Source organism: Stenotrophomonas sp. INTA L402-1, from assembly GCF_059295135.1.
This window is the reverse complement of the sequence record NZ_JCAFWP010000016.1, coordinates 54,999-95,393: the sequence shown is the minus strand read 5'-3', so window position 1 is coordinate 95,393 and position 40,395 is coordinate 54,999. Positions and strand designations below refer to the sequence as shown.

The 40,395-nt window shown below is 66.9% G+C and carries 33 protein-coding genes; 25 read left to right on the top strand and 8 right to left on the bottom strand.

Annotated elements, in window-relative coordinates; genetic code table 11:
- Positions 1-85 precede the first annotated feature (85 nt).
- Both AC5O77_RS11345 and AC5O77_RS11340 read left to right on the top strand, forming a co-directional pair.
- Positions 86-817 carry a hypothetical protein gene (locus AC5O77_RS11345; RefSeq protein WP_019337678.1) on the top strand — a complete coding sequence of 244 codons (732 nt, stop codon included), beginning with the start codon at positions 86-88 and terminating at the stop codon, positions 815-817.
- Positions 805-1,440 carry an HAD family hydrolase gene (locus AC5O77_RS11340; protein ID WP_478057560.1) on the top strand — a complete coding sequence of 212 codons (636 nt, stop codon included), beginning with the start codon at positions 805-807 and terminating at the stop codon, positions 1,438-1,440. The genes AC5O77_RS11345 and AC5O77_RS11340 overlap by 13 nt, the downstream gene beginning before the upstream one ends.
- A 102-nt stretch (positions 1,441-1,542) precedes the next feature.
- Here AC5O77_RS11340 and AC5O77_RS11335 read toward each other — a convergent pair whose 3' ends face one another.
- Positions 1,543-2,481 carry a carbohydrate kinase family protein gene (locus AC5O77_RS11335; RefSeq protein ID WP_049421386.1) on the bottom strand — a complete coding sequence of 313 codons (939 nt, stop codon included), beginning with the start codon at positions 2,479-2,481 and terminating at the stop codon, positions 1,543-1,545.
- Between the two features lie 283 nt (positions 2,482-2,764).
- On the opposite strand from AC5O77_RS11335, the gene AC5O77_RS11330 reads away from it, so the two are divergent.
- The 9 genes from AC5O77_RS11330 (at position 2,765) to AC5O77_RS11290 (ending at position 15,006) form a co-directional block, all read left to right on the top strand.
- Positions 2,765-3,811, top strand: a complete 1,047-nt coding sequence (locus AC5O77_RS11330) for a rod shape-determining protein (protein ID WP_005419402.1) — start codon at positions 2,765-2,767, stop codon at positions 3,809-3,811.
- A 121-nt stretch (positions 3,812-3,932) separates the two neighbouring features.
- A complete protein-coding gene (mreC, locus tag AC5O77_RS11325; protein ID WP_478057559.1) occupies positions 3,933-5,177 on the top strand; it encodes a rod shape-determining protein MreC in 1,245 nt (414 codons plus the stop codon).
- A complete protein-coding gene (mreD, locus tag AC5O77_RS11320; protein WP_032130319.1) occupies positions 5,174-5,659 on the top strand; it encodes a rod shape-determining protein MreD in 486 nt (161 codons plus the stop codon). The genes mreC and mreD overlap by 4 nt, the downstream gene beginning before the upstream one ends.
- 3 nt (positions 5,660-5,662) lie before the next feature.
- Entirely contained in the window at positions 5,663-7,738 is a 2,076-nt protein-coding gene (mrdA, locus tag AC5O77_RS11315) for a penicillin-binding protein 2 (protein WP_032130318.1), read from the top strand.
- Complete coding sequence (gene rodA, locus AC5O77_RS11310; RefSeq protein ID WP_032130317.1) at positions 7,735-8,847, top strand: rod shape-determining protein RodA; 1,113 nt, start codon at positions 7,735-7,737, stop codon at positions 8,845-8,847. The genes mrdA and rodA (AC5O77_RS11310) overlap by 4 nt, the downstream gene beginning before the upstream one ends.
- A 192-nt stretch (positions 8,848-9,039) precedes the next feature.
- The gene (gene rodA, locus AC5O77_RS11305; protein ID WP_049421382.1) at positions 9,040-10,119 is read left to right on the top strand and encodes a rod shape-determining protein RodA; all 1,080 of its coding nucleotides are present in this window, start codon (positions 9,040-9,042) and stop codon (positions 10,117-10,119) included.
- Between the two features lie 1,146 nt (positions 10,120-11,265).
- Entirely contained in the window at positions 11,266-12,411 is a 1,146-nt protein-coding gene (mltB, locus tag AC5O77_RS11300) for a lytic murein transglycosylase B (protein ID WP_049400491.1), read from the top strand.
- Entirely contained in the window at positions 12,408-13,682 is a 1,275-nt protein-coding gene (locus AC5O77_RS11295; RefSeq protein WP_317217952.1) for a septal ring lytic transglycosylase RlpA family protein, read from the top strand. Before mltB ends, AC5O77_RS11295 begins: the two co-directional genes overlap by 4 nt.
- 100 nt (positions 13,683-13,782) lie before the next feature.
- Complete coding sequence (locus tag AC5O77_RS11290) at positions 13,783-15,006, top strand: D-alanyl-D-alanine carboxypeptidase family protein (RefSeq protein ID WP_317217951.1); 1,224 nt, start codon at positions 13,783-13,785, stop codon at positions 15,004-15,006.
- A gap of 174 nt (positions 15,007-15,180) precedes the next feature.
- Here AC5O77_RS11290 and AC5O77_RS11285 read toward each other — a convergent pair whose 3' ends face one another.
- Positions 15,181-16,254: a lipid A deacylase LpxR family protein gene (locus tag AC5O77_RS11285; RefSeq protein ID WP_317217950.1), complete on the bottom strand. Its 1,074-nt coding sequence runs from the start codon at positions 16,252-16,254 to the stop codon at positions 15,181-15,183.
- A gap of 261 nt (positions 16,255-16,515) precedes the next feature.
- On the opposite strand from AC5O77_RS11285, the gene AC5O77_RS11280 reads away from it, so the two are divergent.
- From AC5O77_RS11280 to gnd, 7 genes are all read left to right on the top strand, one after another.
- Entirely contained in the window at positions 16,516-16,794 is a 279-nt protein-coding gene (locus AC5O77_RS11280; RefSeq protein WP_005411067.1) for a YbeD family protein, read from the top strand.
- Positions 16,782-17,492 carry a lipoyl(octanoyl) transferase LipB gene (gene lipB, locus AC5O77_RS11275; protein WP_032130311.1) on the top strand — a complete coding sequence of 237 codons (711 nt, stop codon included), beginning with the start codon at positions 16,782-16,784 and terminating at the stop codon, positions 17,490-17,492. Before AC5O77_RS11280 ends, lipB begins: the two co-directional genes overlap by 13 nt.
- 18 nt (positions 17,493-17,510) lie before the next feature.
- A complete protein-coding gene (gene lipA, locus AC5O77_RS11270; RefSeq protein WP_032130310.1) occupies positions 17,511-18,521 on the top strand; it encodes a lipoyl synthase in 1,011 nt (336 codons plus the stop codon).
- 318 nt (positions 18,522-18,839) lie between these two features.
- Positions 18,840-21,017, top strand: coding sequence for a carboxy terminal-processing peptidase (locus AC5O77_RS11265; protein WP_032130309.1), 2,178 nt, complete (start codon positions 18,840-18,842; stop codon positions 21,015-21,017).
- 242 nt (positions 21,018-21,259) lie between these two features.
- Positions 21,260-21,853, top strand: a complete 594-nt coding sequence (locus AC5O77_RS11260; protein ID WP_494506818.1) for a DUF2242 domain-containing protein — start codon at positions 21,260-21,262, stop codon at positions 21,851-21,853.
- A gap of 17 nt (positions 21,854-21,870) precedes the next feature.
- Positions 21,871-23,109, top strand: a complete 1,239-nt coding sequence (locus AC5O77_RS11255) for a hypothetical protein (RefSeq protein ID WP_478057558.1) — start codon at positions 21,871-21,873, stop codon at positions 23,107-23,109.
- 10 nt (positions 23,110-23,119) lie between these two features.
- Positions 23,120-24,025, top strand: coding sequence for a phosphogluconate dehydrogenase (NAD(+)-dependent, decarboxylating) (gnd, locus tag AC5O77_RS11250; RefSeq protein ID WP_006470430.1), 906 nt, complete (start codon positions 23,120-23,122; stop codon positions 24,023-24,025).
- 226 nt (positions 24,026-24,251) lie between these two features.
- Here gnd and AC5O77_RS11245 read toward each other — a convergent pair whose 3' ends face one another.
- A complete protein-coding gene (locus AC5O77_RS11245) occupies positions 24,252-25,295 on the bottom strand; it encodes an oxidoreductase (protein ID WP_478057557.1) in 1,044 nt (347 codons plus the stop codon).
- 171 nt (positions 25,296-25,466) lie between these two features.
- On the opposite strand from AC5O77_RS11245, the gene AC5O77_RS11240 reads away from it, so the two are divergent.
- The 4 genes from AC5O77_RS11240 to AC5O77_RS11225 all read left to right on the top strand — a co-directional run bounded on the left by AC5O77_RS11240 (position 25,467) and on the right by AC5O77_RS11225 (position 29,853).
- Positions 25,467-25,850 (top strand): BON domain-containing protein, encoded by a 384-nt coding sequence (locus tag AC5O77_RS11240; protein ID WP_478057556.1) that lies wholly within the window; start codon positions 25,467-25,469, stop codon positions 25,848-25,850.
- Positions 25,851-26,082: 232 nt separating this feature from the next.
- Positions 26,083-27,900 (top strand): sensor histidine kinase, encoded by a 1,818-nt coding sequence (locus tag AC5O77_RS11235; RefSeq protein WP_032130516.1) that lies wholly within the window; start codon positions 26,083-26,085, stop codon positions 27,898-27,900.
- Positions 27,897-28,337 carry a response regulator gene (locus tag AC5O77_RS11230; protein ID WP_005411057.1) on the top strand — a complete coding sequence of 147 codons (441 nt, stop codon included), beginning with the start codon at positions 27,897-27,899 and terminating at the stop codon, positions 28,335-28,337. Before AC5O77_RS11235 ends, AC5O77_RS11230 begins: the two co-directional genes overlap by 4 nt.
- A 4-nt stretch (positions 28,338-28,341) precedes the next feature.
- Entirely contained in the window at positions 28,342-29,853 is a 1,512-nt protein-coding gene (locus tag AC5O77_RS11225; protein ID WP_125893459.1) for a hybrid sensor histidine kinase/response regulator, read from the top strand.
- A gap of 75 nt (positions 29,854-29,928) precedes the next feature.
- On the opposite strand, the gene AC5O77_RS11220 is transcribed toward AC5O77_RS11225, so the two are convergent.
- Positions 29,929-30,672: a proteasome-type protease gene (locus AC5O77_RS11220; RefSeq protein ID WP_149908680.1), complete on the bottom strand. Its 744-nt coding sequence runs from the start codon at positions 30,670-30,672 to the stop codon at positions 29,929-29,931.
- A gap of 92 nt (positions 30,673-30,764) precedes the next feature.
- Between AC5O77_RS11220 and folK the strand changes: the two genes are divergently transcribed.
- Entirely contained in the window at positions 30,765-31,250 is a 486-nt protein-coding gene (gene folK / locus AC5O77_RS11215) for a 2-amino-4-hydroxy-6-hydroxymethyldihydropteridine diphosphokinase (protein WP_494506817.1), read from the top strand.
- A 31-nt stretch (positions 31,251-31,281) separates the two neighbouring features.
- Here the strand turns inward: folK and AC5O77_RS11210 are convergent, their stop codons facing one another.
- The gene (locus tag AC5O77_RS11210; RefSeq protein WP_293794463.1) at positions 31,282-32,019 is read right to left on the bottom strand and encodes a pteridine reductase; all 738 of its coding nucleotides are present in this window, start codon (positions 32,017-32,019) and stop codon (positions 31,282-31,284) included.
- Between the two features lie 59 nt (positions 32,020-32,078).
- On the opposite strand from AC5O77_RS11210, the gene AC5O77_RS11205 reads away from it, so the two are divergent.
- Both AC5O77_RS11205 and AC5O77_RS11200 read left to right on the top strand, forming a co-directional pair.
- The gene (locus tag AC5O77_RS11205; RefSeq protein ID WP_293794466.1) at positions 32,079-33,263 is read left to right on the top strand and encodes a class I SAM-dependent methyltransferase; all 1,185 of its coding nucleotides are present in this window, start codon (positions 32,079-32,081) and stop codon (positions 33,261-33,263) included.
- Positions 33,260-33,652 carry a VanZ family protein gene (locus AC5O77_RS11200; protein ID WP_032130419.1) on the top strand — a complete coding sequence of 131 codons (393 nt, stop codon included), beginning with the start codon at positions 33,260-33,262 and terminating at the stop codon, positions 33,650-33,652. Before AC5O77_RS11205 ends, AC5O77_RS11200 begins: the two co-directional genes overlap by 4 nt.
- Positions 33,653-33,844: 192 nt before the next feature.
- Here AC5O77_RS11200 and AC5O77_RS11195 read toward each other — a convergent pair whose 3' ends face one another.
- The 3 genes from AC5O77_RS11195 to AC5O77_RS11185 all read right to left on the bottom strand — a co-directional run bounded on the left by AC5O77_RS11195 (position 33,845) and on the right by AC5O77_RS11185 (position 40,182).
- Positions 33,845-36,202: a beta-N-acetylhexosaminidase gene (locus AC5O77_RS11195; RefSeq protein ID WP_478057554.1), complete on the bottom strand. Its 2,358-nt coding sequence runs from the start codon at positions 36,200-36,202 to the stop codon at positions 33,845-33,847.
- A 111-nt stretch (positions 36,203-36,313) separates the two neighbouring features.
- Entirely contained in the window at positions 36,314-39,022 is a 2,709-nt protein-coding gene (locus AC5O77_RS11190) for a TonB-dependent receptor (protein ID WP_121504374.1), read from the bottom strand.
- Positions 39,023-39,165: 143 nt separating this feature from the next.
- Positions 39,166-40,182 carry a glucokinase family protein gene (locus tag AC5O77_RS11185; protein WP_032130422.1) on the bottom strand — a complete coding sequence of 339 codons (1,017 nt, stop codon included), beginning with the start codon at positions 40,180-40,182 and terminating at the stop codon, positions 39,166-39,168.
- Between the last annotated feature and the right edge of the window lie 213 nt (positions 40,183-40,395).

Below are 40,395 nucleotides of genomic sequence, written 5' to 3'. Positions count from 1 at the left end.
AGATGTGTATAAGAGACAGGGCTCTTCAACAGCAGTCGAGCAAGCTCGACTCTACAGATATGCGAAAACACGAAGGACCTCCGCCATGAAACGACTGATCCTGCTCACCGCCTGCACCCTGGCCCTGGCTGCCTGCAGCAACCCCGAGGAAGAGCGCAAGGCGCAGGAAGCCGCCGCAGCCGCCGTGCAGGCACAGAAGGAAGCCAAGGCCGAAGACGTGGCCAAGCAGTACGACATGGCCGTGGCCGCACAGGACTGGGAGCGTGCGCGCCTGCATGGCGCCTCGCTGCTGGACCAGTACAAGGACACCGCCGCCGCCGAGCGCATCGCCGCCGGCTTCGACGAGGTCAAGGCCAAGGGCGATGCTGCGCGCGACCTGCGCCGCATGCAGGCGCTGTGGCAGTACAACCAGATCCCGGTGGGCAACAAGGGCAACCAGGTCTCGGCGCAGATCTACAGCAAGGAACGGGTGGACGTGGATGGCAGCGGTGCCAAGCCGGTGCAGCTGGTGTTCCGCGATCATCCGGAGTGGAAGCGGCATGCCTACCTGGTGCTGCAGGCCGGCGATTTCCGTTGCCCGCAGTGCACGGTGAAAGTAACCGTGGACGACGGCAAGCCGATTTCCATGGCGGCCTGGCGCCCGAAGACCGATGAAGCCATCGCGCTGTTCATCACCGACCAGAAGGCGCTGTGGAAGCTGGCGCGCAAGGGCAAGTCGATCAGCATCGAGTTCCCGGTCAAGGCCGGCGGCACGCGTACTGCCGTGTTCGAAACCGGTGGTGTCGACGCCAGCCGCATGCCGCAGTGGTGGCAGTGAAGGTTGCGGCGGGCAGCGCAGTGCACGCGTTGTCCGCGATCCGGCACTGGGTGTTCGACATGGACGGCACACTGACGGTGGCCGTGCATGACTTCGCCGCGATCCGCCGCGCGCTGGAGATCGCCGCGGAGGAAGACATCCTCGACCACATCGCGGCGCTGCCGGATGCACCGGCGCAGGCCAAGCGTGAGTGGCTGCTGGATCACGAGCGCACGCTGGCCGAGGACGCGCTGCCGGCACCGGGCGCGGTGAAGCTGCTGCGCGCGCTGGCGGCGGCGGGCTGCCGGCTGGGCATCCTGACCCGCAACGACCATGCGCTGGCGAAGCTGACCCTGGACGCGATCGGGGTCGGGGCGTTGTTCGACGATGCCGACATCATCGGCCGCGATGAAGCGGTGCCCAAGCCGTCGCCGGATGGCCTGCAGCAGCACCTGCAGCGTTGGGGCATCGCGGCGGCAGAGGCGGTGATGGTGGGAGACCACGCCTACGACCTGGAGTGCGGCCGCGCCGCGGGCACGCACACCGTGCTGGTTAATCTGCCGGAGAACCCGTGGCCGGGCAGTGCCGACTGGCATTTCGCCGATTGCCGCGACCTGTTGGCCGCCTGGCAGCAGAAGGGGTAGTGCCGGCCGCTGGCCGGCAGTGTCGACCAAGGTCGACACCTACCAAGGCACAGGGTGTCGACCAAGGTCGACACCCACCGAGCGGGTGCGCGGGCAGTTCGTTTACGCGCCCAGCGCGTAACCGAACTGCTGCTTGAACTGCTCGTTGAACTCGTCAAAGGTGAAGCGCTGGTTCTGCGTGCCCGGGTGCTCCACCTTCAGCGCGCCCATCAGGTTGCCCATGCGGCCGATGGTCAGCCAGTCGTAGCCCTTCTGGATGCCGTAGATCAGGCCGGCGCGGAAGGCGTCGCCACAGCCGGTCGGGTCGACCACGCGGCGCTCGTGCGCCGGCGGGATGTCGTAGCTCTTTTCCGGGGTGTGGATGACCGCGCCCTTCGGGCCACGGGTGGTGATGTAGGCCTTGACCCGGCTGACGATCTCCTTCTCGTCCCAACCGGTGCGTTCCTGCAGCAGGTTCGACTCGTAGTCGTTGACCACCACGTAGTCGGCCTGCTCGATGAACTCGCGCAGCTCCGGGCCGTTGAACAGCGGCATGGCCTGGCCCGGATCGAAGATGAACGGAATGCCGTCTTCGTGGAATTCCTGCGCGTTCTGGATCATGCCTTCGCGGCCGTCCGGGCCGACCAGGCCCAGGGTCACGCCCGGCACGCCACGCACGTGGTTTTCGTAGGAGCGCATCATCGCGCCCGGGTGGAAGGCGGTGATCTGGTTGTTGTCGTGGTCGGTGGTGATGAACGCCTGCGGGGTGAACAGCTCATCGATCACGCGCACGCGCGACAGGTCGATGCCCAGGCCGTCGAAGTATTCGCGGTACGGGCCGAAGTCCGAACCCACGGTGCCCATCGGGATCGGCTGGCCGCCCAGCAGGTGCAGGTTGTAGGCGATGTTGCCGGCGCAGCCGCCGAACTCGCGGCGCATGCGCGGGACCAGGAAGGACACGTTCAGGATGTGCACCTTGTCCGGCAGGATGTGATTCTTGAACTGGTCCGGGAACACCATGATGGTGTCGAAGGCAAGAGAACCACAGATCAGAGCGGACATCGATGTAAGCCTATGCGGTGAATTTTGGGGTGGGCTGGCCCGGTTCGGCGGGCAAGCAAACGGCGCCCTTGGGCGCCCGACGGCGCAAAGGTTACCCGCTGGTGCCGCTCAGGGCCAGAACCGGGTGAGACCCGATCAGGCCGAAAGCCTGTGAAGACGCGGGTTCAGCTAGTTTTTTCCTTGCTCGGCGGCAGGCGGGTTGCTAGGCTTGTCGGCCTCGATTTCTGCCCATTTTTTCGCCATCCCGCGGCGGGCACGACACCCCTCAGGACTCCTTCCTCAGATGTTCAAGAAACTCCGTGGCATGTTCTCCAACGACCTGTCCATCGACCTGGGCACGGCCAATACCCTCATCTACGTGCGCGGGCAGGGGATCGTGCTGAACGAGCCATCGGTCGTGGCCGTGCGTCAGGACCGTGCCATTGGTGGTACCCGCTCGGTGGCAGCCGTAGGCGCCGAAGCCAAGCAGATGCTTGGCCGTACCCCGGGCCACATCACCACCATCCGCCCGATGAAGGACGGCGTCATCGCCGACTTCACCTACACCGAGGCGATGCTCAAGCACTTCATCAAGAAGGTGCACAAGTCGCGCGTGCTGCGCCCGAGCCCGCGCGTGCTGGTCTGCGTGCCGGCCGGCTCGACCCAGGTCGAGCGCCGCGCGATCAAGGAATCGGCCGAGGAAGCCGGTGCCCGTGACGTGTTCCTGATCGAAGAACCGATGGCCGCTGCGATCGGCGCCGGCATGCCGGTCACCGAAGCCCGTGGCTCGATGGTCATCGACATCGGCGGCGGCACCACCGAAGTTGCGGTGATCTCGCTCAACGGCATCGTCTATTCGGCCTCGGTCCGCATCGGCGGCGACCGCTTCGACGAGTCCATCACCAATTACGTGCGCCGCAACCACGGCATGCTGATCGGTGAAGCCACCGCCGAGCGCATCAAGGTCGAGCTGGGCTGCGCCTACCCGCAGGCGGAAGTGATCGAGATGGAAATCTCCGGCCGCAACCTCGCCGAGGGCGTGCCGAAGATGATCAAGATCAGCTCCAACGAAGTGCTCGAGGCCCTGCACGAACCGCTGTCGGGCATCGTCAGCGCGGTCAAGCTGGCGCTGGAGCAGACCCCGCCGGAACTGTGCGCCGACGTCGCCGAGCGCGGCATCGTGCTGACCGGTGGTGGCGCCCTGCTGCGTGACCTGGACCGCCTGATTTCCGAGGAAACCGGCCTGCACGTGCAGGTGGCGGACGATCCGCTGACCTGCGTGGCCCGCGGCGGTGGCCGTGCGCTGGAGCTGGTCGACATGCACGGCAACGAGTTCTTTGCGCCGGAATAAGCCGTCCCGGCTGCCTGCGCCCGCAGCGCCCCTCCGGGGTGCGGCCCACCATGAGGGTAGGCCGGCACCGGCGGGGCGTCCGCGTGTTTCCCTTCCGCCTTCTGCCAGTTGAATCGTTGCCGTGCCGCCCTACGCCGGACCTCCCGTTGCTTCCCGATCCGGTGATGCCGCCAGCCCGCTGCGTCTGCTGGCTTATCTCGCACTGGCCATCACCCTGATCGTGCTTGACGACCAGGCCGGCTGGCTTGCGCAGCTGCGCGGGCAGGCCAACAGCCTGGTGCAGCCGGTATGGGCACTGGCGGGACTGCCGGGCAAGCTCGGCAACCAGGTCAAGGACTCGGCGGCCAGCCACGGCCAGCTGGTCAACGAGAACCGTGAACTGCGCAACCAGCTGCTGCTGGCCAACGCCCGCCTGACCCGCCTGCAGACCGCCGCGTTGGACAACGCCCAGCTGCGTGAACTGCTGAACGTGGCCGAGCGCAGTGGCCTGGACGTGCAGCTGGCGCCGATCCTGGACATCGACCTGGATCCGGTGAAGCAGCGCCTGGTGCTCGACGCCGGCAGCCGCGAAGGCGTGCACGTCGGCCAGGCGGTGATCGATGCCGGCGGCCTGATGGGCCAGGTGATCAGCGTCACTGGCGGTACCTCCACCGTGCTGCTGCTGACCGACCCCGACCATGCCGTGCCGGTGACGGTGGCCCGCAACGGCGTTCGCCTGATCGTCTACGGCCGCGGCGACAAGCTGGAACTGCGCGACATCCCGCTCAGCGCCGGCGTGGAAGTGGGCGATGAGATCGTCACCTCCGGCCTCGGTGGCCGCTTCCCGGCCGGCTTCCCGGTCGGCACCATCACCGGCCTGCGTCCGGACGATACCCATGCCTTCCTGGTCGGCGAACTGAAGCCGGCGGCGCAGCTGGATCGCGGCCGCGACGTGCTGCTGCTGCGCCCGGGTGCAGCAATTCGCTTGCCTGCGGCCAGCGAACTGCCGCCGACTGCACCTTCGGTGCAACCGGCCCCCGCATCCTCCCTTACCCCCGCGCCTTCGGCGCGCCCCCTTGAGCCGACTGCACCTTCGGCGCAACCGGCCCGCGCATCCTCCCTTACCCCCGCGCCTTCAGCGCGCCCCCCTCAACAAGAGGGGGGCTCTCCACCCGATGCTGGGTCGGCGACGGTAGTGCCGGCCGCTGGCCGGCAACCGACTCCGTCTTCGACGAAGCCGGTTGCCCCCGCATCCTCCCTTGACCCCGCGCCTTCGGCGCGCCCCCTTGAACAACAAGGGGGCTCCACTCCAGCCAGCTCCACGGTAGTGCCGGCCGCTGGCCGGCAACCGCAACCCACCCGGCCGCAGCCGGAGGCCCAGCGATGAGCCGCCTGCGCGACAACCCGTGGGTGCTGCCGGCCAGCCTGGTGGTGGCGCTGCTGCTGGGCCTGCTGCCGTTGCCGGCGCTGCTGCAGCCGCTGCGCCCGTATTGGCTGGCGCTGGTGCTGGCCTATTGGGTGATTGAAGCGCCTGAGCGTGTCGGCCTGGGCGTCGCTTTCGCCAGTGGCGTGATCGCCGATCTGCTGTACGGCGGTGTACTCGGCGAACAGTCGCTGCGGCTGGTGATGCTGGCCTTCATCCTGCAGCGCTTCCGCGCCCGCATCCGCTTCTTCCCGATGTCCCAGCAGATGCTGGCCATCGGCGGCCTGCTGTTCAACGACCGCATCGTCAGCGCGCTGGTCCACATCGTGGTGGATGAGCCGACGCTGCCCTGGTCGTACTGGTGGGCGCCATTGCTGGGCATGGGTTTGTGGCCGCTGGTGTTCGTGCTGCTGGACGCGGTGCGCTTCGGCAAGCGCGGGCGCTGAGCCATGATCCCGCGCCGCCAGGTCAAGAACCCGCACGCCGAAGCCGAACAGTTCCGCCGCCGTGCGGCGCTGGGCTTCCTGGGGGTGCTGGTCTGCCTGCTGGGCCTGGGCGGCTGGTACTTCAAGCTGCAGGTGCTGGACCACGACGTCTACGCCACGCGCTCGGAAGCCAACCGCATCAAGCCGCGGCCGGTGGTGCCCGGGCGCGGCATGATCTACGACCGCAACGGCCGCCTGCTGGCCGAGAACGTGCCGGCCTTCCGCCTGGACGTGACCCCGGACAAGGTCAAGGACATGGACGCCACCCTGGAAGGGCTGGCGAAGATCATCAGCATCAGCCCGGAAGAACTGGAAGCGTTCAACAAGTCGCGCAAGGCGCGCCGCAAGTTCCTGCCGGTCACGCTGAAGCTGCGCATGAGCGACGAGGAGATGGCACGCTTCGCCGTCGACCGCTGGCGCTTCCCCGGCGTCGAGCTGGAACCCTATCTGACCCGTCGCTATCCCTATGGCGATCTGTTCGCACACATCATCGGTTACGTCGGCCGCGTCGATGACAAGGACCTGGAAATCCTCGGCGAGGGCAATGCCGCGCTGACCCACATCGGCAAGTCCGGCCTGGAGCGTTATTACGAGCAGCAGCTGCGCGGCAAGGTCGGCTACGAGCAGGTCGAGACCAACGTGCAGGGGCGTGCGATCCGCACCATCGGCCGCGTCGCCGCGCAGTCCGGCGCCGACCTGCGGCTGTCGATCGACGCCGACCTGCAGCGCGCCATGGTGGCCGCCTTCGGCGACCAGGAAGGCTCGGCGGTGGCGATGGACCCGCGTACCGGCGAGGTGCTGGCGATGGTCAGCCTGCCGTCCTACGACCCCAATCTGTTCGTCAACGGTATTTCCCATGCTGACTTCAAGGCGCTGAACGACAACCCGTCGCGGCCGCAGTTCAACCGCCTGGTGCTGGGTGGCGTCGCGCCCGGTTCGACGCTGAAGCCGCTGATCGGCCTGGCCGGCCTCGATTCCGGCGTGCGCCGCCCGGAAGACAAGGTGCTGTCCACCGGCATGTTCTACCTGCCCGGCACCTCGCGTGGCTGGGGTGACTCGCACCGCGGCGGCCACGGCTGGACCGACCTGCGCAAGTCGATCGCGCAATCGGTCAACACGTATTACTACAAGCTGGCGCTGGATCTGGGCATCGAGCGCTTCGACCATTACATGGAGTACTACGGCTTCGGCCAGCCGACCGGCATCGACCTGACCGGCGAGATCGGCGGCATCCTGCCGTCGCCGGCCTACAAGCGGAAGAGCCGCAAGGAAGCCTGGTATCCGGGCGATACAGTCAACATCAGCATCGGCCAGGGTGACTGGAAGGTCACTCCGTTGCAGCTGGCGCGGGGCGTCAGTGGGCTGGCCAACGGGCAGCTGCGCACGCCCCATCTGGTGATCCAGCAGCGTGCGGGATTCGACCACGACTGGATGGCGACCGACCCGGGTGAGAGCAAACCGGTCAGTCCGAACCCGAACAACCTGCAGGCGGTGCGCGAAGGCATGATGGCCACCATGCTGCCTGGCGGCAGCGCTGCGCGGATGGCGGCCGGCGCGCCGTACACGATGGCTGGCAAGACCGGTACCGCGCAGGTCATCAGCCGTAAGGGTACCGCCGCGGTGAATCCGAAGAGCCTGCCGATGCACCTGCGCCACCGCGCGCTGTTCGTCGGTTTCGCGCCGGTCGACCAGCCGGTGATCGCGCTGGCGATCGCGGTGGAAGGTGGTGGTTACGGCGGTGCGGCGGCCGCACCAATCGCCCGCAAGGTGTTTGATGCCTATCTGCTGGGCAAGATGCCCGAAGGCATGCAGCCGCTGGACAGCGAGCGCGGCACCACCGCCATCGGTGCAACCGCATTCGACAACGAAGATGTGGGCGCGCGCCAGGCCGGTGACCTTGCTGCGGCACAACTGGGGGAACACCCCGTGCTGATTGGCGTGCCTGCGCCGGAACCGGCACCCGCACCGCAGCCGGGGACGCCGGCCGCCGCCGCGCTGCCGGCCACGCCACGCCCGACCACCGCGGAGCCCGCACGATGAGAGTGTTCCTGCGTTGGGCCGGCGACATGCTGCGCCGCTTCTTCAGCACGCTGGACTGGGTACTGTGCCTGGCCCTGGGCGCGCTGATGGTGATCGGCCTGGCCACCTTGAAGAGTGCCGGTGGCGACGGTCTGGTGATGGCCCAGGGCGCGCGCTTTGCAGTGGGCATGGCCGCGCTGTGGGGCATCTCACGGGTACCGATCCTGCGCATCCGCTCGGCAACACCGATGATCTACGCGATCTCGATGATCCCGTTGCTGGCGGTGTTCGTGCTGGGCACCGGCAAGTACGGGCGGCAGTGGCTGGACCTGAAGTTCTTCTACCTGCAGCCGGCCGAACTGCTGAAGGTCAGCCTGCCGATGATGGTGGCCTGGTATCTGCACAAGATGCCGTTGCCACCGCGCTTCAATACCGTACTCGTGTCCCTGGTCATCATCGGCGTACCGACCGGCCTGGTGATGCTGCAGCCGGACTTCGGCACCGGCGTGCTGATCGCCGCCAGTGGCGTGTTCGTGCTGCTGCTGGCCGGCTTGCCGTGGTGGTGGGTTGGCCTGGGCGTGGGCGGTGTGGCCGCGGTCGCACCGGTGGCCTGGTTCTGGCTGCTGCGGCCGTACCAGAAGGACCGCATCATGATGTTCCTGGACCCGGAGATGGATGCGCTGGGTGCTGGCTGGAACATCATCCAGTCGAAGATCGCGATCGGTTCCGGCGGCTTCGATGGCAAGGGCTGGGGCGAGGGCTCGCAGTCACATCTGAACTTCATTCCCGAGCAGACCACCGACTTCGCGTTCTCTGTGCTGAGCGAGGAGTTCGGCTGGATCGGCGTGGCCACCGTGCTGGCGCTGTACCTGGTGGTGATCGGGCGCTGCCTGTGGATCGCCAGCCAGTCGCGCGATTCCTATTCGCGCCTGCTGGCCGGCGCCACCGGCCTGGCGTTCTTCGTCTACGTGCTGGTGAACGGCGGGATGATCTCCGGCCTGCTGCCGGTGGTGGGCGTGCCGATGCCGCTGATCAGCTATGGCGGTACCTCGGCGGTCTCGCTGCTGGCCGGCTTCGGGTTGGTGATGGCCGTGCGTAGCCACAATCCAGTGCACGGCGGCTACGGGTAACAACGGCCGCGCCTTTCATCGCGCTTCCATATGCTCGATTGCTTCTCGCTGTTCTGTAGAGTCGAGCCGTGCTCGACTGCTTCTGCTGCATGAAAGGCAGTCGAGCACGGCTCGACTCTACAGACGCAGAAGCACCCTGACAGCTTCACGCAAGCGCGCGTTGTTACCGTGGCCAGCGTGGACTGGAAACGAATGCTTGGCGGCTGCCGTGAGGCGGTGCGCACGATCGACCTGCCGTTGCTGGTAGCGTTGTTGATCCTGATGGGCGCGGGGCTGGCGGTGCTGCACAGCGTGTCCGGTCCGGTCACCGGGCAGGCGGCGCGCTTCGCCGGTGGCCTGCTGGCGATGTGGCTGCTGTCGCGTGTTTCGCTGCTGCGCCTGCGCGCGTGGACACCGGCGCTGTACGCGCTGTCGATGCTGCCGCTGATGGCGGTGTATGTGATCGGCACCGGCAAGTACGGGCAGCGCTGGCTCAACCTCGGCGTCTTCTACCTGCAGCCCTCCGAGCTGCTCAAGCTCAGCCTGCCGTTGATGATGGCCTGGTACCTGCACCGGCAACCGCTGCCACCGTCACCACGCACGGTACTGACGGCCGCAGTGCTGATCGGCGTTCCCGCCGTGCTGATCCTGATGCAGCCCAACCTCGGCACCGCCACGCTGGTCACCGCCAGCGGCGTGTTCGCGTTGTTGCTGGCGGGCCTGCACTGGGGCTGGGTGGCCACCGGCGCGGTGGGGCTGGCGGTGGCCGCGCCACTGGCCTGGCTCGGCGTGTTGCGGCAGTACCAGAAGGATCGCGTACTGACCTTCCTAGACCCGGCAGCAGACCCGCTCGGCACCGGCTGGAACATCCTGCAGTCGCGCATCGCGATCGGTTCCGGTGGCTGGCAGGGACGTGGCTGGGGGCAGGGCACCCAGGCCACACTGGATTTCCTGCCCGAGTACACCACCGACTTCGCGTTTTCGGTGCTGGCCGAGGAGTTCGGCTGGATCGGTGTGGCGACGCTGTTCGCGCTGTACCTGTTCGTGGTCGGGCGTTGCCTGTGGATCGCAGTGCACGCGCGCGACACCCATGCGCGGTTGCTGGCCGGCAGCCTGGGGTTGGCGTTTTTCGTCTACGTGCTGGTGAACGGCGGAATGATTTCCGGCCTGCTGCCGGTGGTGGGCATTCCGATGCCATTGATCAGTTATGGCGGGACATCAGCGGTCTCGCTGCTGGCCGGCATCGGACTGGTGATGGCGGTACGTGGGCACCGGCCGGTGCACGGGGGATAGGGTTTCCAGCCAACGGCGCAGCCCCTCGTGGGTGGTGCCTGGGTGGTCGCGGAAAGCAGAAGCCGCGGGTGGGCCGGTTGGGTTGGGTACGCGGGGACGCCGTGAATCCGTCCCTGGAGGCTTGGCAGCCGCTTGCTCTTGCGCGCAGTCCTGCACGCAAGAGCAAGGCCAGGGTTGGGCGTCCTGCCCAACCCGCCCGAGGCATGCCTCGGGCCCATGCGGCTGCCCCCCCCCGCGTACCCAACCCGACCGGCCTCTGACAGATCTTGGCGGTCTGCCACCCACGGAGAAGAAAGAGAAGATCAAAAGCGGGTCGCGGCGCTGCGCTTGCTCGTGAACCGAGCATGGCTATGCCGGTCGTCCTGACCGGCACCCTTCGGGCCGTCGCCGTGGGCGACGTTGGCAGCGGCTCCTGTCGCTGCCTTCGGCTCTACACAAGGCAATGAAGCGCCCCGCCAGGCCGCTTTTGCTTTTGATCTTCTTTTTCTTCTCCGTGGGTGGACGCGCACGGAAACTGTCAGGGGGCGGGCGCGGTGGGTTCGCGGGACCGTTGGCGCCATGGATGGCGCCATCGAGCCCCCAGGGACGGGTTTACGGCGTGTCCCGCGAACCCACCGCGCCCGCCCCACACATGAGCCGCTTTTCGCGACCACACACGAGGGGCTGCGCCGTTGGCTGGAGACTTCCTGACTCTGCGCAACGCCCGTTGTGGAAGCGTTCTCACAACGATGCACGGCAGCACGCCCACTGACCAAAGTCCGGAAAAAGCGTTAGCTGGTTCACACTTTTACAGCGCGTTGATCTTGATCAATGGACTTGTCGTAATCGGCCTGCACAATGGCGGCCCGTTCGGCACGGCGCGCCGTCAATCGTTGCAGCGCGAGGGGGCGTCGGGCGGGAAGCAGTACTGATCCAACGGGTACAGGGAGCGCGGAGCACTGCCACTGGGGAGCGGCAGCCGCGCGGGTACCGACCGGATCCGGTCGCCGGTTGCGTCTGCGGGGATGGGGACGCAACCGGCAACCTCTATCTGAATGGGGATAGTGTGATCACGACGTCTTCACATTCCCCGCTGCTCGCAGGCAAATCGTTGTGATTCATGGTGTTAGGGGTTTTAATTCATCCATGACCTGCTAACCTGCGACGATGATTCGACGCACTCTGGCCTGCATGCTCACCCTCGGCCTGGTCGCCTGCGCGACCCAGCCGAAGTCCCCACCGTCTTCGCCCCAGGCCAGCAGTACGCCGCGCCAGCCCGCCGCCAAGGCCCATGGCCCGGCCGAGGCCGCGCCCGAAGCCGCTGCTGCCACCGCGCCGCCGGTCGATCTCACCCCGGTGCCGTTCGAGGTCGCACGGGCCCGCTTCATTGCCGATACCGCCAAGCGCTATGGCCTGAAGCCGGAGCAGATCAGCAGCGTGCTCGACCAGGCGCAGGTGCGCCAGCCGATCATCGCCGCGATGTCGCGCCCGGCCGAGCGGGTCAAGCCGTGGAACGAATACCGGCCGATGTTCATCAGCAAGGCACGCATCGATGGCGGCCGCGCGTTCCTGGCCCAGCATCGCGCCGAACTGGATCGCGTGCAGCAGCGCACCGGCGTGCCGGCCGAAGTGATCGTGGCGATCATCGGCGTGGAAACCAGCTACGGCAAGAATGCCGGCAGCCATCGCGTGCTCGATGCGCTGTACACGCTGGCGTTCTATTACCCGCGCAGCGGCGACCCGGCCAAGCTGGAACGCGAAGTGCGCCGCGAGCTGTTCTTCCGCGATGAGCTGGCCAAGCTGTTCGAGCTGGGCCGCGAAGAGAACCTGGACATCACCACGCTCAAGGGCAGCTATGCCGGCGCGATGGGCATGGGCCAGTTCATGCCGTCCAGCTACCTCGATTACGCGGTGGACGGTAACGGCGACGGCCGTCGCGACCTGTTCACCAGCTACGACGACGTGTTCTCGTCCATCGCCAACTATTTCGTGAAGAAGGGTGGCTGGGTGCGTGGCGGGCAGGTGGCCGTGCCGGCCACGTTGGCGCCGGGCCGCGAGGAATTCAATCCGACCGAATGGATGCCGACCTGGTCGCTGGCCGACCTGGCGAAGCGTGGCTACCAGCCCAGCGCAGCGGTGCAGCCGGGCGCCACCGCCACGCCGATCACGCTTGAAGGCAGCACCGGCAAGCAGTACTGGCTGGGCTTCCAGAACTACTACGCGATCACCCGCTACAACCTCTCGAAGATGTACGCGATGGCCGTGTTCCAGTTGTCCCAGGCCATCGCCGGACAGGAGCTGCCCCCGGCATGAACATCAGATGGCTGGTCCCAGGCTTGATCGTCCTCGCGCTGGCTGCCTGCAGCAGCGCGCCGAAGAGGCCGGCCACGGCCGGCCATGGTGGCAAGTCCGGCGGCACCCTGGTGCAGGGGCGCGGCCCGCGCCCGGCACACTGCCCGGAAGGATCGCCCTACGCGGCGGCCAAGGAAGACCTGAGCACCCGCGGCAACTACACCGCCGGTGGCCTGTACAAGCCGGGCGTGCGTGACAGCACGCCGGACTACATTCCCAACGTGGCCTGCATCCCCGAGCCGGAAGTGACCGCGGAAGAACGCTCGGCGATCGGCAACAAGACGCCGTACGTGGTGCTGGGCAAGTCGTACAAAGTGCTCGACGACACCCGCAACTATGTCGAACGCGGCACCGCGTCGTACTACGGCGCCAAGTTCCACGGCCGCCTGACCTCCAACCGTGAGGTCTACGACATGTACCAGTTCACCGCTGCGCACAAGACGCTGCCGCTGCCCAGCTTCGCCCGCGTGACCAACCTCGACAACGGTGAGTCGGTGATCGTGCGCGTCAACGATCGCGGTCCGTTCCATGATGGCCGCGTGGTCGATCTCAGTTATGCCGCTGCCGTGCGCCTGGGCATCACCCAGCGCGGCACCGGCAACGTGGAAGTGCGCGCGCTGCAGCCGGGTGAGGGCAACCTGCTGGCGCAGAAGCCGTCGCGCCGCGAGCGTCGTGCTGCGGAAGCGGCCGCCGCCAGCGCTGTAGCCAGTGCGCGCCCGGCACCGACCGCGCGTGCCGCCGCCGACAGCGACATCGATCGCCTGGTCAAGGGGCTGCCGGCCGATGGCATGCCGGCGCGTGGCCAGCCGGCCACCACCCAGGGCGTGGCCAGCACCGTGCCGGATGTGGCGGTCAGCAGCCTGCCGCCGAGTGCTCCGCCGGTGCGCAGCACCGCATACGCGCCGGCTCCGGCGGTCGTTGCCAGTACCACGCCGCGCGCCGCTGCGCAGGCACCGGTCCGCACCGCCGCCGCTACCCCCAGCCTGTCGCAGCAGGTGGTGGGCGCAGTCATGGTGCAGGTTGCCAGCTTCTCCAACCGTGACAACGCCAACCGCGCGATGGGCCAGCTCAACGCCGCCGGCATCGTCGGTGCCACCATCAGTGACATCGCCGCCGGTGGCCGTACCCTGTTCCGCCTGCGCGTTCCCGCCAGCGACCATGCCAGTGCCGCGGAACTTGTCGGCCGCATCGCCGGTCTGGGGCTGGGTTCGCCGCAGATCGTCAAGGATTGATCCACCCGGGCCGGTGCTGCCGGCCCATGCTGCCCCGGCCTTACAATGGCCGCTACGTTCCACCCTCCATTCCCGGCCGTCCCCTGGAGCCTGCTGTCCAATGAATTTCCGTTCCGCCGCCACCGCCCTGGCCGCCACCCTGGTGGTGGGCCTGGCTTCCGCCCAGACGCCGCTGCCGACTCCGGCCACGCCGGCGCCTGCCGCCGCCGCCGCTGCCGCCCCGGCCACCGTCGCCACTCCGCCGGCGCCGGCGCCGAGCGTGTCCAAGGCCTGGGTGCTGATGGATTACGCCACCGGCCAGGTGCTGGCCGGTGAAAACATCAACGAACAGCTGGCTCCGGCCAGCATCACCAAGGTGATGACGTCCTACGTGATCGCCGCCGAGGTCAAGAACGGCAAGGTCCGTGCGGATGACCAGGTGATGATGAGCGAACGCGCCTGGCGCGAAGGTGGCGCGGGTACCGATGGCAGCTACAGCGGCTTCCCGGTCAACCAGACCGCGCGCCTGGAAGACATGGAAAAGGGCATGGCGATCCAGTCCGGCAACGACGCCGCGATCGCCCTGGCCGAGCACGTGGCAGGCAGCGAAGAAGCTTTTGCTTCGCTGATGAACAGCTATGCCGCGAAGATCGGCATGAAGAATTCGCACTTCGTCAACGCCCATGGCCTGACTGCGCAGGGCCACCACAGCACCGCCTACGACCTGGCGCTGCTGGGCCGTGCGATGGTGCGCGATTACCCGGAAACCTACGCGTACAACAAGATCAAGGAATTCCAGGTCGGCAACATCAAGCAGCCGAACCGCAACCTGCTGTTGTGGCGCGATGGCAGCGTGGACGGCATCAAGACCGGCCACACCTCGGAAGCCGGCTACTGCCTGATGAGCTCGGCCCAGCGCGGCGACCAGCGCCTGATCGCCGTGGTGCTGGGCGGCCAGTCGGAAAAGCAGCGTGCCGATGACAGCCTGGCCCTGCTGAACTGGGGTTTCCGCTTCTTCGAGACCCACCGCCTGTACGAGCCGGGCAAGGCCGTGGCCGAGCACAAGGTCTGGAAGGGCACCACCGACAAGGTGCAGCTGGGCGTGGCCCAGCCGATGCTGGTGAGCGTGCCGCGCGGCCGCTACAACGACCTGAAGCCGAGCATCGACGTGCCCAAGACCCTGGAAGCACCGTTCACCGCCGGCCAGCAGATCGGCACCGTGAAGGTGATGCTGGATGGCAAGCTGGTGGCCGAAGCGCCGCTGGTGGCGGTGGCTGCCGTCGAACAGGCCGGCTTCTTCAAGCGCCTGTGGGACAGCTTCTGGATGTGGTGGGAATCGGAATGATCCACGCCCCGGCGTGGTGAGGGAAAAGGCCGGCAAATGCCGGCCTTTTCTGTTTCGGGATGCCGCTTGCGCATGAATCCTGCCGGATGTGGGTAGTGCCGGCCGCTGGCCGGCTCCTCATGAACCCATCCGGATAAGCCGGCCCCGGTGTGCCGACCAACGGTCGGCACCTACCTACAGCGAGCGGCTGATGGTGAAGCTGCCGAACACCGGCGCTTCTCGCTGGCCGTTGAACTCGCGCGTGCTGTGGTAACGCGCCGCAGCGAACTTCCAGCGTCCGTACATCACCGCCACGCCATAGCCGCCGTAGGCCACCACATGGCGCTTGTCCACACTGTGGCTGTTGCGGAACGTGTTGCCATCCAGCGTGATGTCACGGATCACCCAGGCGGCGTCCGAGGTCGCGAACAGGTGCCAGGACCAGCCATTGCGACGGCCGCCGCGGGTCGGCGCAGTGTTCTCACCGGCCGGGCGCAACGGCGTGCTGCCGAAGTCGTCCGGCAGCTTCCAGCCGAAGCGTACTTCACCGCCAAGGTTGGCCTTGGTTTCCAGGTTGCCGATCGATCCGCCGTAGTGGCTGATCGCGTCCCAACCCCAGCCGTCGGCATTGACGCTGGCATCGCCCGGCCAGCGGCGCATGCGCTCATGGGTCAGCATGAACAGGGGCTCGTTGTGCAGCTGGTTGTCCCAGCCCTTGAATTTCTCGTCGCCCAGCACTTCGTGCACGGCATTCTGCACCTGCTTGCCCTGTGCCCACGGGCCAACCACGCCCAGCGTCAGCTGGGTGGTCTGCAGGCGGTCGCCGCTGCGCGCATTGAAACCGAAGTTTGCGATCAGTACGCCGGCGTAAGGGCGGTCGTCCTCGATCAGGTCCCTGCGGCTGAAATCGGTCGGGGTGAAGATGCCCTGGCCGATGCTGAAGATCATGTTCTGCTGTTCGAACTTGCCCGGATGCAGTCCTTCCAGGTACTGGTTCACCCAGCGGGCCATGCGTGGCAGGCAGGGGTCGTCGGTGTAATCGACCAGATTGGGCGAGACCAGGGTCAACAGTGCACCATTGGTATAGCCCTGGTCCTGGTGGCGGCCGCCGAACAGGTCGTTGTCAACGCGGAAATTGACCTGCGGAGGGTGGTCGCGCATCGCGTCCGGGCCACATTGTTCGGCCGCCTGGGCGGCGAGGGGGAGGGCAGCAGCCAGCAGGCCGGACAGCCCGAGGGCTGCAAGGCGGCGTTGGGAAGGGGGGCTCATGTGGAGGTTTTTTCTGTCTGTCGTTATATGCCGCGACACGGTACTCGTGCGGGCGTGATGGAACGAGCGCGTTCGAATCACTTGTCTGTTCCGAAAACGACATTGTCTCGTGAAGACAATCCTGCACTGTCCTGCGGCGCCCCAAGGGGCAACGGCCAATGCTGAACGGCCGTTCAGCTGCAACGCAGCGACTCACCGGTGCACTGTTTGACGTTGATGAATACTCTTGGGTTTGTTGGCCTGCGGCCCGATAATGGGGACATGGAAATCAAGTCCGACAACCCCGACCACGGCTTCCAGTTCCCCGGCCAGTTCGAGCTCAGTGCCATGGGCCCGGCCAACCGCGGCCTGGAACATGAGCTTCCCCGCCTGCTGCTGGCTGCCGGCATCGATGTGGTGAATGAACGCATCAGCTGGAAGCATTCCTCCAACGGCAAGTACGTGTCCGTGCGCATCGTGTTCAAGGCCGAGAGCCGCGAACAGTACGACCTGGCGCACCAGGCACTGCGCGACCACCCGGAAGTGAAGTGGACGCTGTAGCCGACAGCTGCCCGGCCGAAGCCGCGCCGGAAGACCGCGCGCCGCGCCCGGCGCTGGTCCGCGACCTCGGCCGCCAGGCCTATGAACCGGTGTGGCGCGCCATGCAGCGCTTCACCGACCAGCGCAGCGAGGCCGACGCCGATGAGCTGTGGGTGGTCGAGCACGACCCGGTATTCACCCTGGGCCAGGCCGGCAAGGACGAGCATGTGCTGGCGCCGGGCGAGATCCCGGTGCTGCACGTGGACCGCGGTGGCCAGGTGACCTATCACGGCCCCGGCCAGCTGGTGGTCTATCCGCTGCTGCGCCTGCCACGGCTGGGCATCGGTGTGCGCGACTACGTGTGCCGCATCGAGCAGGCCATCATCGATACCCTGGCCGAGTGGAACATCGGCGCCGAACGCCGCGAGGGCGCCCCGGGCGTCTATGTCGGTGGCGCCAAGATCGCCGCGCTCGGCATCCGCGTGCGCCGCGGCTGTACCTTCCATGGCCTGGCCTTCAACGTGGCCATGGACCTGGAACCTTTCCACCGTATCAACCCCTGTGGCTATCAGGGGTTGCAGGTGACCTCGGTAGTAGACTTGGGCGGGCCCTCCGGGATGGAGGCCGTCAAGCCGGTGCTGCTGGACCACCTGGCCCGCCAGTTCGGCCTGCTGCTGCAGCCCACGCCCGAACTGCCTGATCTTTCTGCGGCCGCCTGACCGCCCCCCGGAACTGCCATGACTGAAACCACCGCCCGTTCCATTCCCCTGCAGATCGTGCAGGGCGACTCTCCGTCCGCCGCGCCGTTGCAGGCCGGGGTCAAGCAGCTGGGCGGTGACAAGATCAACCGCTCGCCGGTGCAGTTCGCCGATGCGCCGGTGCTGCGCAAGCCGTCCTGGATCCGCGTGCGCATTCCCTCGGGCAATGCGGTGCAGAACCTGAAGGCCAAGCTGCGCGAGAACCGCCTGGTGACGGTGTGCGAGGAAGCCAGCTGCCCGAACATCCACGAGTGCTTCGGCCACGGCACGGCAACGTTCATGATCCTCGGCGAGGTCTGCACCCGCCGCTGCTCGTTCTGCGACGTCGCCCACGGCCGCCCGAAGCCGCCGGATGCCAACGAACCGGCCAGCCTCGGCCAGACCGTGGCCGACATGGGGCTGAAGTACGTGGTGGTGACCAGCGTCGACCGCGATGACCTGCGCGACGGCGGTGCCCAGCACTTCGTCGACTGCATCAGTGCCATCCGCGCGAAGTCGCCGGGCACCCGCATCGAAGTGCTGACCCCGGACTTCCGCGGCAAGGGCCGCATGGAGCGCGCGCTGGAGATCCTGGCGCAGAACCCGCCGGACGTGTTCAACCACAACATCGAAACCGTGCCGGACCTGTACCGCAACGTGCGCCCGGGTGCGGACTACCAGTGGTCGCTGAACCTGCTGAAGAACTTCAAGGCGCAGCACCCGGACGTGCCGACCAAGAGCGGCATCATGCTGGGCCTGGGCGAAGAGTTCGAACAGATCAAGGCCACCATGCGCGACCTGCGCGCGCACGACGTGGACATGATCACCATCGGCCAGTACCTGCAGCCGACCGCGCATCACCACCCGGTGCTGAAGTACTGGACCCCCGAGGACTACAAGGCGCTGGAAGACTACGGCTACGAGCTGGGCTTCAGCCACGTGGCCTCCGGCCCGATGGTGCGCTCGTCGTACCACGCCGACGTGCAGGCCAAGGGCGCCGGCGTCCGGTAAGCGGTTGCGCGATGCGCGCTACCGCTTACCACGCTGCGCTGCGCACACCGTGGGCCCCGGCTTACCACCACCCACACCCCCGCCGCTTCGCGGCCGCCCCCTGACTCAGGGGGCTTGCAACCCCATGCCCTCTGCAACCGGACAGACGGCGCCGCTGGGTGCGCCGCTCTTCAGCCATTCACAATTTGCTACACCGGCCCCGCTAGGCTGGTTTTCCACCGAGCGCGGCCGGGTGACAAACCCGGCAACTTTCGGCACTGTCGTGGTGTCTTAACACCCCGCAGTCTCCCCCTTGGCAAGGCGCCTTCGAGCACGTCAATGAAATTCAAAGCCCCCGCATTCCTGATGGCCCTGGCGCTGGTCGCGCCGCTGGCGCTGGCGGCCAAGGCCGATTCGCCGGCATTGCCCGCTGCGGCAACCGCCGATCAGGTGACCACCTCCAAGCTGGTGTACGGCCTGCTGTCCGACAGCCGCTACGCGTACCGCCCGCGTGCGCTGGACGAGGCCACCTCCAAGGACGTGTTCAAGCGCTACCTGGAGACGCTGGACGGCGGCAAGCAGTACTTCACCCAGGCCGACGTGGCGCGCTTCGCGCCGTTCGAAGCCAACATTTCCTCGGCCATCCGTGGCGGCGAGCTGGAGCCGGCGTTCCAGGTGTTCGCGGTCTACAAGCAGCGCGTCGGCGAACGCGTGGCCTATGCGCGCAAGCTGCTCAAGCAGGAGCCGGACTTCACCACCGACGAGCGTTTCGAATACGACCGCAAGAAGGTGCCGTGGGCGGCCAGCAGCGCTGAACTGGATGAGCTGTGGCGCAAGTCGGTCAAGAACGACTGGCTGCGCCTGAAGCTGGCCGGCAAGAAGCCGGACGACATCCGCAAGACGCTGGACAAGCGCTACGCGACGCTGGAGAAGTCGGTCAATGAACTGAAGGGCGAAGACGTCTTCCAGTTCTTCATGAACTCGTACACCAGCGCCGTTGACCCGCACACGGATTACTTCACGCCGCGCACCGCCGAGAACTTCAACCAGGCGATGTCGCTGTCGCTGGAAGGCATTGGTGCGCAGCTGCAGCGCCAGGACGACGTGGTGGTGATCCGCGAGATCATCGCCGGTGGCCCTGCCGCAGTGGATGGCACGCTGAAGCCGGGTGACCGTATCGTCGGCGTCGGCCAGGGCAAGTCCGGCCTGGTCGAGGACGTGATCGGCTGGCGCATCGACGACGTCGTGGCCAAGATCCGCGGCGCCAAGGATACCCAGGTCAAGCTGGAGTTCATCCCGGCTGCTGAGGGCGCCGACGGCAAGCACCACACCCTGGTGCTGACCCGCCAGAAGGTGCGCCTGGCCGAACAGGCCGCCAAGGGCGAGACCATGACCATTCCGGCCGCCAATGGCGAGCCGGCGCGCAAGGTCGGCGTGATCAAGCTGCCGACCTTCTACCAGGACTTCGAAGGCCGTCGCCGCAACGCGGCCGACTACGCCTCGGCCACCCGCGACGTGGCCAAGCTGCTGGCCGGCTTCAAGAACGACAAGCTGGACGGCGTGGTGCTGGACCTGCGCAACAACGGTGGTGGTTCGCTGGATGAAGCCATTGAACTGACCGGTCTGTTCATCGAGCAGGGCCCGGTGGTGCAGGTGCGCGAGTCCGGTGGCCGCGTCACCGTCAACAGCGACCGCAACCAGGGCGTGGCATGGGATGGCCCGCTGGCAGTGCTGATCAACCGCGGTTCGGCCTCGGCTTCGGAAATCTTTGCCGGTGCCATCCAGGATTACGGCCGTGGCCTGGTGATCGGTGAGACCAGCTTCGGCAAGGGCACCGTGCAGAACATCGTCGACCTGGACCGTTGGCCGAGTGGCGAGACCCAGCGCTTCGGCCAGGTGAAGCTGACCATCGCCCAGTTCTTCCGCATCAGCGGCAGCAGCACCCAGCACAAGGGTGTGGTGCCGGACCTGGCGTTCCCGGCCAGCGTCGATGCCACCGAGTTCGGCGAGAGCACCTACGACAACGCGCTGCCGTGGACCCGCATCGCTGCCGTGCCGCACACCCAGTACGGCAACTTCGCGCCGCTGCTGCCGAAGCTGGAAACCCGCCATGACGCGCGCATCGCCGCCGACAAGGAATTCCAGTGGTGGAACGAGGACGTGCAGCAGTTCCGCACCGAGGCCGCGAAGAAGTACATCTCGCTCAACGAGGCCACCCGCCGCGCCGAGCGTGAGCGCCAGGACACCCAGCGCAAGGAGCGCCAGGCGATGCGCAAGGAGCTGGGCCTGGCCCTGGACCCGCTGGCCGATGACAGCAACGACGACGGCCTGACTGGCAACGAGCGCGACATCGTCAAGGATGCCGCCCGCGAGAAGGCTGCCGAGAAGCGTCCGGACCCGCTGCTGCGCGAGTCGGCCTCGATCCTGGCCGATGCGGTGAACCTGCTGGCCAATGACCGCCCGCTGTCGGCGCAGGTGCTGCCGCAGTCGACCGGCGCTGGTCGCTGGGCGGACTGAGCCGGCGACGGCATGTGATACCCGAGGGGCCGGCATTGCCGGCCCCTTTCTGTCTGGGGACCTCGTTCACGGTAGCGCCGGGCCATGCCCGGCGAGCGAAGTGCCACAAACGACTTAATCCCCTCCGTCCCCTTTTCTGTGCATGAACCGGCAGCAACGGGGTGGCTCGGTCACGCCGGTTTCAACCTGCCGCACACGGCCGCAGGGCTACCCTTGGCGGTACCGTCCTCGCAGGAGTACCCATGCGGGCCTCCCGTCTTTCCAGTGCTGCCGTGGCGCTCGCCAGCGCCCTGATCCTGTCGGCCTGTGGTGGCCGCGCCGCCGACAGTACGTTGCTGCGCGAATCCTTTGATTCCGGCGACACCTTCTCGCGTACCGTCGATGGCCGCCCCGGTGACGCCTGCGAGGCCGCGCGGCGCACCCTGCTCAGCCAGGGCTACGCCATCGCCCGCTCCGACGAAGCGCAGGTGGAAGGCAACAAGAACTTCCAGCCACGCGAGGATGATCACGAGCAGCTGGTGCTGCGCATCTCGTGTGCCCCGCGTGGCAGCCAGACGCTGGTATTCGTCAGCGCGGTGCAGGACCGCTATGCGCTGAAGAAGAGCCCGACGTCGGCCAGCGTGGGCGTGGGTGCATTGGGCTCGGTGTCGCTGCCGTTCGGCAGCAATGACGATTCGCTGGTGAAAGTGGCCAGCAGTACGGTCACCGATGCCGGGTTCTATCAGCGCTTCTTCCAGCGCCTGCAACAGTATCTACCGGCGGATGCTGGCAAACCCGCACCGCCTGCGCTCGCACCGCCCGAGCCCGCACCGGCCCGCAGCACGGATCAAGGGTGATCGTGCGCGGCAGGTTGATGGGTGTGGCACTCCTGCTGATGCCCGCGCTGGGCATTGCGTCCGCAACGCCGGACTGCACGCAGGGCCTGCTGCAGCGGCTGGGATGGCGCTTTGACGAGGTCACGGCCGGTGCACCACAGGTGCACGGCGGCCCGGTGTGTACACGTGCCTCGCTGGCTGAAGCACAGGCGGCAGGCGATCTGCGCGTGGGGTGGCCGGCCGGAATGTCCGCTGCAGCACGCCAGGCGTTGCTGCAACAGTTGCTGGACGATCCAGCCACGGTCTGCGCCTATGCCTTCGAACTGGGCGCGGCCACGCAACGTGCGGCTTCTGCACTGCAGGACAACCCCACCTTCCGCTTCTCCGGCCCGCAGCTGGGCTGGATCGGCTTCGGCCTGCAGAGCCCACGCGCGCAAGGCTGGCAGCGCACACGCAGTTTCGGTCGTGGCTTCGTGCCGAGCGCGGGTAACAGTCATGCACTGGAGGCGTTCTACAGCGGTGCCGTGCGTGCCGAATGCGGGGTCGGCCGCCAGGTCGCGCAGCTGGCCACGCAACGAGAGCTTTATGGTGATGCCGCGTTCGATACGGAGTTCGCAGCGGATGAACTGTCGATCGGCACCTTCCTCGCCCTGCACGATACCGACAGCATCCTGCTCGGCGCACATGCCGGCGATTTCTTCGCCGATGGCAAGGCGGTGCGCACCTCGGCGATGGGGCGGCAGGCCTTCGTTGGCGTGCCCGGCTTCATCGAGCACGTGTACGACAAGGGCACGCTGGACGACCTGAGCAACCAGGCCGAGAACTTCGTCGTGGTCGAGGTGGGCGAGGGCGCCGCGCAGGCACTGGCTGCGCATGGCGGCCTGGCCTGGTACGACCAGCGCAATGCCGAACTGTGGGCACTGGCGCAGGACATCCCGCGCATCGGCCAGCGTTACTTCGAGCGCCTGCTGTTCGAGCGCGATCCCAACCTTCGTGCACGGCTGGAACCGCGCTACCACGACACGCTGGCACGCATGGACCAGCTGCTGGACGATCCGTTCTACCAGCAGTTCGTGATCTATGTGCATCCACGCGGTATACGTCCCATCGGCTACCACATCGCCCGCCTGCTCGATCGCAACCCGCGAACGCCGTTTTCGATCGACCTGGCGGTGCACAATCTGCATACCACGCTCTACCGGCGTTGGCGCGAGGCGCAGCTGCGCCACTGCGCGGCTACCGGCAGGCCAGGCAGCCTGACCCTAGACCCCAACTGAAGGTGAAACAATGGATATTGCAATGATCGGCCTCGGCCGCATGGGCGCCAACATGGCCCAGCGCCTGCATCGCGGCGGCCACCGCGTGGTCGGCTACGACCCGGGCGAAGGCGCCCGCCAGCGCGCCGCCGAGGCCGGCCTGGAGGTGGTTGATTCGCTGGCCGCCGCAGTTGCCGCGCTGCCGGTGCCGCGCGTGGTGTGGCTGATGGTGCCGGCCGGCGAAACCGTCGACCAGACCCTGGGCCAGCTGACCCCGCACCTGGCCGAGGGTGACATCGTCATTGATGGCGGCAACTCCAACTACCAGGACTCGATCCGCCGCGCGAAGGCGCTGGCCGAGGACGATCTGGGCTATGTCGACTGCGGCACCAGCGGTGGCGTGTGGGGCCTGCAGGAAGGCTACAGCCTGATGGTCGGTGGCGAGGCCTCGGTGGTCGAGCAGATCGCGCCGCTGCTGCGCACCCTGGCCCCGGCCGAGGATCGCGGCTGGGCGCGTGTCGGCCCGTCTGGCGCCGGCCACTTCACCAAGATGGTCCACAACGGCATCGAGTACGGAATGATGCAGGCCTACGCCGAAGGCTTCGCACTGATGGAGCGCAAGCAGGAAATGGAGCTGGACCTGGCCCAGGTGGCCGAGGTGTGGCGCCACGGCAGCGTGGTGCGCTCGTGGCTGCTGGACCTGAGCACCGAAGCCCTAAAGCGCAATCCGTCGTTGGATGGCATTGCACCGTACGTGGAAGACTCCGGCGAAGGCCGCTGGACGGTTGCCGAAGCGATCGCACTGGATGTACCGGCACCGGTGATCACCCTGTCGCTGCTGGAACGCCTGCGCTCGCGCGAATCGAATTCGTTCACCGACCGCCTGTTGTCGGCGATGCGCAACGAGTTCGGCGGCCACGCCATCAAGAAATCGTAAGCACCGCCGTGGGGTCGGAGCCCTTCGGCAACGCCGAAGGGCTCCGACCCCATGAAGCCAGTCGAGCATGGCTCGACTCTACAAAAGCCGTCTCCGATGGTTTCCACGTCGATGTGTCGACCAAGGTCGACACCTACCGTCGGACCCACCCCGCCATCCACGGAATGCCCGCTTTTGACGTTGACGTTGCCGTTGATTCGGCAGGTGCAGGGCGCAGCCCTGCCGATCACCCCAACGCGATTCGCCGCCCTTCGCGCGCGCTGTCCATGCCGGCCTGCAGCAACCGCATCAGCTGCAGTGCCTGCACCGCACTGACCGTCGGCTCGCCATCGCCGTGCATCGCCGCCGCGAACTGCGAATACAGCCGCCGGTAGTCGCCCGGCAGGTTGTCCACGGTACTGCGCTGCACATTGTCCTCCGCATCGCAGTGCACCAGCTCACCATGCCGCGGATCGATGCCCCAGCCTGGCGCTCCTGGCGCAACACCGCGCCGCAGCTGTGCCTCCTGCACGTCCAGCCCATGCTTGATCCAGCTGCCACGGCTGCCATGCACACTGAAGTGCGGCGTGGGGGCCGCCACCAGCGAACCGGCATGCACGATCGCGCGATGCCGCGGGTAGTGCAGTACCGCGTGGAAGTAATCGATGCCGCTGCCGCCTTCGCGCTGCACGGCCAGATCGGCATCGATCGCCTCGGGCCAGCCGAACAGCACCAGCATCTGGTCGAGCAGGTGCGGGCCGAGGTCGTACCACAGGCCACTACCCGGCCCGTCCTGCTCGCGCCAGCGGTCGCGCACCTGCGGGCGGTAACGATCAAAGTGTGCATGGCACTCGGCCACGTCACCGAGCGTGCCTTTGGCCAGCAGCGCCTGCAGGGTGAGGAAGTCGGCATCGAAGCGCCGGTTCTGGAACACGGTCGCGATGCGTCCGGCATCACGTGCCGCAGCCAGCACCGCTTCGGCTTCAGCGACATCCAGCGCGAACGGTTTGTCGACCAGCACGTGCTTGCCCGCGGCCAATGCCGCGATCGCCAGCGGTGCGTGTTGTCCGTTCGGTGTGGCGATCACCACTGCGTCCACCGCCGGGTCGTCGAACACCTCCTGCGGCGTGGCGCGCACGTGCACGTCGCTGAACGCGCGCAGCAACGTGTCGCGCTGCGAACTGACGATGCTATGCAGCACCAGCCCGGGGGTGTGCTGGATCAGCGGCGCATGGAAGACGCGGCCGGCGAGGCCGTAGCCGATCAGGGCCAGTTGCAGGTCGGGGCGCATGAGACGGCTCCGGCAATGGGGAAGGGCAGGTTAAACGACACCTGCGTACAGGCCAAAACTGAACCGTTGCCGTTGGAAACGCCTCGATTCACAGCGGCATGACCGCAACGCCACGCCTGCTCTACGGCGGCTTGTCCAGACTGGCAGCACATTCCGAAGGAGTACGACACGATGAGCAATACCACCCGCACGCTGATTGCTTCCGCCCTGACCCTGGGCTTCGCGCTGTCCTCCTCGGCTGCCTTCGCCAAGGACCCGGCCGCGAAGAGCCCGCCGACCAGCACCCATCCGGCCACCCACGCCGACCGCCATGATTCCAACGAGCCGGTGACCGACAGCTGGATCACCACCAAGGTGAAGGCCGACCTGCTGGCCAGCAGCAACGTCCCGGGCACCGAAATCAAGGTGGAAACGGTGAATGGCGTGGTCAGCCTGAGCGGTGCCGTGGCCACCCAGGCCGAGAAAGACAAGGCGGTCACCACCGCCAAGGGCATCAAGGGCGTGACCCGCGTCGATGCCGCCGCATTGAAGGTCAGCGCGGCCGCCAAGCGCTGAACCCGGTGGGCGCCCCGCGTGGGGCGCCCGCTGCTATGTAGAGCCGAGCCCATGCTCGGCTGCCTTTGGGTTCCAGCCGAGCGTGGGCTCGGCTCTACAGCACCGGATTCCGAACCCGTTCAGCCAACCAGGCTGGAAACTCCAGAGTTGTGACCGCCTGCGCTATATTGCCCGTTCCGCCGCAGCCGGGCCGGTATCGGCCTACGCTCCGCGGCTGTGCTGACGAGGAACTATGGCGCTGGTTTTCAGTGATGACATCTGGGACCGTTGGCGGTTGCCAGCCTTGGCGCTGGCTGCTGCCGCGATCATCGTGGTGCCGTGGTTGACCCTGCGCCAACTGCAGCAGGACAGCGAAGATGCGATGGCCTGGGTCAATCATACCCAGGCCGTGGGTGTGGCCCTGCAGCAGCTGCAGGCCGATGTACGCGATGTCGAATCGGCTGCGCTGACCCTGTCCAAGGGTGTGGATGCGCCTGGCCTGCGCGAGCGCATGGCCAAAGCCAATGACCTTCCCGGTCGCCTGGCTGAACTGGGCCGGATGACCCGCGACAATCCTGAGCAGCTGATCCGCATCGGCCGTATCGAGTCGATGCTGGAAGGGCGCATGGCGCTTGCCCGCGAACTGGCAAAGTCCGAACCCAACAGTGATCAGCGCGAGCTGGTGCAGGACCTGAGCACGCGCTATCCGATCCGTGGCCTGGTGGAGGAACTGCAGGCGAGCGAGCAGAAGCTGCTGACACAGCGCGCCGAGCAGGCCGCACGCCAGCGCAAGCAGACCGAGCTGGTGTCGTGGAGTTCGCTGGTGATCCAGCTGGCGCTGCTTGGCCTGGTGCTGTGGCTGCTGCAGCGGCAGATCGGTCGCCGCCTGCATGCCGAACGACAGTCGCTGCGTTCGGCCGCGCGTGCAGCCTCGGTGCTGCAGACCGTGCGTGAGCCGATCGTGCTGCTCGACCGCGACCTGCGTGTGCAGCTGCACAACCCTGCCTTCGCCGAGCTGTACGGGCTGCAGGATGAACGCGCCGATGGCCTGTTGCTGGACACTGTCGGCGACGGTGCATGGAAAGACCCCGTGATGCGCCAGCGACTGTCCGATGTGCTGTTGCGCGGCCGCGAACTGTGGGACTTCGAGCATGAACAGCGCGCCGCCGATGGCATGGTGCGCTACATGCTGCTCAACGCGCGGCGCATGCCGCTGCCGGACACCGACGACGAAGTGGTGTTGCTCACGGTCAGCGACGTCACCGTGCAGCGTGCCGTGCAGCTGCGGGTGGAGGAACTGAACCGCCAGCTGGAAGGCAAGGTTGCGCAGGTGTCCGAGGTCAACAGGGAACTGGAAGCCTTCAGCTACTCGGTGTCGCACGACCTGCGTGCACCACTGCGCCACGTGGCCGGTTTCTCCGACAAGCTGTCGCGCCATCTGGGCGACGCCGCCGATGACAAGAGCCGCCATTACCTGGAGGTGATCTCCAGTTCGGCGCGGCGCATGGCGGCACTGATCGACGACCTGCTGGTCTACTCGCGGCTGGGCCGCGCGGCAATGCGCCAGCAGGCGGTGGACATGCAGTCGCTGGTGGCCGATACCCGCGCCATGCTCGATTCGAACCTGCAGGCCGAGGCCGAGAACAGCGGCCATGCGCACCACGTGGAGTGGAGCATCGCGCCGCTGCCGATCGTGGTGGGCGATGAGAACATGATCCGCCAGGTCTGGCTGAACCTGCTCGGCAACGCGGTGAAGTACTCGGGCAACCGCGAACCAGCGAAGATCCGCGTGGACTACCAGCCGCAGCCTGACGGCGGTCATCAGTTCACGGTCAGCGACAATGGTGCAGGCTTTGACATGGCCTACGCCGGCAAGCTGTTTGGTGTCTTCCAGCGCCTGCACAAGGCCAGCGACTACCCGGGTACCGGCATTGGCCTGGCCAGCGTGCGCCGCGTGCTCACCCGTCATGGCGGCCGTATCTGGGCCGAGGCCGAACCGGACGTCGGCGCCACCTTCCACTTCTACCTGCCTCCCGCGATCGATGCGGACAAACAAGGGCCTTCTGCATGACCACTCTGCGCACCATTCTTCTCGCCGAAGACAGCCCGGCTGATGCCGAAATGGCGATCGACGCCCTGGAAGAGGCGCGTCTGGCCAACCCCATCGTGCACGTCGAGGATGGCGTGGAAGTGATGGACTACCTGTTGCGCCGTGGTGCCTTCGCCAACCGCGAGGAAGGCCTGCCGGCGGTGCTGCTGCTGGACATCAAGATGCCGCGCATGGATGGCCTGGAAGTGCTGCGGCAGATCCGCGAGCACGAAGAGCTCAAGCGCCTGCCGGTGGTGATCCTGTCGTCCTCGCGCGAGGAAAGCGACCTGGCCCGCAGCTGGGACATGGGCGTGAACGCCTATGTGGTCAAGCCGGTGGACGTGGACCAGTTCTTCGGCGCGGTGCAGACCCTGGGCAAGTTCTGGGCGTTGATCAACCAGGCACCGGAACTCGAGTGAGCCCATGCCCCTGACCGGTCCCGCCCTGGGGGCGCTGCGCATCCTGCTGGTGGAGGACTCACCGGAAGATGCCGAGCTGATGTCCGAACAGATGCTCGACGCGGGCCTGGAGGCCCGTTTCGAGCGCGTCGAAAGCGAGGCCGAGCTGCGCCAGGCACTGGTCGCGTTCCAGCCGGACATCGTGCTGTCCGACCTGAGCATGCCGGGGTTCTCCGGTGATGACGCGCTGCGCATCGTGCGCGAGACCTCACCGGAAGTGCCCTTCATCTTCGTCTCCGGCACCATGGGTGAGGAGAATGCGGTGGCGGCGCTGCAGAAGGGCGCCAACGATTACATCATCAAGCACCTGCCGGCGCGCCTGCCGTCGGCGGTGGCGCGTGCGATCCGCGATGCACGCAGCGCCATAGAGCGCGCGCGGGTGGAAACCGAACTGATGCGCGCGCAGCGCCTGGAAAGCCTGTCGCTGCTTGCCGCCGGCCTCAGCCACGACCTGCGCAACATCCTGCAGCCGCTGCTGATCATGCCGGACCTGCTGAAGGCGCGCACCGAGGATCCGCAGCTGCACCACCTGGCCGATGTCATCGCCGAGTGCGGCCGCCGTGGCCACGAGATGGCCGAATCGATGCTGTCGTTCGTGCGCGGCTCGCGCAAGCCGAGCGAGCGCATCGAGATCGATGGCCTGTTCGATGCGGTGGCGCTGCTGTTGCGCAGCAACGTGCCCGATGCGGTGCGCCTGGAGTTGCAGGTGCAGGACGAAGGCCTGGTGGTCGACGCCAACTACACCGAACTGCAGCAGGTGATGCTGAACCTGGCGCTCAACGCGATCCAGGCGATGCCCAACGGCGGGCGCCTGAGCCTGACTGCCAGCCATGCCGGCGAGCGCGATGGCGTGGACTGGATGCAGATCTGCGTGGCCGATGAAGGCATCGGCATGGATGCGGACACGCTGTCGCACCTGTTCAATCCGTTCTTCACCACCAAGGCGGATGGCACCGGCCTGGGGCTGATTTCCTGCAAGCGCATCGTTGAAGGCGCCGGTGGCAGCATCCACGTCAACAGCCAGCCGGGGCAGGGCACCTGCTTCGAGCTGCGCCTGCCGATGCATGAGGCCATCGATGGCAGCGAGCCGATCGAGCAGCTGGTGGCGCTGGGCAGTGGCCAGTCGATCCTGGTGGTTGACGGCGAAGCCACGCGCCTGTCGCTGCTCGGTAATGCGCTGTCCAGCCAGGGCTATCAGCTGCAGCTGGCATCCGATGGTCCGGCGGCGCTGCGCTGGATGCAGCAGGAGGCGTTGCCGGCACTGGTGATCGCTGATGCCGGTTCCAAGCTGCTGCCGGCCAGCCAGCTGCTGGGCGAGATGGCTGTATTGGGCTATCGCGGCCCGGCGCTGGTGCTGGAAGACGCAACGGTGGATGTATCGGCCGATGCATTCCCCGCTGGCGTGGAAGTGCACGTGCTGCGTAAGCCGCTGCAGATGCAGCAGGTGTTCCGCGCGGTGGCCGAAGCGCTGGGCTGATGCCGCGGTAGTGCCGGCCGCTGGCCGGCATCGCCGTGCGATGGGATCACTGCGGTTGCCGGCCAGCGGCCGGCACTACCGGTCCAGGGTTTCCCACGGGAAGCGTGGCAGCGCGTCCACTGCCTGTTCCAGCCGCCGCGACCAGTTCTGGTGAATATCGGCATACAACGCCGAATCCGCGCCCAGCCGCAGCTGCTGGCCGATGCGCAGCTCGCCGTCGCGCAGCAGCGCCAGATCGATCGGCAGGCCCACCGACAGGTTGGAACGGATGGTGGAGTCCAGCGAGACGATCGCCGTACGCGCGGCATCCTCCAGGTGTGTGGCCGGGCTGAGGATGCGGTCCAGGATGGGCTTGCCGTACTTGGACTCACCGATCTGAAGATAGGGCGTCTCCGGCGAAGCGGCGATGGCGTTGCCGAGCGGGTAGATCATGTACAGCCCGGGCCGCTCGCCAGCGATCTGGCCACCGAAAATCAGCGTCGCCTGGGTGTTGACCCCGTCATGGCCGTGCTCGCTGTGGCTGCTGTGCACCTGGCTGTCCACCAGCAGCTGGCCGACGTACTCGGCAGCTTCGAACAGATGGGTCATGTCGCGCAGGTTGGGCGTGCGCCGTTCACCGGCGTCGCGCCCCAGGCGTGACACCAGCAGCTGGGTGGTGGCCAGGTTGCCAGCCGCCATCAGCACGTAGGCTGCCTGGCCGGGGTACTCGAACACGTGCAGCTTGCGGTGCACGCGCACATCGTCCAGCGAGGCATTGGTCCGGGTGTCGGCAGCGAAGACAAGGCCTTCGTCCACCTCGATTCCAACGCAATAGGTCATGTCGGTGCCCTATCATGTGCGTCCCGGATTGTAGGCAGGCCGCCGTGACGACGGCATGTCCACGCCCCCTCAAGTGCCGTCACCTGAACCGCATGACCACCGTGCTCCTGAGCCTGGGCAGCAACGTCCAGCCCCGCCGCTACCTCCACGCCGCGGTGACGGCCCTGCGCGAGCGCTTTGGCGCACTGCAGGTGTCACCCGCCTACCGTACTGCCGCGGTCGGCTTCGATGGCCCGGCCTTCCTCAACAATGCGGTGGCGATCGAGACCGATCTGCCGCTGCAGGAACTGGACGACTGGCTGCATGCGCTGGAAGACGCGCATGGCCGCGATCGCAGCGGGCCGCGCTTCTCCGACCGGACCCTGGACATCGACGTGGTGTTCTACGGCGACCTGATGGTGGAAGGCCCCGGCCACCTGCGCATTCCGCGCCCGGAACTGAAGCATGCCTTCGTGCTGAAGCCGCTGGCGGACATCGCGCCGGGCTTCATCGACCCGGTCAGCGGGCAGGACCTGGCAACGCTGTGGCGTGCGCACAGACAGTTTGGCGAGGCGTTCGAGGTGGTGGACCTCGGATGACGGAGGTTGCCGGCCAGCGGCCGGCACTACCTCAACTGACCGTACGCCCACCATCCACGCGCAGGGTGTGGCCGGTGACGAAGCTGGCTTCGGCCACCAGCCAGTAGACCGCCTCGGCGATCTCCTCGACCGTGCCGATCCGTGCCAGCGGCGTGCGTGCCAACAGCGCCTCGCGGGCGAAATCGTCCTTGCCCTGTTCCGGCCACAGGATCGCCCCCGGCGCTACCGCATTGACCCGCACTTTCGGCGCCAGCTCCAGCGCCAGCGAGCGGGTGGCCATCTCCAGCGCGGCCTTGGCCATGGTGTAGGCGATGTGGTCGCGCATCGGGTCGGTGCCGTGCAGGTCGGTCAGGTTGACGATGCAGCCCTGCTGGCGGCGCAGGTAGGGCGCCGCCGCCTGTGACAGCAGCAGCGGCGCGCGCGCATTGACCGCATACAGCTCGTCCATCGCCTTGGCAGTGACCTGGCCCAGCGGGGTAGGGAAGAAGTTGGAGGCGTTGTTGACCAGTGCATCCAGTCGCCCGAAGTGGGTGACGGCCTGCTCCACCAGGTCGGCCAGGGCGTCGGCGTCGCGCAGGTCGGCCTGCAGGGCCAGCACGCTGCCCGGGCGCACGTTGTCGAAATCGAACGCGGCCTGCTGCAGCTCCGCGCTGGAGGTGTTGGCGTGCAGCACCACCGACCAGCCACAGGCATGGAACTGGCGGGCGATGGCTGCACCGATCCGGCGCGCGCTGCCGGTGATCAGGACCACGGGGTGGGTGTCGCTCATCGAGGGTCCTCCAAGGCTCGGCTATCCTGTGCACCATTGTCACCGCATTCGAAGACGCCATGCAGCCCACCTTCCCCCTGCCCGAAGCCGATGCCCTGGCCCACAGCGACCAGCTGGCCGCCGCCCTGCGTGCCGAAATCCTTGCGCAGGGCGGGGCGATGCCGTTCTCGCGCTTCATGGAACTGTGCCTGTACACCCCCGGCTGGGGCTATTACAGCGCCGGCGCCAGCAAGTTCGGTGGCAGCGGTGACTTCATCACCGCGCCCGAGCTCGGCAGCCTGTTCGCCGGCAGCGTGGCCAATGCGCTGGCGCCGGTGTTCGCCCAGCTGGGTGCGCAGGCGCGGATGCTGGAACTGGGCGGTGGTACCGGCGCCTTCGCCGAAGCGGTGCTGCTGCGCCTGGCTGAGTTGGACGCGCTGCCGTCGCGCTACGCCATCCTCGAACCCAGCGCCGACCTGCGCGAGCGCCAGCAGCAGCGCCTGCAGCAGAACCTGCCGGCCGAGCTGGCGGCGCGCGTGGACTGGGTCGACCGCCCGTTCGAGGAGGACTGGGAGGGCGTGGTGTTTGCCAACGAGGTGATCGACGCGCTGCCGACCCCGCGCTTCCTGATCCGCGATGGCGAGGTCTACGAGGAAACCGTCGAGCTGGATGCCGAAGGCAACTTCATCCGCGGCGCGCAGCCGGCCGACATCCTGCTCAATGGCGCGGTACGCCACATCGAGCGCTATCTGGAAAAGCCCTTCGCCGAGGGCTACCGCTCCGAAGTGCTGCCGCAGCTGCCGTACTGGCTGCAGGCGGTCGCCGGTGGCCTGCAGCGTGGCGCGATGCTGTTCGTCGACTACGGTTACAACCGCGGTGAGTTCTACCAGCACGACCGCGACGATGGCACCGTGCGTGCGTTCTACCGCCACCACGTGCACAACGACGTGCATCGTTGGCCGGGCCTGCAGGACATTACGGCGTCGGTGGATTTCACCGCGATGGCCGAGGCCGGCATGCACGGCGGTTTCGAGCTGGCCGGTTACTGCAGCCAGGCCAGTTTCCTGCTTGGCAACGGCCTGGACCAGGTGCTGCTGCTGGCCGAGGAACGCACCGATGAGGTCGGCCGCATCCAGCTGCGCGACCAGGTGAAGAAGCTGACCCTGCCGACGGAAATGGGCGAGCGCTTCCAGGCCATCGGCCTGCAGCGAGGCGTCGACTTCGAACCGGCCTTCGAGCTGGGTGACCTGAGCTGGCGCCTGTGAGCCACGCGTTGCCGGTGATCAAGCCGCTGCGGCGGCCCCGGCTCTGGGCCGCGCTGTGGGCGGCGGCAGTACTGCTGGTGATCGTGGTCTGCCTGATCCCACCACCGCCGATTCCGTTGCCGGAAAACAGCGACAAGGGCGAACACTTCCTCGCCTATTTCATCCTGGCCGGCAGCGCGGTGCAGCTGTTCCGTCGGGGCCGCCCGCTGCTGTGGGTGGGCGTGGGCCTGGTGCTGATGGGTATCGGCATCGAGTTCGCGCAGGGCGCACTGACCAGCAACCGCATGGCTGACCCAATGGATGCGCTGGCCAACACCATTGGCGTGCTGGCCGGCATGGCCACCGCACTGACCCCGATGCGCGACCTGCTGCTGCGCTGGCGCGGGTAAAGGCGTGCCAACCAAGGTTGGCACCCACCTGTAGATCCACGCCATGCGCGGATGGAATCCGTAGATCCACGCCATGCGTGGATGGAATCCGTAGATCCACGCCATGCGTGGATGGAATCCGTAGATCGCCGCGCGTGGATGAGCTGCCCGGGGTGCCGACCAGGGTCGGCACCCACCAGGACAGACCTGCCGTTACTTCCCCAGCGTGACCTCATCCAGCACCCACATCGCCGGGCGCGTGTCGCCGGTGAAGTTGATGCACAGATCACCCGTGCCCTGGGTGTCCTTCGGCAGCGTCGCACGCAGGGTCACGAAGCCATCGGCATCCGGCTTGGCCGGCAGCGGCACTTCGGCCAGCACCTTGCCGCTGCAGTCGCCACGACGCACCTGCATCTCGCCATGCGCGCGCTTGGCCTTCTCGAAACGGCGCTTGGGTTCGTCGTGGGCCAGCTGGAAGTAGTACGGGATGCGACCTGCACGCACTTCCACGCTGCCGATGCCGTCCAACTGCGCCTGCGGCCAGCGCCAGCACGGCTGGAAGATGTCCACGTTGAACACCGCACGGGGGCCCTCGCGTGGGCCATCGTCTTCCAGGCGCAGCACCAGCCCCTTCTTGCCCACGCAGCTGAGCAGTTCATCGCTGCGGCGGCTGAGCAGCGATTGCGCAGTGAAGTCCGCAACCGTCGGCTTCGCCGCCAGCATCTGACCCTGATAGAACGCAGCAGCCTGCACGGTGGTTGGCAGCTTCCCGGTCAGCGGCTGCTGGTACAGCGGCGACTGCGCGGTCACCGGCTGTCCGTCGGTGCTGTAGCGCACCTCATAGCCCAGCGGATTGGCCAGCGACACGGTCACCGTGTTCTTCGCGCGATCATCGGTATAGTCCACGCCTACTTCGAACGGGGTCTGCGCATAGGCCAGGCCCCAGGCACGGTAGCGCTGCAGCTGTGCCGGCAGGCGTGCGAGGAAATCGCGGAAGTCGCGATGTTCCGGCGTGCTCCAGCCGGTCTCGGCCACGGCGGCCAGGCGCGGGAACAGGTTGTGCTGCAGGCGTGCATAGCTGCGCGTGTGTTCGGTGAACATGTTGGCCTGCAGGCCGAGGATGTGCCCGCGCTTGTCGGCGGCCAGTTCGGCCGGCACCGGCTCGAAGTTGTACAGCTTGCCGAGGTTGACCTGGGTCGGGCGACCAGGCGGCTCGTTCGGCGAGGCCGTCTGCAGGTAGTCCAGGTACAGGTAACCCACCGGCGACATGATCACGTCATGCCCGGCACTGGCCGCAGCGAGGCCACCTTCGGTGCCCTGCCACGACATCACCGTGGCCTGTGGCGGCAGGCCCCCTTCGAGGATCTCATCCCAGCCGATCAGGCGCCGGTCGTGTTCCTCCAGGAAGGTCTCCAGGCGCTTGATGATGTGGCTCTGCATGGCCATTTCATCCTTGATGCCCAGTGCACGCATGCGCTGCTGCACCTGCTTCGAGGCTTCCCACTGGTCCTTGACCGCCTCGTCGCCACCTACGTGCACGTACTTGGCCGGGAACAGTTCGATCACTTCCTCCAGCACGTTCTCGAGGAAGCTGACGGTGCTGTCTTCCACGTTGAACAGGTTCGGGAACACGCCCCATTCGCTGATCGGCTTCAGCGGGGTATTGATCGAACCCAGTTCCGGATACGCGGCGATCGCTGCGGTCGCGTGCCCCGGCACATCGATTTCCGGAATCACCTGGATATGCAGCTTCGCGGCATAGGCGATCACTTCGCGGATCTGGTCCTGCGTGTAGAAGCCGCAGTACGGATGCTCCTGGCCGCTGACCGGATCGATGCCGCCATCGCCGGCCGGCAGGCGGCAGCTGCCCACTTCGGTCAGCTTCGGGTAGCGCTTGATCTCCATGCGCCAGCCCTGGTCATCGGTGAGGTGCCAGTGGAAGGTGTTGAGCTTGTGCGCAGCCATTGCGTCGAGCACGCGCTTGATCTCGTCAAGGCTCTGGAAATGCCGTGCCGAGTCGAGCATGAAACCGCGCCAGCTGAAGCGTGGCGCATCCTGGATCTGCACCGCTGGCAGCACCCCATTGCTGCCGCCGGTGGCGAGCTGGGCGAGCGTGGTCGCGCCATAGAACAGGCCGGTTTCGTTGCCGGCCTGCACCAGCACGCCCTGCGCGGTGCTTTCCAGCGTGTAGCTTTCGCCGCTGTCGCGGAAGGTGGGCACGATCTGGAAGCGGATGCTGCCGGTCTTGGCTGCAGCCTTGCCCTTGGCCAGGACCAGGCGCGGGCCACCACTGCGGGCCAGCAGGTCGGCGAACTGGGCGGCGACGCGCTGCGCGACTTCGCCTTCGGCCTGCAGCACGGTGTCGGCGCGAACGGTGATGCCGCTGCCCTGGCCGGGCTGCACATTGGCTGGGGCGGGAATCAGCATCAGGCTGCCGGCGCGCAGCTGCGGGCCAGGAGCTTCAGCGGCGGGCGTGGGATCGGCGGCGAGTGCCGGCATCGCCGGCAGCATCGCGAACAGGCTGCCCAGCAGCAGTGCGCTGCGCATCCGGGCGCGGGAAGGCTTGACCATCGGAACGACTCCTTGGAACGGTGCGATGAACGCTATACATGAAAAACGCCGGGCCCGGAATGACCCAGGCCCGGCGTGCGTGCACGACTCGGCGATGTTGCCGCCGCTGGATCAGTACTTGAAGCGGAAGTTGAGGTAGTACTGGCGGCCGTTGCTGTAGAACGAGGTCGGGATGGCCGCGGTCTGGTAGTACTTGTAGGTCGGGTTGTTGAGGTTGAGCGCATCGAAGCTGATGCTCAGCCAGTCGGTGGCCTTGTAGCTCAGCGATGCCGACAGCGTGCCGAAGTCATCCTGGTAGTACGGGTTGGCACCGGACAGGCCGATCAGGAACGACGAACGGCGCGTGTAGCTGACGCGTGCACCGAAGGTGTCGTTCTCGAAGTAGGCACCCACGTTGTAGGTGTTCTTCGAAGTGCCCAGCAGGTTGTCGGTTCCATCGGCCCAGGTGTGCTCGGTGCTGCCATCAGCGTAGGTGTAGTTGGCGTTGACGCCGAAGTATTCGCCGATCGGCTGTTCATAGGCCACTTCAATACCGCGTACCTTGCCGTCGGCATTGCGCGGGCGGGAGATGTTGTATTCCTCGAGGCGGTTGGTCAGCTCGCTGAACAGCATTTCCTTCTCGGTGCTGAAGGCCACGTAGTCCTTCAGGCGCATCGAGTACGCACCGATCGACAACATGCCGCGCGGCATGAAGTACCACTCCAGGTTGGCATCGAAGTTGGTCGACACCACCGGCTTCAGCTTCGGATTGCCGCCGCCGCCGGTACGGTTCAGGTCCGAACCGTAGGATGAAGCGCCCAGGGCCGAGAAGTCCGGCAGAGTCTGCGTCTGCGACGCAGCCACGCGCAGCACCAGATCGTCACGCAGGTCGTACTTGAAGTTGGCGCTCGGCAGCACACGGTTGTGCTTGTTCTCGAAGGCCTGGCGGGTCCAGGCACCGAACAGGCTGCTCACGTCCGGCACAGTCGAACCGGTGGCGGCCGCGTAGGTATCGATGTCCTGCTTGATGTTGACGTAGCGCAGGCCGACGTTGCCGCTCCAGCGGTCGCCGCTGAAATTGCCCTGCACGTAGGCAGCGAAGTTCTTCTCCGACACCTTCCATTCGGCGCCGTAGTTGTGGCGGCCAGTCGGGCCGTCATTGCCGGACAGCCAGGTGGAGTTGTTGGTCACTGCATCCTTCAGTGCACCTGGGGTGAAGTACCACAGGTCGCGCGGGAAGCTGCCACCGATGCCGTTGGCGAAGCCACCGGGGAAGTTGGCGGTCGCGCCGTTCTTCAGCGCATTCCAGATCGCGCCCGGGGTTGCGCCTTCCGGCGACTTGGCCTCGCGCTTGTGGTCGCCGAAGCGGGCGCCGAAATCGATCGAGTTCAGTACGCCGGCATCGGCGAAGTACTGGTTGAAATCGAGCGTGGCCCACTTTTCCTTGTCGATCGCGGTGACCTGCTGGTTGCCCCAGGTGCCGAAGTCGGTCACGCCGCCCGGACCGATGTTGCCACCGACGTTCCAGTCGATCGGCGAGCCGTTGCCATGGGTCGACCAGTTGGCGCCGCCACCGCGGGCCAGGTTGACCTCAGCGATGTACTGGCGCGGTGTATCGCCGGTGCCCTTGGTGTTGCCGGCCTGGAACTTCATGCCCAGGTTGTCGCTGATCTGCCAGTCGGCATCGAAGGTGATGTAGTTGGTCTTGGCCTTCGACTCGCGGTAGATCATGTCGTACACCGCGTAGTCGCGGTCGGCCTGGCCGGCGAAGGTGGCGTTGGTCAGTACGCCATCCTTGACGACGTAACCCGGATTGGGGGCCTGGCCCGGAATCAGGATCTTGTTGCCATTGGCATCTTCAACGGTGCGGTCGTTGAGGATGCGGCCGCCCCACAGCATGAAGTTGCGGTTGTAGTTGTTCGCCTTCAGTTCCGAGCTGAAGCCTTCCAGGCCCAGGGTCAGGTTGTCCATCGGCTTGAACTGCAGCGACACCAGGCCGCCCTTGCGCTCGCGGGTCTGTTCGAACAGGGTCGAGCCGAGCAGGCCCGGCGCGTACACGCCGGCCAGGTCCGGGTTGGACTTGGCCACGGTGCCATTCGGATCGATCTGGAAGAAGCCGCCCGGTACTTCCTGCGCTTCGCGGCGCAGCTCGCGCTTCTGGCTGAAGGCCTGCACCATCACGCCGAAGTTGCCTTCATCGTTTTTGTAGTTGAACAGCGCCGACAGCTGCGGGTCGTTCGACTTGGCCTGGTCCGAACGCACCATGCCGACCGAACCTTCTGCGGTGAACTGCTTGGAGAATTCCAGCGGCTTGCGGGTGAGGATGTTGACGGTGCCGGTGGTGCCGCCGTCCTGCAGCTTGGCCTGCGAGGACTTGTTCACTTCCACCGAGCGCACCAGTTCCGACGGCAGCAGCGAGTAGCTGACGCTGCGGCCGACGTTGTTGCCCTGGCTGAGCACGAACCAGTCGGCCGAGCCGACGGTATGGCCGTTGATCAGGGTCTGGGTCAGGCTCGGGCTGGTGCCGCGCAGGCTGACACGGTCGGCTTCGTCGAAGCCGCCTTCGTCGGCGCTGGACGAGCTGATGTTCACACCCGGCAGGCGCTGCAGGGTGTCGGCGACGTTGTGCGCGGGCAGCTTGCCCACGTCTTCGGCGGTGACCACTTCCACGCGCGCATTGGCTTCGCGCTTGGTATCCAGCGACTTTTCCATCGAACCACGGATGCCGGTGACCTGCACGGTATCCAGGTCGGTGGCGGTCTGGGTGGCCTGCTGCGCGTGCGCGCTGAAGGCGAGGCAGCTGACGATGGCGGCCGAAAGCAGGGTCTTGCGGGTGTTCATGATGTCTCTCCTCATCACTCGATTGGATGCCGGCGGCGGTGTTCGATTACGGTTGCGATGACATGCGCGGGGCGGCGGCGAAGTCCCGTGCGTTGGCGTGCCACGTACTGCGTGCTGCGATTGCGTTGAAGCCTGTTGCGGTATCAGGCGGCCGACTGCTGCAGGTACCAGCTGGCAGCGCCGACCACGCCCAACTGGCCGTGCTCGACGACCTTCACCGGGATGCGTGCCAGCGCTTCGCCCATCGGTCCCTTCTGCAGGTAGCGTTCGACGAAAGTGCTGGCGTGCAGGTATTCACGGATCTGCGGCAGGATGCCGCCGGCCAGGTAGACGCCACCGTGGGCGCCGTAGAACAGCGCCATGTCGCCGATGGTGCTGCCGAGCAGGCCGCAGAACACATCCAGCGCCTGGCGCGCATGTGCATCGCTGTCGGCCATGGCCGCAGCGGTGACCGCGTCGGGGCTGGCCAGGGTCGGCGCCTGGCCCTGCAGTGCGCACACCGCGCGGTACAGGTTCATCAGGCCCGGGCCGGAGATCGCGTGTTCGATCGACACGTGCGCGCGGTCGCGCTGCATGTGGCGGACGATGGCCATTTCCAGTTCGGTGCTGGCGGCCAGGGTCGGTTGCCCGGCTTCGGTCGGGAGCACGACCGGGCCGTGCGCGGTGGGGATCCACAGCGCGGCGCCGAGGCCGGTGCCGGGGCCGACCACCAGGGTCGGGCCGCGGGCGGCGGTTTCCGGTCCGCACAGGTGCAGCACGCCACTGGCGTCAACCTGCGCGGCGGCGTAGGCCACGGCTTCGAAGTCGTTGACGATGTAGACCCGCTGCAGGCCGACGTCGGCTTCCACCTGGCGCGCCGACAGCGGCCACGGCAGGTTGGCGGTGATCACCGTGCCGTCCTCGCGGGCGTAGCCGGCACTGGCGACCACGCAATGCGTGGGCCGCGGGCCTTCGCCGAGGAAGTCGGACAGGATCGCGCTGAGGCCGGCATGGTCGGCGTTGCGGTATTTGCGGTACTCCAGCACCTGCACCGGATGGGCGGCATCACCGCTGGCCTGGACCCGGGCCACGCGCACATGGGTGCCACCGACGTCGGCGGCCAGGAACGTCGGCGCGACTCGGGACAGGACATGGGCCGGGGCGGGGTGGCTGGCGGTCACGCGGGCTCCTGCTGCAGGTGGGGCCGGCCCCGGGATCGGGGGCGGCGATTGGGGCGGAGTCTGTAACCCCGCTGACAACGATGTCAACGAGTTCGTGACACTTTCGTTGCTGCATCGCAACGAATGCGACATGCAGTAAACGTTTACATGGCGTGAGTGCGGGTTTCACGTGGGAACCGTTGCCGCACATGGGCCAAGGCCTTCGGCGCATTC

Bases quoted from the DNA above. Each gene is read 5' to 3' on its own strand.
- AC5O77_RS11245 (WP_478057557.1), bottom strand. From the start codon at position 25,295: ATGCGCCCCGACCTGCAACTGGCCCTGATCGGCTACGGCCTCGCCGGC.
- AC5O77_RS11330 (WP_005419402.1), top strand. From the start codon at position 2,765: ATGTTCAAGAAACTCCGTGGCATGTTCTCCAACGACCTGTCCATCGAC.
- AC5O77_RS11290 (WP_317217951.1), top strand. From the start codon at position 13,783: ATGAATTTCCGTTCCGCCGCCACCGCCCTGGCCGCCACCCTGGTGGTG.
- lipA (WP_032130310.1), top strand. From the start codon at position 17,511: ATGACTGAAACCACCGCCCGTTCCATTCCCCTGCAGATCGTGCAGGGC.
- AC5O77_RS11220 (WP_149908680.1), bottom strand. From the start codon at position 30,672: ATGACCTATTGCGTTGGAATCGAGGTGGACGAAGGCCTTGTCTTCGCT.
- AC5O77_RS11285 (WP_317217950.1), bottom strand. From the start codon at position 16,254: ATGAGCCCCCCTTCCCAACGCCGCCTTGCAGCCCTCGGGCTGTCCGGC.
- AC5O77_RS11240 (WP_478057556.1), top strand. From the start codon at position 25,467: ATGAGCAATACCACCCGCACGCTGATTGCTTCCGCCCTGACCCTGGGC.
- AC5O77_RS11210 (WP_293794463.1), bottom strand. From the start codon at position 32,019: ATGAGCGACACCCACCCCGTGGTCCTGATCACCGGCAGCGCGCGCCGG.
- AC5O77_RS11230 (WP_005411057.1), top strand. From the start codon at position 27,897: ATGACCACTCTGCGCACCATTCTTCTCGCCGAAGACAGCCCGGCTGAT.
- rodA (WP_032130317.1), top strand. From the start codon at position 7,735: ATGAGAGTGTTCCTGCGTTGGGCCGGCGACATGCTGCGCCGCTTCTTC.
- mltB (WP_049400491.1), top strand. From the start codon at position 11,266: ATGATTCGACGCACTCTGGCCTGCATGCTCACCCTCGGCCTGGTCGCC.
- mreD (WP_032130319.1), top strand. From the start codon at position 5,174: ATGAGCCGCCTGCGCGACAACCCGTGGGTGCTGCCGGCCAGCCTGGTG.
- gnd (WP_006470430.1), top strand. From the start codon at position 23,120: ATGGATATTGCAATGATCGGCCTCGGCCGCATGGGCGCCAACATGGCC.
- AC5O77_RS11255 (WP_478057558.1), top strand. From the start codon at position 21,871: ATGGGTGTGGCACTCCTGCTGATGCCCGCGCTGGGCATTGCGTCCGCA.
- AC5O77_RS11295 (WP_317217952.1), top strand. From the start codon at position 12,408: ATGAACATCAGATGGCTGGTCCCAGGCTTGATCGTCCTCGCGCTGGCT.
- mrdA (WP_032130318.1), top strand. From the start codon at position 5,663: ATGATCCCGCGCCGCCAGGTCAAGAACCCGCACGCCGAAGCCGAACAG.
- AC5O77_RS11260 (WP_494506818.1), top strand. From the start codon at position 21,260: ATGCGGGCCTCCCGTCTTTCCAGTGCTGCCGTGGCGCTCGCCAGCGCC.
- AC5O77_RS11280 (WP_005411067.1), top strand. From the start codon at position 16,516: ATGGAAATCAAGTCCGACAACCCCGACCACGGCTTCCAGTTCCCCGGC.
- AC5O77_RS11190 (WP_121504374.1), bottom strand. From the start codon at position 39,022: ATGAACACCCGCAAGACCCTGCTTTCGGCCGCCATCGTCAGCTGCCTC.
- AC5O77_RS11345 (WP_019337678.1), top strand. From the start codon at position 86: ATGAAACGACTGATCCTGCTCACCGCCTGCACCCTGGCCCTGGCTGCC.
- AC5O77_RS11265 (WP_032130309.1), top strand. From the start codon at position 18,840: ATGAAATTCAAAGCCCCCGCATTCCTGATGGCCCTGGCGCTGGTCGCG.
- AC5O77_RS11195 (WP_478057554.1), bottom strand. From the start codon at position 36,202: ATGGTCAAGCCTTCCCGCGCCCGGATGCGCAGCGCACTGCTGCTGGGC.
- AC5O77_RS11335 (WP_049421386.1), bottom strand. From the start codon at position 2,481: ATGTCCGCTCTGATCTGTGGTTCTCTTGCCTTCGACACCATCATGGTG.
- AC5O77_RS11235 (WP_032130516.1), top strand. From the start codon at position 26,083: ATGGCGCTGGTTTTCAGTGATGACATCTGGGACCGTTGGCGGTTGCCA.
- AC5O77_RS11225 (WP_125893459.1), top strand. From the start codon at position 28,342: ATGCCCCTGACCGGTCCCGCCCTGGGGGCGCTGCGCATCCTGCTGGTG.
- folK (WP_494506817.1), top strand. From the start codon at position 30,765: ATGACCACCGTGCTCCTGAGCCTGGGCAGCAACGTCCAGCCCCGCCGC.
- AC5O77_RS11205 (WP_293794466.1), top strand. From the start codon at position 32,079: ATGCAGCCCACCTTCCCCCTGCCCGAAGCCGATGCCCTGGCCCACAGC.
- rodA (WP_049421382.1), top strand. From the start codon at position 9,040: ATGCTTGGCGGCTGCCGTGAGGCGGTGCGCACGATCGACCTGCCGTTG.